The sequence below is a fragment of the Acinetobacter pragensis genome, from assembly GCF_001605895.1.
Classification (GTDB): domain Bacteria; phylum Pseudomonadota; class Gammaproteobacteria; order Pseudomonadales; family Moraxellaceae; genus Acinetobacter; species Acinetobacter pragensis.
This window is the reverse complement of the sequence record NZ_LUAW01000015.1, coordinates 57,672-114,851: the sequence shown is the minus strand read 5'-3', so window position 1 is coordinate 114,851 and position 57,180 is coordinate 57,672. Positions and strand designations below refer to the sequence as shown.

60 protein-coding genes (2 of these 60 running past the window's edge) are annotated in these 57,180 nt (G+C 43.6%); 14 read left to right on the top strand and 46 right to left on the bottom strand.

The window, feature by feature from the left end; all coding sequences use genetic code 11:
- On the top strand, positions 1-383 hold the 3' portion of the coding sequence (locus AZH43_RS06850) for a benzoate/H(+) symporter BenE family transporter (RefSeq protein WP_067668004.1). Its footprint begins 784 nt before the window's first position; the window shows 383 of its 1,167 coding nt (coding positions 785-1,167); its start codon lies off the left edge, out of view; the stop codon is at positions 381-383.
- Positions 384-446: 63 nt separating this feature from the next.
- Here AZH43_RS06850 and AZH43_RS06845 read toward each other — a convergent pair whose 3' ends face one another.
- From AZH43_RS06845 to AZH43_RS06835, 3 genes are all read right to left on the bottom strand, one after another.
- The gene (locus AZH43_RS06845; protein WP_067668001.1) at positions 447-1,007 is read right to left on the bottom strand and encodes a TetR/AcrR family transcriptional regulator; all 561 of its coding nucleotides are present in this window, start codon (positions 1,005-1,007) and stop codon (positions 447-449) included.
- Positions 1,007-1,351 (bottom strand): DMT family transporter, encoded by a 345-nt coding sequence (locus AZH43_RS06840; protein ID WP_081406786.1) that lies wholly within the window; start codon positions 1,349-1,351, stop codon positions 1,007-1,009. Before AZH43_RS06840 ends, AZH43_RS06845 begins: the two co-directional genes overlap by 1 nt.
- Before the next feature lie 94 nt (positions 1,352-1,445).
- Positions 1,446-2,441: an alpha/beta hydrolase gene (locus tag AZH43_RS06835; RefSeq protein WP_067668123.1), complete on the bottom strand. Its 996-nt coding sequence runs from the start codon at positions 2,439-2,441 to the stop codon at positions 1,446-1,448.
- 265 nt (positions 2,442-2,706) lie between these two features.
- On the opposite strand from AZH43_RS06835, the gene AZH43_RS06830 reads away from it, so the two are divergent.
- A complete protein-coding gene (locus AZH43_RS06830; protein WP_067667998.1) occupies positions 2,707-3,150 on the top strand; it encodes a universal stress protein in 444 nt (147 codons plus the stop codon).
- A gap of 107 nt (positions 3,151-3,257) precedes the next feature.
- Positions 3,258-3,704, top strand: coding sequence for a universal stress protein (locus AZH43_RS06825; protein WP_067668120.1), 447 nt, complete (start codon positions 3,258-3,260; stop codon positions 3,702-3,704).
- A 53-nt stretch (positions 3,705-3,757) separates the two neighbouring features.
- Here the strand turns inward: AZH43_RS06825 and AZH43_RS06820 are convergent, their stop codons facing one another.
- The 3 genes from AZH43_RS06820 to pepN all read right to left on the bottom strand — a co-directional run bounded on the left by AZH43_RS06820 (position 3,758) and on the right by pepN (position 7,379).
- Positions 3,758-4,207: an RDD family protein gene (locus AZH43_RS06820; protein ID WP_067667995.1), complete on the bottom strand. Its 450-nt coding sequence runs from the start codon at positions 4,205-4,207 to the stop codon at positions 3,758-3,760.
- Between the two features lie 116 nt (positions 4,208-4,323).
- The gene (locus AZH43_RS06815) at positions 4,324-4,539 is read right to left on the bottom strand and encodes a hypothetical protein (protein WP_067667993.1); all 216 of its coding nucleotides are present in this window, start codon (positions 4,537-4,539) and stop codon (positions 4,324-4,326) included.
- Between the two features lie 230 nt (positions 4,540-4,769).
- A complete protein-coding gene (pepN, locus tag AZH43_RS06810) occupies positions 4,770-7,379 on the bottom strand; it encodes an aminopeptidase N (protein ID WP_067667990.1) in 2,610 nt (869 codons plus the stop codon).
- A gap of 603 nt (positions 7,380-7,982) precedes the next feature.
- Here pepN and AZH43_RS06805 point away from each other — a divergent pair.
- From AZH43_RS06805 to thiM, 3 genes are all read left to right on the top strand, one after another.
- Entirely contained in the window at positions 7,983-8,246 is a 264-nt protein-coding gene (locus AZH43_RS06805; RefSeq protein ID WP_067667987.1) for a hypothetical protein, read from the top strand.
- 194 nt (positions 8,247-8,440) lie between these two features.
- On the top strand, positions 8,441-9,607 hold the full coding sequence (locus AZH43_RS06800; protein ID WP_067667984.1) for a hypothetical protein: 1,167 nt from the start codon (positions 8,441-8,443) through the stop codon (positions 9,605-9,607).
- 110 nt (positions 9,608-9,717) lie between these two features.
- Positions 9,718-10,587, top strand: a complete 870-nt coding sequence (gene thiM, locus AZH43_RS06795; protein WP_067667981.1) for a hydroxyethylthiazole kinase — start codon at positions 9,718-9,720, stop codon at positions 10,585-10,587.
- 25 nt (positions 10,588-10,612) lie between these two features.
- Here the strand turns inward: thiM and AZH43_RS06790 are convergent, their stop codons facing one another.
- Positions 10,613-11,344 carry a hypothetical protein gene (locus AZH43_RS06790; protein ID WP_067667978.1) on the bottom strand — a complete coding sequence of 244 codons (732 nt, stop codon included), beginning with the start codon at positions 11,342-11,344 and terminating at the stop codon, positions 10,613-10,615.
- Between the two features lie 356 nt (positions 11,345-11,700).
- Positions 11,701-13,221: a TerC family protein gene (locus AZH43_RS06780; RefSeq protein ID WP_067667972.1), complete on the bottom strand. Its 1,521-nt coding sequence runs from the start codon at positions 13,219-13,221 to the stop codon at positions 11,701-11,703.
- A 992-nt stretch (positions 13,222-14,213) separates the two neighbouring features.
- Here AZH43_RS06780 and AZH43_RS06775 point away from each other — a divergent pair.
- Complete coding sequence (locus AZH43_RS06775) at positions 14,214-14,678, top strand: MarR family winged helix-turn-helix transcriptional regulator (RefSeq protein WP_067667969.1); 465 nt, start codon at positions 14,214-14,216, stop codon at positions 14,676-14,678.
- 15 nt (positions 14,679-14,693) lie between these two features.
- Here AZH43_RS06775 and AZH43_RS06770 read toward each other — a convergent pair whose 3' ends face one another.
- From AZH43_RS06770 to AZH43_RS06745, 6 genes are all read right to left on the bottom strand, one after another.
- Positions 14,694-15,353, bottom strand: a complete 660-nt coding sequence (locus AZH43_RS06770) for an SOS response-associated peptidase (RefSeq protein WP_067667965.1) — start codon at positions 15,351-15,353, stop codon at positions 14,694-14,696.
- Between the two features lie 109 nt (positions 15,354-15,462).
- Positions 15,463-16,914 (bottom strand): aldehyde dehydrogenase family protein, encoded by a 1,452-nt coding sequence (locus AZH43_RS06765; RefSeq protein WP_067667962.1) that lies wholly within the window; start codon positions 16,912-16,914, stop codon positions 15,463-15,465.
- A gap of 113 nt (positions 16,915-17,027) precedes the next feature.
- Positions 17,028-17,504, bottom strand: coding sequence for a hypothetical protein (locus tag AZH43_RS06760; RefSeq protein ID WP_067667959.1), 477 nt, complete (start codon positions 17,502-17,504; stop codon positions 17,028-17,030).
- 93 nt (positions 17,505-17,597) lie between these two features.
- Positions 17,598-19,760 carry a malate synthase G gene (locus AZH43_RS06755; RefSeq protein ID WP_067667956.1) on the bottom strand — a complete coding sequence of 721 codons (2,163 nt, stop codon included), beginning with the start codon at positions 19,758-19,760 and terminating at the stop codon, positions 17,598-17,600.
- Between the two features lie 376 nt (positions 19,761-20,136).
- Positions 20,137-21,282, bottom strand: coding sequence for a cell division protein ZapE (gene zapE / locus AZH43_RS06750; protein WP_067667953.1), 1,146 nt, complete (start codon positions 21,280-21,282; stop codon positions 20,137-20,139).
- Between the two features lie 85 nt (positions 21,283-21,367).
- On the bottom strand, positions 21,368-22,375 hold the full coding sequence (locus AZH43_RS06745; protein ID WP_067667951.1) for a helix-turn-helix domain-containing protein: 1,008 nt from the start codon (positions 22,373-22,375) through the stop codon (positions 21,368-21,370).
- Positions 22,376-22,531: 156 nt separating this feature from the next.
- Between AZH43_RS06745 and AZH43_RS06740 the strand changes: the two genes are divergently transcribed.
- The gene (locus AZH43_RS06740) at positions 22,532-24,028 is read left to right on the top strand and encodes a flavin-containing monooxygenase (protein WP_067667948.1); all 1,497 of its coding nucleotides are present in this window, start codon (positions 22,532-22,534) and stop codon (positions 24,026-24,028) included.
- A gap of 49 nt (positions 24,029-24,077) precedes the next feature.
- Positions 24,078-24,986 carry a lysine exporter LysO family protein gene (locus AZH43_RS06735; protein ID WP_067667944.1) on the top strand — a complete coding sequence of 303 codons (909 nt, stop codon included), beginning with the start codon at positions 24,078-24,080 and terminating at the stop codon, positions 24,984-24,986.
- Between the two features lie 82 nt (positions 24,987-25,068).
- On the opposite strand, the gene pyrF is transcribed toward AZH43_RS06735, so the two are convergent.
- The 28 genes from pyrF to AZH43_RS06595 all read right to left on the bottom strand — a co-directional run bounded on the left by pyrF (position 25,069) and on the right by AZH43_RS06595 (position 47,158).
- Positions 25,069-25,749: an orotidine-5'-phosphate decarboxylase gene (gene pyrF / locus AZH43_RS06730; protein ID WP_067667942.1), complete on the bottom strand. Its 681-nt coding sequence runs from the start codon at positions 25,747-25,749 to the stop codon at positions 25,069-25,071.
- A 214-nt stretch (positions 25,750-25,963) separates the two neighbouring features.
- Positions 25,964-26,329 carry a lipopolysaccharide assembly protein LapA domain-containing protein gene (locus AZH43_RS06725; protein WP_067667939.1) on the bottom strand — a complete coding sequence of 122 codons (366 nt, stop codon included), beginning with the start codon at positions 26,327-26,329 and terminating at the stop codon, positions 25,964-25,966.
- 24 nt (positions 26,330-26,353) lie between these two features.
- Positions 26,354-26,656, bottom strand: a complete 303-nt coding sequence (locus tag AZH43_RS06720; protein WP_067667936.1) for an integration host factor subunit beta — start codon at positions 26,654-26,656, stop codon at positions 26,354-26,356.
- Between the two features lie 163 nt (positions 26,657-26,819).
- The gene (gene rpsA, locus AZH43_RS06715) at positions 26,820-28,499 is read right to left on the bottom strand and encodes a 30S ribosomal protein S1 (RefSeq protein ID WP_067667933.1); all 1,680 of its coding nucleotides are present in this window, start codon (positions 28,497-28,499) and stop codon (positions 26,820-26,822) included.
- Between the two features lie 108 nt (positions 28,500-28,607).
- Positions 28,608-29,291: a (d)CMP kinase gene (cmk, locus tag AZH43_RS06710; protein WP_067667931.1), complete on the bottom strand. Its 684-nt coding sequence runs from the start codon at positions 29,289-29,291 to the stop codon at positions 28,608-28,610.
- A gap of 17 nt (positions 29,292-29,308) precedes the next feature.
- A complete protein-coding gene (locus AZH43_RS06705; RefSeq protein ID WP_067667928.1) occupies positions 29,309-29,740 on the bottom strand; it encodes an SRPBCC family protein in 432 nt (143 codons plus the stop codon).
- Between the two features lie 55 nt (positions 29,741-29,795).
- Positions 29,796-30,320 carry a tRNA adenosine(34) deaminase TadA gene (gene tadA, locus AZH43_RS06700; RefSeq protein ID WP_067667925.1) on the bottom strand — a complete coding sequence of 175 codons (525 nt, stop codon included), beginning with the start codon at positions 30,318-30,320 and terminating at the stop codon, positions 29,796-29,798.
- Between the two features lie 17 nt (positions 30,321-30,337).
- On the bottom strand, positions 30,338-31,462 hold the full coding sequence (locus AZH43_RS06695) for an enoyl-CoA hydratase/isomerase family protein (RefSeq protein ID WP_067667922.1): 1,125 nt from the start codon (positions 31,460-31,462) through the stop codon (positions 30,338-30,340).
- Positions 31,459-32,172 carry a uracil-DNA glycosylase gene (gene ung, locus AZH43_RS06690; protein WP_067667919.1) on the bottom strand — a complete coding sequence of 238 codons (714 nt, stop codon included), beginning with the start codon at positions 32,170-32,172 and terminating at the stop codon, positions 31,459-31,461. The genes AZH43_RS06695 and ung overlap by 4 nt, the downstream gene beginning before the upstream one ends.
- Before the next feature lie 45 nt (positions 32,173-32,217).
- Entirely contained in the window at positions 32,218-32,814 is a 597-nt protein-coding gene (locus AZH43_RS06685; RefSeq protein ID WP_067667916.1) for a 6-pyruvoyl trahydropterin synthase family protein, read from the bottom strand.
- A 118-nt stretch (positions 32,815-32,932) separates the two neighbouring features.
- Positions 32,933-33,907, bottom strand: a complete 975-nt coding sequence (gene gspK, locus AZH43_RS06680; protein WP_162840078.1) for a type II secretion system minor pseudopilin GspK — start codon at positions 33,905-33,907, stop codon at positions 32,933-32,935.
- Positions 33,908-33,964: 57 nt separating this feature from the next.
- Positions 33,965-34,591, bottom strand: coding sequence for a type II secretion system minor pseudopilin GspJ (gene gspJ / locus AZH43_RS06675; RefSeq protein WP_067667910.1), 627 nt, complete (start codon positions 34,589-34,591; stop codon positions 33,965-33,967).
- The gene (gspI, locus tag AZH43_RS06670) at positions 34,588-35,013 is read right to left on the bottom strand and encodes a type II secretion system minor pseudopilin GspI (RefSeq protein WP_067668117.1); all 426 of its coding nucleotides are present in this window, start codon (positions 35,011-35,013) and stop codon (positions 34,588-34,590) included. The genes gspJ and gspI overlap by 4 nt, the downstream gene beginning before the upstream one ends.
- A gap of 14 nt (positions 35,014-35,027) precedes the next feature.
- Entirely contained in the window at positions 35,028-35,585 is a 558-nt protein-coding gene (locus tag AZH43_RS06665) for a pilus assembly FimT family protein (protein WP_067667907.1), read from the bottom strand.
- A gap of 9 nt (positions 35,586-35,594) precedes the next feature.
- A complete protein-coding gene (locus tag AZH43_RS06660) occupies positions 35,595-36,209 on the bottom strand; it encodes a TetR/AcrR family transcriptional regulator (RefSeq protein WP_067667904.1) in 615 nt (204 codons plus the stop codon).
- A gap of 65 nt (positions 36,210-36,274) precedes the next feature.
- Positions 36,275-37,048: a TatD family hydrolase gene (locus AZH43_RS06655; protein WP_067667902.1), complete on the bottom strand. Its 774-nt coding sequence runs from the start codon at positions 37,046-37,048 to the stop codon at positions 36,275-36,277.
- 31 nt (positions 37,049-37,079) lie between these two features.
- Positions 37,080-37,421, bottom strand: a complete 342-nt coding sequence (locus AZH43_RS06650; RefSeq protein ID WP_067667899.1) for a PilZ domain-containing protein — start codon at positions 37,419-37,421, stop codon at positions 37,080-37,082.
- A gap of 17 nt (positions 37,422-37,438) precedes the next feature.
- A complete protein-coding gene (locus tag AZH43_RS06645) occupies positions 37,439-38,422 on the bottom strand; it encodes a DNA polymerase III subunit delta' (protein WP_067667896.1) in 984 nt (327 codons plus the stop codon).
- 15 nt (positions 38,423-38,437) lie between these two features.
- On the bottom strand, positions 38,438-39,199 hold the full coding sequence (gene kdsB / locus AZH43_RS06640) for a 3-deoxy-manno-octulosonate cytidylyltransferase (RefSeq protein ID WP_067667893.1): 762 nt from the start codon (positions 39,197-39,199) through the stop codon (positions 38,438-38,440).
- A complete protein-coding gene (gene lpxK / locus AZH43_RS06635) occupies positions 39,199-40,215 on the bottom strand; it encodes a tetraacyldisaccharide 4'-kinase (RefSeq protein WP_067667890.1) in 1,017 nt (338 codons plus the stop codon). Before lpxK ends, kdsB begins: the two co-directional genes overlap by 1 nt.
- On the bottom strand, positions 40,216-41,943 hold the full coding sequence (msbA, locus tag AZH43_RS06630) for a lipid A export permease/ATP-binding protein MsbA (RefSeq protein ID WP_067667887.1): 1,728 nt from the start codon (positions 41,941-41,943) through the stop codon (positions 40,216-40,218). It lies immediately after the preceding gene.
- Positions 41,943-42,365, bottom strand: a complete 423-nt coding sequence (locus AZH43_RS06625; RefSeq protein WP_067667884.1) for an ExbD/TolR family protein — start codon at positions 42,363-42,365, stop codon at positions 41,943-41,945. Before AZH43_RS06625 ends, msbA begins: the two co-directional genes overlap by 1 nt.
- Positions 42,366-42,374: 9 nt before the next feature.
- Positions 42,375-43,016 (bottom strand): MotA/TolQ/ExbB proton channel family protein, encoded by a 642-nt coding sequence (locus AZH43_RS06620; protein WP_067667881.1) that lies wholly within the window; start codon positions 43,014-43,016, stop codon positions 42,375-42,377.
- A 31-nt stretch (positions 43,017-43,047) separates the two neighbouring features.
- Positions 43,048-43,935, bottom strand: a complete 888-nt coding sequence (locus AZH43_RS06615; RefSeq protein WP_067667878.1) for a ParB/RepB/Spo0J family partition protein — start codon at positions 43,933-43,935, stop codon at positions 43,048-43,050.
- Positions 43,932-44,714, bottom strand: a complete 783-nt coding sequence (locus tag AZH43_RS06610; RefSeq protein WP_067667875.1) for a ParA family protein — start codon at positions 44,712-44,714, stop codon at positions 43,932-43,934. The genes AZH43_RS06615 and AZH43_RS06610 overlap by 4 nt, the downstream gene beginning before the upstream one ends.
- Positions 44,715-44,738: 24 nt before the next feature.
- Positions 44,739-45,371 carry a 16S rRNA (guanine(527)-N(7))-methyltransferase RsmG gene (rsmG, locus tag AZH43_RS06605; protein ID WP_067667872.1) on the bottom strand — a complete coding sequence of 211 codons (633 nt, stop codon included), beginning with the start codon at positions 45,369-45,371 and terminating at the stop codon, positions 44,739-44,741.
- Positions 45,372-45,455: 84 nt separating this feature from the next.
- On the bottom strand, positions 45,456-46,145 hold the full coding sequence (gene murU, locus AZH43_RS06600; protein ID WP_067667869.1) for an N-acetylmuramate alpha-1-phosphate uridylyltransferase MurU: 690 nt from the start codon (positions 46,143-46,145) through the stop codon (positions 45,456-45,458).
- Positions 46,145-47,158 carry an aminoglycoside phosphotransferase family protein gene (locus tag AZH43_RS06595; protein WP_067667866.1) on the bottom strand — a complete coding sequence of 338 codons (1,014 nt, stop codon included), beginning with the start codon at positions 47,156-47,158 and terminating at the stop codon, positions 46,145-46,147. Before AZH43_RS06595 ends, murU begins: the two co-directional genes overlap by 1 nt.
- A gap of 120 nt (positions 47,159-47,278) precedes the next feature.
- On the opposite strand from AZH43_RS06595, the gene AZH43_RS06590 reads away from it, so the two are divergent.
- Positions 47,279-49,765: an LPS-assembly protein LptD gene (locus tag AZH43_RS06590; RefSeq protein WP_067667863.1), complete on the top strand. Its 2,487-nt coding sequence runs from the start codon at positions 47,279-47,281 to the stop codon at positions 49,763-49,765.
- The gene (locus AZH43_RS06585) at positions 49,765-51,084 is read left to right on the top strand and encodes a peptidylprolyl isomerase (RefSeq protein ID WP_067667860.1); all 1,320 of its coding nucleotides are present in this window, start codon (positions 49,765-49,767) and stop codon (positions 51,082-51,084) included. Before AZH43_RS06590 ends, AZH43_RS06585 begins: the two co-directional genes overlap by 1 nt.
- 102 nt (positions 51,085-51,186) lie before the next feature.
- On the opposite strand, the gene hfq is transcribed toward AZH43_RS06585, so the two are convergent.
- From hfq to tsaE, 4 genes are all read right to left on the bottom strand, one after another.
- Complete coding sequence (gene hfq / locus AZH43_RS06580; protein WP_067667858.1) at positions 51,187-51,714, bottom strand: RNA chaperone Hfq; 528 nt, start codon at positions 51,712-51,714, stop codon at positions 51,187-51,189.
- 91 nt (positions 51,715-51,805) lie between these two features.
- Positions 51,806-52,750: a tRNA (adenosine(37)-N6)-dimethylallyltransferase MiaA gene (gene miaA / locus AZH43_RS06575; RefSeq protein ID WP_067667855.1), complete on the bottom strand. Its 945-nt coding sequence runs from the start codon at positions 52,748-52,750 to the stop codon at positions 51,806-51,808.
- Between the two features lie 6 nt (positions 52,751-52,756).
- Complete coding sequence (gene mutL, locus AZH43_RS06570) at positions 52,757-54,736, bottom strand: DNA mismatch repair endonuclease MutL (RefSeq protein WP_067667852.1); 1,980 nt, start codon at positions 54,734-54,736, stop codon at positions 52,757-52,759.
- On the bottom strand, positions 54,733-55,203 hold the full coding sequence (gene tsaE, locus AZH43_RS06565; RefSeq protein WP_067667849.1) for a tRNA (adenosine(37)-N6)-threonylcarbamoyltransferase complex ATPase subunit type 1 TsaE: 471 nt from the start codon (positions 55,201-55,203) through the stop codon (positions 54,733-54,735). The genes mutL and tsaE overlap by 4 nt, the downstream gene beginning before the upstream one ends.
- 138 nt (positions 55,204-55,341) lie before the next feature.
- Between tsaE and AZH43_RS06560 the strand changes: the two genes are divergently transcribed.
- The 3 genes from AZH43_RS06560 to AZH43_RS06550 all read left to right on the top strand — a co-directional run.
- Positions 55,342-56,247 carry a pseudouridine synthase gene (locus AZH43_RS06560; RefSeq protein ID WP_067667846.1) on the top strand — a complete coding sequence of 302 codons (906 nt, stop codon included), beginning with the start codon at positions 55,342-55,344 and terminating at the stop codon, positions 56,245-56,247.
- 123 nt (positions 56,248-56,370) lie between these two features.
- Positions 56,371-56,709: a type II toxin-antitoxin system RelB/DinJ family antitoxin gene (locus AZH43_RS06555; RefSeq protein WP_067667843.1), complete on the top strand. Its 339-nt coding sequence runs from the start codon at positions 56,371-56,373 to the stop codon at positions 56,707-56,709.
- Between the two features lie 94 nt (positions 56,710-56,803).
- On the top strand, positions 56,804-57,180 hold the 5' portion of the coding sequence (locus AZH43_RS06550; protein ID WP_067667840.1) for a GNAT family N-acetyltransferase. Its footprint extends 67 nt past the window's final position; only the first 377 of its 444 coding nucleotides appear in the window; it begins with the start codon at positions 56,804-56,806; its stop codon lies off the right edge, out of view.

The following is a 57,180-nucleotide window of genomic DNA, read 5'->3' as shown; positions in this document are numbered from 1 at the left end:
TCGGCAGCTACAGCGTCAATATCGCCGCCATCAGCGCGGCCATCAGCTTGGATGATCAAGTGCATCCAGATCCTGCAAAGCGTTATATCGCAGGCATGAGCTGCGGTTTCTTTTATATTCTCATGGGCATCTTTGCGGCCACATTAACCAGCTTTTTAATGTCTTTTCCAGCGGTATTCATTACGGCATTGGCTGGCATTGCCCTTTTAGGCACCATCAGCCATAACATCGCTATCGCCTTTCATGAAGCATCAGAACGCGAAGCGGCACTGCTGACGTTCTTATTCAGCGCATCAGGCATTCAATTCTTCGGCATTGGCGCTGCATTCTGGGGCTTGATCTTTGGCTTTGCTGTTCACTGCATTTTAAAATTTAAGAAATAGTCGGCATTCAGCAAACAGCAATAAAAAAGCATCCCCTAAAGATGCTTTTTTATTTTGACTGCTTCATAGCTTTATATAAGTACGGCGCATTAATTCTAGCCGCATATGCAGCAGCTCATCCATGCTTTCAGAACAGGCAAATACATTCAGCCACACCCCATCCGCGGCATAACGCAATAATTGAAGCTCGATCCCCGCATCTGTTTGCTCATGACGGGCTAATCGGCCATGCAGCCACGCTATCCAAGTAGCATTAAATGCATGGTCGGTCAGCATCGTCATCGAAATAGCCGACCATAAAGTGCCAATACCTGAACGTTCGGCCTGCAAGGTAAAATAAATATACGCCCGAGTAAAGCAGCCTATCACCTCTTGGTCATACTGCATATACTCATCTATGGCATGATCAAGCCGAGCCAAAACTTCATGCACCATCGCATCCAGCAATTTTTGTTTATTGGGAAAATGATGAAAGACGCCGCCCTTGGTCACACCGGCTAAATCAGCAATGGCCTGAATAGAAACACCTGCAACGCCTCTTTCCGAAGCCAATTGAATTGCGTAATCTAAAATTTTCTGACGGATTAATTCGGGCGCTTTTTTACGCTGATGAGCATTTTCCATTAATGGCCTGCTGCATTGGAAAAAAGGTTAATGACCACAACTCCGGAAACAATCAGTGCAATGCCGATGAGCGCTGCCGGGTCTAAACTTTGACGAAACACAAAATAGCCAATTAAAGCAGTTAATACAATGCCGACTCCAGCCCAAATAGCGTATGCGATGCCTAACGGAATTACTTTAATAACCTGTGACAGTAAATAAAAAGCGATGCAAAATGTAATCACCACCACGGTTGAAGGGCCTATTTTGCTAAAGCCTTCGGACTTTACTAAAAATGTTGAGCCTGTGACTTCCGAAATAATTGCCAAAGCCAGCATGCCATAAGCCATGTACACAGAATTCATAAACATTTCACCAAAAACATACCATTCGGTAGGTATGTTATATTTTTATAAAATTAATTCAAGCCTCCATTACAGATCCGGCCAATATTTTAAATTAGGGTGTCAACTGGTTTAAAAATTCAATAGTCATCTCAAGAGTCTGCTGACTGGCTTTTTTACTCATCATAAATTGATATTCATGCACCAGCAGCTCTTTGGAGTCTGGATAAAAAGCTTCTGTAACCGGTACTTTATTGGCTTTCAGTGTTTCAGCAAAAGGCAGCGATTGCGAGGCTGTTAAAAAGTCCTTATTGCCCCCGCTGATAAATACAGGCGGATAATTCTGATTAATATGCTGACGCGGAGAAATACTGGCTAAAAATTCTGAATCATAGCTCCGCTCCCCGGTGTAGGCCTGCACCAGATTTTTAATGCCCCATTCCAGCAATCGAATTTCATCTGGCGCTGTTTCTACAAAATGATTCAAATCATAAATACCGCAATGCAAAATCAAGCCTTGCAGCTGCTTTCTCTTGATTGCTGGCTGAAAATTCTGTGATTGAGCATAGTCAGGATTCGAAACAAAAGCCGCATAATGGCTTGCCATATTGGCGCCTGCTGAATCGCCGGCCAAATACAGCTTATTGGCATCAATATGATATTGAGCCGCATTGGCTTGAAGATAAGATAAGGCCTGATTAATTTGATGCAGCTGAGCCGGATAAACCGCATCGGGCGCAAATTGATATTCAACAGCGACAACATTGTAGCCCTTCGATGCTAAAAGCTTAAAATATCCCCGAGCGTGCTCTTTTGAACCTGAAATCCAGCCGCCGCCATGAATCCATACCACGGTTGGGCGCGCGCCAATTTCTGCAATATATTCAGGCTGATATAAATCCATATGCAGATTCGGATTGGCCATATACTGAATATTGTTGTACACCAGCACATCTTGCGGAGCATGTTTATCTATAAATTTTTTCTGAATCTTGGTCGATGCATTAAAAACACCAGCAATCACTTTGACACTGCTTTGGGTGCTTTGACAGGCTGTCAGATTCAGCATGACACTGCTGCACAGCAGCATCATTACAATTTTTAAATACATCTGCTCATCCTCAAAAATACGGCTATTTTCAATATGCAATTAGCCTGAATCGGTAAATAATTACAAGTCTTTGTTTTCGCGGACAACTTCATAAAACTGACGAATATACTCAGTTTTATTTGACAACCCCTTGGCATTTTAATCACTAAATTATTTCTAATTTTATGAATTTACAATCTTTTTTTCCAATATTAAATTGAACCCAGCCACACAATATGCTATCAATTAAGCATAGGGTCATAACAATATCTTTGGAGTTTCTCCCATGTCATATAATCAAATTTTAGTGCCGGTTGACGGTTCACAAATTTCTTTCTCAGCCGTTAAAAAAGCAGCCCAAATTGCCAAAGCATTTAACAGCAAACTGACTTTAATCAGCCTCGTGGCAGAAGACCCATTCACAGATGCTGATTTCTATTATTCATCTGCAATTATGAAAGAATATTTTGTTCAAGCGCATGAAAATGCAACTAAATCTCTTGCAGATGCTCTAGAAATAGCAAAAGCGGAAGGTGTAGATGCTGAAACTCAAGTCGTTAAAGGCCAAGTGTCTGCTGAAGGCATCGCGGAAACTGCAACTGAACTGAAAGCAGACCTGATTGTGATGGGTTCACATGGCCGCAAAGGCTTCCAAAAAATGCTGCTGGGCAGTTTTGCTCAAGATGTATTGCGCAATACTGAATTGCCTGTACTTATTGTTAAATCTTAATATCTCAGCCCGCCTCACTGGCGGGCTTTTGCTATATAGAAAATAATTACTGCAGAACATTTAAAATTATATTGAAAATTTTACAACCTGATTATGAGGAGCAGCGCATGACAACATATCAGCACATTCTTGTCCCTGTAGACGAATCTCCAATTTCCTACGCTGCTGTAGAACAAGCTTTAGCATTAGCGAAGTCATTAAACAGCCATGTCACCATTATGAGTGTCATTGCGGTCGACCCTTTTGTCGGTGTTGATTTCTATAAAGTCGCTCCCGCAATTACCGACTATTTCATGCAGGCCGAAAAAAATGCCAAAGAACGCTTGGAAGAAATCAAGCAGTCTTTTATCCGTGACGGTATTGAAGTCGATGTAAAGCTCAGTCACGGCGTTTCACCTTCTGACGGCATTATTCAAATTGCAGATGAAGTCAGTGCAGACCTGATCATTATGGGTTCACACGGCCGTACCGGCATCCAAAAAATGATGCTGGGAAGCGTTGCGCAAAATGTGCTGACTCAATCTCCTATTCCTGTATTAATTGTCAAAATTTAAATACAGCGCTGACTAAAAACCCCTCATTTGAGGGTTTTTTAGTTTTAAACAGATTAGTCACTATTGCGGATGACAACAGTATTGGCCATTTTGTCATGCCAGCCCTGCTTGCGCTTATCAAAAGCCACCCAAAAAATGCCAATCATAAACACCATCATGGCTGGGAAATATCCAATATAGCGGATAATTGATTGTTTAAGATCGATATTCTGCCCCGTCTCAGCATCAACAATTTTCATACCCAGCAAAATTTTCCCCGGGGATGCCGACCACAGCAGCCAAACAATGACGGTATATGCAAAAGGTAAAATATAATTCGCCAAAATATCAAACCAAAAAACTTGCGGCTGTTCAGATAGCCCTGTTGCAAAAATCCGCTCCCAATCCCCACGGTAAAAAAGCCACAGAATAGGATAAGTTGCAGTGAGCAAGATAATCATATCAATCAGTGATGCGCCAACCCTTTCCCAAAAGCCTGCATATTCAAACTCTGAACTCTGCATTTTATTGATCCAGTTTTAATTATTTTTATAATCTACCCGAAATACGTCAATTACTCGAGTTTTGGCAATGATCTCAACAAAAAAACCCTCAATTGAGGGATTTGATGGAATCTAAATCAGGTCTTGCTGATGCTTTGATGCAGACTCTGCAAATACACCTCAGCCTCTATGCCATTATTGAAATGCTTTTCAAACAGGCCTGTATGCTGCACACTGTTTGGCGTATATTCTACCGCAACAACAAATAATCCATCTTGTGCATTTTTAGAAATACGCACCGCAATAATATGTTGAGAGTTTAAATAAAAACCATCTTCAACTTTAACTAACATGACTGCCTCAGCTTAATAACAGCGCATGCCGGCACCTTCAATGCGCCAAGCAATATGTCTATTAATAATCCAAATAATAAAAAACCTAATTCATATTTTACGCTTTATTTGTGAAATTAATAACACTTTTCACATATTTTTTATGTGTTTCATTCGCTAAAGCAATAACTTGATTGCATAAAAAAACCCTTCACCAAGATACTTAGCAAAGGGCTTTTTTAATAGAAAAGTTAAACGTTCAGCATGCTGTTTAGCGTTTCAGCAACATTCTTAGATTTAACTTGCGGCTTAAATGCTTCAAGCTCTGCTTTTACCGCTGAGCGCTGCGGCTCGGCTAAGGTATACCAGCGTGACAATGCTTGCAGCAAGCGAGAACCGACAATTGGATTCTTCTCATCTAAATACTTCGCTAAACCAATGAAATGCTTCACGCCAAAGCCCCATGTATTCACCGGATTGGCATTTAAACCGCCGCTGACTGAACGGATGCGGTTCGGCACGCCTAAGTCATAGTCTGCATGTGCAGTGAGATAAGCCAAAGTTTCAGCTGTCGCTTTTGGATGCGCAGCCTGCACCATGAACCATTGATCCAAAGACAGCGCTTCGTCTTTAAAGCGGTCATAAAAATCTGCTAGGGCATCTTTTGCTTGAGGCGCATCATTCCATACCAATACGCGCAATGCGCCTAAACGCTCTGACATATTGCCTGTAGATTGATACTGCTGATGCGCCAGATCAAATGCCTCTGTATCGCCTTGACGCGCCATCATGCTCAGCATGATATTTTTCAGCGCGCGCACGCCCATCGCCTGAGAAAATTCTTTTTGGCTGTCCGGGTCTAGTTCTAAATAAGTTTCCTTGCAGAAGGAACCAAATTCACGCGCTAATGTATCCAGCAAAGCATTGCGCTTCTCTTGAATAGCAGCAGGACGATAGCCGTCATCAATACGGCTGCCTAAATAGCCTTCTGACGGCACATCAAAGATGCGCGATGCCAATAAGGGATCTTTTTGAATTAATTCAGGCACGGTATTATTGATGGCCTGAATATAAATTTCAGCGGCATGGTCATTCAGCAGAATACGATCCAGCAATGTCTGCGCGGCCTGCCATTGGTTAAAGCCATTGGTTTCATACTGCATGAGGAACGCAAGTTCATCATCCGAATAGTTGAAATCAAGATTCACTGGCGCAGAAAAGTTGCGCAATAATGAAACAACAGGTTTTACCGTAATGCCCGTAAATTCGATGATTGCTTGATCTTGATCAAATAAATACACACCGTCTTTAACGCCATTTTCAAACAGCGCTTCGGAATGCAGCGTCAGCTGTTCACCAGATGCAGCGTCAAACAGCGCCAAAGCCACAGGAATTGGCACAGCTTTCAAATTTGGATACTTCGGATGCGCTTTCAGGCTTTGCTTAAAGCTCAAACGATAGGTCTGCGCAGAGGCGTCATATTCCCCTTTGGCTTCTAATTTTGGTGTGCCCGGCTGGTTGTACCATGTTAAGAAACTTGAAAGGTCAACCCCAGAACCTGCAGTTAAAGCCGCAATCCAATCTTCTACGGTCACAGCTTGGCCGTCATGACGGCGGAAATATTCATCTGTGCCTTGGCGGAATTTTTCCTTGCCCAGCAAAGTCGACATCATGCGGTTGATTTCCGCACCTTTTTCATAGACTGTTGCGGTATAGAAATTATTGATTTCTACAAAGTGGTCAGGGCGCGGCGGATGAGAAAGCGGGCCTGAATCTTCAGGAAATTGGTGCGCTTTAAGCACAGCGACATCATCAATGCGCTGTACAGCAGCGGACTGCAAGTCTTCCGAGAAGGACTGGTCACGGAATACCGTTAAGCCCTCTTTTAAGCACAGCTGGAACCAGTCGCGGCACGTAATGCGGTTGCCTGTCCAATTATGGAAATATTCATGCGCAATGACGGACTGTACACGCATAATTGCGGCGTCCGTGGTGTACTCTTCATCAGCCAATACACATGAGGTATTGAAGATATTCAAGCCTTTGTTTTCCATTGCGCCCATATTGAATGCGCTGGTGGCCACAATCATATAATTATCTAAATCATAAGCGCGGCCATAGTGCTCTTCATCCCATTGCATAGAATGCTTTAACGCTTCCATGGCGATGCGGCATTTCGGAATATCTTTTTCTTCGGCATAAATTTCTAAGGCAACATTGCGGCCTTCAGAAGTCACATAATGATCCTTCATCACCGCCAAATCGCCGATCACGCACGCAAAAAGATAGCTCGGCTTTTTAGTCGGATCTTGCCAAACCGTATAGTGGCGGCCTGCGCCCGCTTCACCGGCTTCCATCAAGTTGCCGTTTGCCAGCAGCACAGGAAATTTTTTATCAGCTTCTACACGGGTGGTAAATACAGACAGCACATCCGGGCGGTCCGGATAGAATGTAATTTTACGGAAACCTTCCGGTTCATTTTGAGTAACAAATAAATCACCGCTGGCTTGGTATAGGCCTTCCAGCTGAGTATTCGATTCAGGATGGATCACCACCTGTGTCTCAATCACAGCTTGGTCTGGCGCATTGGCAATCACCAGCTGTTCAGCATCTAATTGGTATTCTTCGCGGGTGAGCGCTTTGCCATTCACTGCAATGAATTTTAATTCCAAATCACGGCCCAGCAGTACCAAATCACCTGCAGTCTGACGCTGCATGACTAATTTTGCATTCACATACGTTTTATCATCAAAGACTTGAATATCTAAATCAATAGAATCCACCAAAAAAGACGGTTTTTGATAATCTTTTAAATAAACAGTTTGGTCTGCTTCAACCACGGGGTTTGCGGCAATATTCATATAATGTCCTGATCCTTTGCTCAAGCCGAGACAGCTTTTTCTTATCAAACGTTGTGAATGATTCGATCATACGTCAAGTTATGCAAGCTGTCTGTGCATTTACTCTGTTTTTATATATGGGACTATCCGCAGTGATTTTCAATTCATCATCTGCGTTAATTGCTTAATCTGGCTTATTATTTATACAAAATTGCCGTATTCATATCCGGCGGCTTCAAACCATGCCAATCTGCCTGCACATGAACCCGCAATTACTGCCCTATTTTTACGCACTATCTCTTTTTTTCATCAGCAAATGCCGCTTTAACGGTCAATTTCACACTTTTGCGTCTAAATTATCGGGTAAGAATGGCCGGATCAACTTCGTTAAAACCAAATCAGAACGGTGCAGATATTTTCCCAAGATTGCAAAACACATATTTAAAGTACATAAACCCAAATACCAATGATGCAAAGCATTCATTCCGCTTAGAGGTACATACGCCTGCTTTTAAAAAATCCTACATTATTTTCCGAACCTGTACATTTTGTGCACGATTATTGCTTGTATATAAATGCACGAAGTTCACTATAAAATTAATCAGCAATAAGAAGAGGTGCAAAATGTATTTAAAAGACCATATCGTCCGCATAGAAAACGTCAAGACTCTGCAAGCGCTTGATGCGGCAAATATCGATCATAAAGTCATTGCAATGTTTATGACCTGTGAAGGCATCCCGCTGCAAACTTATGAAGTCAGTTCAATTATCAACACCTATGATGCATTAGGTGTCAAAAAAGTGCCTTCAAAAAAGGCGCAGGCTTTAATTGACGCCAAGCAAATTGGAGAGGAGGACGAATCTTTGCCGTGCCCAGCGGCATATTAAGTATTTCATTAATTTTAATTCATCCGCTTTACAGAAGTTGCCCTTATCGCAAAAGCCCCAGAGCTGATTGATTCAGCTCTTTTTTATTGCACAATCTGCCTATTCAGCTGCGCTGGATTTAGGCTGCGAATCAGCCCGCGTCATTGCATTTGCTGTGTATAATAAGCGCATCAGTTTATAAAGATGCAATGCATATGCTTCAAATTATCCAGCGGAATTTAGATGAAAGTACAAAATGCCCTTTGTGCCGCGCATCTATGTATTGGGTAGAAGCAGAGCAGTTTGAACAAGAACTGAACTATCACGAATGCAGCTATTGCGAACATAAGATCTATCTGGACAAAACTCAAAACTGCCATTGCACAGCCTGCCAAGCCAGCCGGAAAAAATTAATCAAAGAAGCGCTGCATCAGGAAAATCATAAACAGAAACTTAAGGGCAAAGATAAAGACTTTATCGAATTTGAACTGAGCCAGCTCAGTTTCATGCAAAAACTTTTTCTGCTGTCGATATTGGATGATCAGGTTTTTGAAAACTCTCAGCATGATGAGTTCATCGACTGGGAAAAAATAAAATACGCCCCGATTTCTCCCAACTATCTGTTCCAGAAAAGTTTGATGAAACGCATGATTGATCAGCATGTGCTGACTTTAAAAGATTATGCCGCTGAATCGGGCCAATACTACATCAATGTGCGTTTAGACGGCTATTCAGAGCCCAGCTTATTCAGCATTACCCATCGTCTGCGTTTATGGTTCTATGAAAACCTATCTCAGGGCATTCCATTCAAGAATTCGGATGAAGTTAAAGACGCCATCTATGAACTGCTGTATGAAAAAATTGTGCAGTTTATTCAGTTTTACTGCAGGCTTTGGCAAATACAGATCTCGGGAAATAACAGCTTAAGAGCCTTATGCTACCGCTTGCTCGACAGTTTAGCCGTTGGACAAGTATTTTATTTAATGCAGACTGCGCTGGATTATCTGCATCAGAAGAAATTGCTGCAGCCGCGAAACGAAAAATTCATTAATACCAATTTATTGAGAAAGACCGTAGAACAATACCGGGAACGCGGCTTAGAAGAAAAATGGGTCACGTCAACACTGCCCCACCCGCAGCAGCTGCACATTTCAAAAATGATTGAAATTTTGTTTTTCCGCTTTTTGAACTGCGATGAATCTGTATTTGTGCAGCCCATTTGGAAAATTTGGGAAAAAGTAGAACCGCGCTTAAAATTCTATGCTTTAAAGCGCTGCATGCACTGCGGATCAAATGAGCTGGACGTCGATTATGATGCAGATAATTATGTTTCGCTGTTTTGCCGCAGCTGCAAGCAGCAAGACCATTATTTTACCCGCTAAATACTGATCATACAGAACGCGCATCTGATGCGCGCTCTAGCTGTCAACGCAGCAACACATTATTATTCATTAAACAGCCAACCGCTTCACCCGTTTAGGGAGAACCCGAAATGAATCAATCCGAACAGCTCAGCAATACTGCGAATGATCAGCTGCACGACTTAACATCACCCTTGCTGCAGCAAGTCATTGATGCGTGGATCGAACTGAAAACGCAGCAGCCGCTGGTGCATATTATGACCAACACGGTTGCCAGCAACTATGTGGCCAATATTCTTTTAGCCGCTGGCGCATCTCCGGCAATGATTGACAATCCATTTGAAGCGGAGAGTTTCGCCAGCATTGCGAGCGCAATTAACCTGAATCTGGGCACACCGACATCAGAACAGATGCAGGCGATGCAGATTGCGGCTCAAACCGCACAGAACCTTGGAAAAATATGGGTGCTGGACCCTGTGGGCTATGGCGCTGTATTAAAATGGCGCTCTGACATGGCAGATCTTTTGCTGCAGTATCAGCCGACCGTCATTCGCGGCAATGCGTCTGAAATCAGTGCACTGGCTGGTAACCAAATTCAAGCCAAAGGCGTCGACAGCACCGTCAGCAGTGAATCCATTTATCTGCAGGCGCAGCCATTGTTTGAACATACGGAATGCATTGCTATCTCTGGCGAATCAGACTTTATTCTGTCCAAAGAGCTGAATGCTGTAATTCAAATTAATGGCGGATCATATCTGCAGCCTAAAATTACCGCCTCCGGCTGCGCTTTAGGCGCCTTAACGGCGGCCTATTGTTCTGTCAGCAGCACCATCACAGCAGGTACAATGGCCGCACACATCCATTTTGCCATAGCCGGAAAAAAAGCATATGCACGCGCCAATACTGCTGGCAGCTTTAATGTGGCATTTTTAGATGAAATTTATTCCCTTAATGAAGAGGATTTTCGGCAATACAGTGATTTCTGCATTTTGCCTTTATAAAGACCAGCCTGCTTCTGCAGTCATTTTATTTAACGGTACGGCCCATTGCCAAATTAAAAATAGTTTCAAAGATGGTGCTGAAATCCAAGCAGCAAATACACATGAGGCCCATCCCATCAAAATAATCCGGCACATGCTGTAAAAAGTACTGATTATGCGAATCTGACCTGTTGCGCAGCCGAACCAGCTGTTCAGCTGTCACTTTAGGAATATTGCAGCGATGCACAAAAATATTTTCGCCGCGCACCTGCACGTCAGTACAATAACTTTGCATTATTTGAAGCACTTCAGCATGCGCCTTTGGCATTGCTCTGCCAGCGCGCGGAAAGAAATTCGCAGAGCGTGAAGCGAACAGCCGATAAATTTTAGGCTGCATCAAAGTGGTGACAAACCATAGCGGTGTCGCCGGATAACGGATTCGATGATTCAATGCGACGCGTATGGCGGAATTTAGACTGCGGTTTCGGCCCCGGTATTCCGTCAAAAAACCGGCTCTGGAGGTAATGATAAAAATATCTCTCTTCGCCGCTTTCAGCTTTAAAATAGGAATGATGTTTTGTCCAACCAGTTTCCCCCGATGAAAATACTGCACAATCGGGATAGATACCGCAGCCAAATCATATAAGTAATCGTAAAGCTGCTCAATTGTACCGCTAGGAAAAATCCGCTGATCGAACTCCCAAATTTTCTGAAATTGCTGGTGCTTTTCCTCTTGTGACAGCTTGGCAAAATCAATCACAGTTTCTTTGATTTTCATTTTAGGGACATTCCAGATTATTATTTTTTCGGTATTTGTATTTATTCGCCAGATTCATTTTAATTCATATGCTGGCTTTCCAGTCATTTTGTTAACAGCCGTAATAAAACAGCCTTCGGTATAAAGCAGAAGCCTGTAAAAACGACTGTATTTTGAATTAAATTGATATTAATTCGAATGTTATACCTGTCTTTATACTGAAAAGCAAACAGCGGTTTTTCATTGTTTTTACTTTGCAATCGACCCAATTCATACAAAAATACCAGCCCATTCATCAATAGGCTGGTATTTATAAAACGATGCAAACGAAGATGTTCTAGATCTGCATCAAATTAAACAGAGTGAGCTGTATAGATCTAAGCTTGGATATGCACTGTTTTAATCCTATTGCCATCCATTTCAGTCACTATGAATTGAATGCCTTGATAATTCAGTTCAGAGCCAACTTCAACATTGCCCTGCATTTTATCCAAAATCAGTCCAGATACACTGATATAGCCGGCATCATCTTCGACCAAATCCAGCATGCCCAGCTCCAATTCAAGCTGATAGATATCTAGCATGCCGGAAGCCTTCCATTCTTTCTCACCGATTTTCACTAAATCCAGCTGTTCATCCGCATCAGGGAATTCACCAGCAATCGCTTCAAAAACATCCAAGGGTGAAATCAGGCCCTGAACATTGCCGAACTCATCAGATACCATGACCAATGAACCTTTAGAAGTCCGCAAAGTATTGATTGCGTCAATCACTTTCATCTTCTCAAAGATATAAATTGGCCGATGTTTCTTAATCAGATTTTTCAGCTCAGCTTCATCATCCAACACATCTAAAAGTTCCTTAGCGCGGACAATACTGATGACTTTGTCCATACTGCCGCGGCAAACCGGAAATAAGCTGTGCGGTACTGACAGCACCTGTTCACGGATTTTTTCTGGAGAATCATTTAAATCGACCCAAGAAATTTGACTTCTCGGCGTCATAATGGTCGCTACAGAACGCTCCGCCAAAGTCAGCACACCGCCGATCATATAGCGCTCTTCGTCGGCAAAAGCCTCTTGAGCCTGCTGTAAATTCGGGCCGTCTGATGATTCAACTTTTCCGCCCATCAGTTTTAAAATACTGTCTGCAGTCCGGTGGCGAAGCGGAATTTTAGATTGATGCTTGACTGCATTACGCTGTGTAAACTGATTGAATGCTTCAATCACAATGGCAACACCAATACCGGAATAGATATATCCCTTCGGAATATGGAAGCCAAAGCCTTCAGCAATTAAACTGATACCAATTAAAAGCAGGAAGCTTAAACACAAAATGACGACAGTCGGGTGACGGTTGACAAAGTTTGTCAAAGGTTTAGAAGCCAGAAGCATCACCGCCATAGCGACGACCATCGCAGCCATCATCACATAAATATTATCCACCATACCAATGGCGGTAATTACAGAATCCAGGGAAAATACGGCATCCAGCACGACAATTTGCGCAACAACCGCTGTAAAGCCGGCATATACAACTTTTGTCGTGACTTTTAGCTCAGGCTTACCTTCCATTTTTTCATGCAGTTCAGTCACGGCTTTATACACTAAGAATAAGCCGCCGAATAGAAGAATGAGGTCTCGGCCTGAGAATGTCCAATCAAAGAGCGTGACGAGCGGTTTCGTCAATGTGACTAACCAAGAAATGGCAAACAATAAGCCCAAACGCATAAAGAGTGCGAGAGAAAGACCAACAACACGCGCCTTATCACGCTGTTCTGGCGGGAGTTTTTCAGCCAAAATGGCAATGAATACCAGGTTATCAATACCCAGTACAATTTCTAAGATAATTAGAGTAATTAAACCGACCCATAAACCCGGGTCCATTAAAAATTCCATTAGTTTGCATCTCCAAAACAGTGTACAGAACATTGAATTTGAAGAACATCAGATAGGCCTACGCACGGCGAGGGATCCATAAAAAAGAACCTTTTCAGCTAAAGTTAATTTATTATGCATAAACTGAGAACTTTGTAATAACTTTTTTGTGTTTTTTTAATTAATAAAGATAACATTTTAAGATGCTTGGCCAGTTCATTTTTATTTCGCCTTAAAGTAGTGCAGAACTGAGTACAGAACAAAAATTCTTACAAATAAAGATTCAGCAGTCATCACCGATTTTTAAAACAAAGCAGACTAAACAAAATAAATAAGCGCTTGTTTTATCATTATTATTAATTTTAACAACCTATTTAAGACATCCTTTCACGTGGCTATAGCCTAATTTCCTGAAATTTTTTGTAATAATATCAAGTGCTCTCATTTCAAATTTTCATTAAAATGCACATTAAGCCAAAAAAATATGTTTTCATCTAAAAAACATGAAAAACCATAATTTTTCAGCTAGAACTTGAATGCTTTTTTTTGATCTTAATCATATAATGCATGAATCGATCAAAAACAAATGAACAGGGAATAACGTTTAAATAATTCTTATTACCGCAGGTTTTAAAGATGGCTTTTAAATTGCTTATTTTCATTTGTGCAGCATCGGGTTAATTAAAGCCGTGGTCATGCACCATAATCAAAAGTTAGAAATGCATCCCCTGTCATTTTACAAAATGGCCCGCCCACAGCACCAATAGCTTCAAAAGTTAATAGCCGATTGAAGCACTGCTTTATACATAAAGCACGAGAACAGCTCTCTAGAAGTAAGGCAATTCCACCATGCCATTTCTTTGCTGTTAAAATTAATTGGAAAAATCATGCAAGCCTATCTGAAAATATATCGGCTTTCTTGATTATATTTAAAAAACCTATTGAAAATACACTATTATTTTTCATAAAATGCTGAATCGTTAAAATAAAATTACAAAAATTGGGGACTATTAATGACGAAAAAATATTCAAAATTCTTGCCATGCGGCGATGATTTCAGCCTTGAAAACTTTCCCTATTATTGGGTCACTCAAGTCCATGCTCAGTATGTTCTGAATGTCGACCATGCATTAAAAAAGTATGGTGTAGATAATTCACGCCGCCGTATTTTGCTTGCCTTGAAATCTAAACCGAATGCAAGCGTTTCAGACCTGTCTGAAATGGTGGTTTCTAAAATGTCGACCACAACCAAAATTGTTTACCGGCTCAAAGATGAAGGTTTCGTCAACACCTATTCTTGCGAAGATGATGCACGCATCACCCGAGTCATACTGACTGAAAAAGGCAATCAAATGACGCAAAAAATCAATGATTTGACCAATGTTGTTCTGGAGCAGTCATTTGAAGGGCTGACACCGCTTCAAATTGAAAAAATGATGGAAAGTTTAAAACATATTTTTAAAAACCTTTCACGTTAATATACAGTCGATATATCAATCGAAAAAATTCAGTTGGGGGCTGTTTTTTTCGATTTTTATTTTAGGCACATGCGAACATTCAAATTCTTCAACAGGAAAGCCGTGTACAAAACTTAAGATATTCGGTGATTTCCAGCTTAACCACTCTTCCAGCCTTTCTTGCGGAATAACAATAACTGAGCGCTTTACACTGCCCGGCTCATGAAAGTCTTTCATCATAGGATGGTCTATTGCGTCCATTGTAATCATCGTCGCTGAACGGATCACCTGCCCGCCTTTTTGGCAAATATCATACAGCGCTGCAATATAAAATGCCTTGCCGTCTTTACGCCGCACGCCCCAGCGCTGCGCTTTATTTTCAATGTATTTAGATTCATAGAACTCTGAAACAGGAACAACGCCAAACTTGCATTTACTGACAGCATTAAAAAAACTTGGTTTCTGCAACAGGGTTTCGTTGCGCGCATTATAAGTTTTTAACGCAATTGACGTATCATCCGACCATTTCGGAATCATGCCAAAATGGACATTGCGCCATTCCAGCCCTTGCGCAGATTGAAACAGCAAAGGCATTTCATAATTCGGATAGACTTCATCCGGATATTCAAATGAAATGTCCGGCAAACTCAGCTGATGCAGCTGCTGTAAGGTCAGCGGCCTAAAATTAGCGCACATATTTTAAAATCTTTCAGGCTTTTCATGCTGCCCATCCTCATAAGTATGTATTTTCTGCTGAGCAAGCAGAACGTGATATCCAATTCTGCTTGCTGATGGCCTATTGTACTTATTCAGGCATAACGGGCATAGTCATCCAATGCGTGCGAGTAAACTCTTCATATATCCAGCGACCGTTAAAACGGCCTAGACCTGAATTCCGTTCACCGCCAAAAGGCGCATTGGCATGATCTGCCACACTGATGCCATTGATATGCGTCATGCCAATATCCAGCTGCACTGCAAACTCACTGCCGCGCGCAAGATTTGACGTACACACTGCACTGGACAGGCCAAAGAGTGTTGAATTTGCCAGAGTCAAAGCATGCGCTTCATTTTCTGCCTGCAGGATCGGCAGAATGGGGCCAAAGCTTTCTTGCTGCGCCAAATCTGAATCAGGATCGACTTGAATAAAAATATGCGGTGCAACTAAATTCCCCTGAATTCCTCCCTCATAAATTAAAACAGCACCCTGCTCCTGCGCTTTCTGAATAATCTGCTGATGTTTTTGGACTTGACCTGCATTGATAATTGGACCAATTAAAGTCTCCGGCAAATTTGGATCACCCACAGATATTTGCTTTACGCGCTCAAGCAGTTTTTGCACATAAGCATCATGCAATGCGGCATCAACAATTACCCGGTTCGTACTCATACAGATTTGCCCTTGGTGCAGAAACCGTCCAGTCACGGTCAGCTCAACGGCCAAATCCACATCGGCATCATCCAAGACAACTAACGGCGCATTGCCGCCCAATTCTAACGCAACACGTTTTAAATATTCACCGCCCACCGCTTTTGCGCCGACCCGTTGCCCCACTTCGGTTGAACCCGTAAATGAAATCATTTTAGGTACAGGGTGATCTACAAAATAATCCCCAATTTCACTGCCTGAACCTGCAACAACATTCAGCAAGCCCGAAGCCAAACCCGCCTCTTCAAAAAGTTTTGCCAGCAAAGTTCCGCCTGTCACTGGTGTATCACTTGCTGGTTTAAGCACCACACTATTTCCGCATGCAATGGCAGTGACCACTGACCGCATAGACAAATGAAACGGAAAATTCCACGGGCTAATCACGGCAATCACACCCAGCGGCTTACGCAGTATCCAGCTTTTACGCGCAGGATCTTTACTGTCTAGCGCTGTGACGCCTGTTTTTTCTGTGAAACTCAGTGACTCCTGAATAATGCCCAATGCCGCATCCACTTCAATATTAGCCTTTAACCTTGTACTGCCCGATTCTTGAATCAGCCAATCAATAATTTCTTCACGGCGCGTCTGAACAATCTGGAGCAGGTTTTGAATGACCGATTTACGAATAGCAGCGGATTGCGCAGCGCCATCTTTAAATGCGTGTTCTGCAGCGCTATAAGCACTGTCAACATCGACACTGCTGGCGGCCTGCATTTCAAAGATCAGCGCCTGATTAAATGGGTTAATATTTTTTAAATACTTTGTTGATGTCCCTGAACGCCACTGCCCGCCAATATATTGCAAATCGAGCGCTGTATAAGCTGCCATAGATCCCATCCTATTTTTTGTCATTTCTACCAATGTAATTGCTTCATGATCTAAATGCTATGGGAAAAACCAGAATGAAACCTTATGCAATAAATAGCGAACAGTTCCCTGCTTCATTTTGGATGATTAATTTGCTTCACTGCTTTATAGATGCGCCAATAAATATATGTACTGAGAATAACTTCAAAAATAAGATCTTTAATAATGTTGAATTGCTTAAACGCAGCTTCATCTAAATTTGAAGAAAAGAAAGGCAATATCACATTTAAAACAACACCAATAACAATAAACAGTGCAAATGATTGAAGTGTAATAGGTAAATACAGGGCAATAATGCGCTTTAAAAAATCACGGCCTTTTTCACCGCCATTCACTTTAAAAATTGCATTCATCCAGCTCATCAGCAAACCAACTTGAAGAATAAAAGATGCCCAAGCTTCGGAAGCTGAAGATTCTGGGGTGAGTGTAAGCGCTAAATAACTAAAAAATATAATAATGGTGCTGGCGATATAATAATTTTTAAAATCCACTTCTGAGACTTTATTCAACCTTAAATCTTCTACCAATTTATTGACATTCCAGAAGTACATTGTTGTTCCTTATTATGGTGCTGCAGAGCTTGTTACTGTTTTAATTGATCCATAAAAAAAAGCCTCCGAAGAGGCTTTTTTTAGTTTACAGCATTAGTCACCTATATAACCTTTTAATTTCAAGCGGTAAGCATGCAGCAATGGCTCGGTGTAGCCTGATGGCTGTTCAGCGCCTTTAAATACAAGGTCATAAGCAGCTTTATAAGCATAGCCATCAAAACCAGGCGCCATTGGCGTGTACGCAGCATCACTCGCGTTTTGCTCATCCACGATTTTCGCCATGCGCTGCATCACTTCTTCTACTTGCTCAGCAGTCACAATACCGTGACGCAGCCAGTTTGCAACGTGCTGTGAAGAAATACGCAGTGTCGCGCGGTCTTCCATTAAACCAACATTGTTAATGTCTGGCACTTTTGAACAGCCCACACCTAGGTCAACCCAGCGAACCACGTAGCCCAAAATACCTTGCAGGTTATTTTCAAGCTCTTTGGTTTTTTCTTCAGCAGTCCAGTTTGTATCTGTCGCTAAAGGCGGTGTTAATAGGTCATCTAGAGACAAAGCTTCAGTCTTCAGAAGCTCTTGCTGACGAGCCGATACATTGCACTGATGGTAGTGAATCGCGTGAATGACCGCACCAGATGGAGATGGAACCCATGCACAGCTTGCGCCAGCTTCCGGATGCTCAATCTTGGTTTTATACATGTCAGCAAGCATATCCGGTTTAGGCCACATGCCTTTACCGATTTGCGCTTTACCGCGCAGACCCGCTTGCAAGCCAATCATCACATTGCGGTTTTCATACGCCGGGAACCAGATTTGAGACTTCACTTCGCCTTTGCGAACGAATGGGCCTGCTTCCATGAAGGTATGAATTTCATCACCTGTACGGTCCATGAAACCGGTGTTAATGAAGATCGTACGGTCTTTCGCTTGAGCAATACAATTCTTCAAGTTTACAGATGTACGGCGCTCTTCATCCATGATACCGATTTTCAAAGTTTTCGCAGGTAAGCCAAGCGCTTGTTCTGAACGTTCAAACAATTCAACTGCAAATGCAACTTCTTCTGGGCCATGCATTTTTGGTTTTACGATGTACATAGAACCTTTACGAGAGTTCTTGTTTTCGTTTTCGCCTTTGATGTCAGCAAATGTCAGCAATGGAGTTACCAATGCATCCATAATGCCTTCGTAAATCTCTTGACCATCCACAAGAATTGCAGGGTTAGTCATCAAATGACCCACGTTGCGAAGAAGCATCAATGAACGGCCATGAAGCTTGGTTTCACCGCCAATCAAGTTTTTGTGCGTACGGTCTTTATTCAAGGTACGAGTAACAGTTTTACCGTTTTTCTCGATAGACTCTGAAAGCGTACCTTTCATTAAACCTAACCAGTTGCGGTAGCCTTCAACTTTCTCTTCTGCATCAACAGCAGCAATCGAATCTTCCAAATCTTGAATGGTTGTTACAGCCGCTTCAAGCACAAGGTCTTTTACGCCAGCCACATCAGTTTTACCAATTGGACTGTTCGCGTCGACTTCAATCACAACGTGCAAGCCGTTGTTCAGCAGTACGATTTCTGTCGGCGCAGCTTCATCACCATTGAAACCGACAAATTGCGCTTCTTTAGCCAAAGTCGATGTTGAGCCGTCTTTTAGGGTGACTGCTAACTTTTTACCATCTACCGCGTACTTCACAGCATCAGCATGAGAACCATTGGCCAATGGGAAAGTTTCGTTTAAGAAATTTTTAGCAAATGCAATTACTTTGTCGCCGCGGACAGGGTTATAGCCCTTGCCTTTTTCTGCGCCGCCTTCTTCTGAGATCACGTCAAAGCCGTAAAGCGCATCATATAAAGAACCCCAGCGGGCATTCGCTGCGTTCAGGCAGTAACGTGCATTACGCACTGGCACTACCAATTGCGAACCAGCCAATAATGCGATTTCTTCGTCTACATTTTCTGTGCTGATTTGGAAATCTTCTACTTCTGGTAATAAGTAGCCAATCTCTGTTAGGAAAGCTTTGTAAGCTTCGAGTTCAAATTTGTTGTTGCGGTGCCATTCATCAATTTTAGCTTGAATGTCGTCACGCTTAGCCAATAGTGCTTTGTTCTTTGGGCTAAGATCGACAACGACTTGTTCAAAGTTTTTCCAGTAAGTTTCACTGTCCAAACCTGAACCTGGAAGTGCTTCATTTTCGATGAAATCGTAAAGTTCTTTAGCAATCGCTAACTTGCCTTTTTGAATACGTGCAGTCATTGTCTTTCCTGATATTGCTACTTTTTATAACAAGAGATTCCAGTATACCTATTTATACTTAGCTGAATAGCACTATCACATTACTAAATAACGATCATTTTTTATAAAATAAATACCCTCATTACTTCATAAAATTCAGATCAGAAATGCAATATCATCATCAGCTTGAATACTCTTTTACAGTGTATAAAGTTTTTGAAATGCCGAAATTAGACTTAAGTGCAGATTTTTGTTTTAAAACTGAACAAATTGTCTTTTTTTCAGTCACACGAAGACTTGATTAAGCCATGAAAAATACGAAATGTCGATAAAACACTCAGTCATATTTGCATAAAAAAAGCGCCATTTTATGGCGCCTCATATCATCTCAAGAGGTTTACTCCGCACCGGCGGGCGCATTGATTTGACGATGCGCGGCATTCAAATAGTCATCAGACTGCATTTCCAATAAACGTGAACGTGTGCGTTCAATCTCAAAGGCTAATTTTTCACCTTGGTAAATATCAATAATTGAGTCTTCAGACGTTAAAAGCAGCTTTACGCCGCGGTCATAAAATTCATCCACTAAATAAATAAAGCGGCGTGTGCCCTCTGACAGATAATCCGTCATATGCGGCACATTGCTGACCAATACTGTATTATAAACATTCGCGATTTCAATAAAGTCCGCAGGGCTGCGCGGTTTCAGGCACAATTCAGAATATTCGCACCATAGGACATCTTCGGTGTGGCCAATCGTTTCCACTATTCGGTTATTAATGATGATCGGTTCTTGAGATATTGTTTGTGTCTGAGTCAAAGCGGTAAAACGCTGCGCCATCCAAAGTTTGTGTTCATGCGTCAAAGGCGATTTAAACAGCTGTGCCTGCTTTAAAACCCGCAAACGATAATCCACTCCGGCATCAACGTTCAGCACCGTACAGTGTTTTTTCACCATTTCAATGGTGGGAATAAAGCGGTCACGGTGAATGCCATTTTTGTATAAACCATCTGGCGCAATATTAGATGTCGCCACCAAAGTCACACCGCGGGCAAATAGTTTTTGGAACAGGTCACTCAGAATCATTGCATCTGTAACATTAGAAACAAAGAATTCGTCAAAGCAAATAACCACAGCTTCTTTATAAATTTGATCTGCAACCAGCTCCAATGGATTACGCTGACCCGAAAGCTTATTCAGCTCGCGGTGCACATGCTGCATAAAATGGTGAAAATGCATCCGAGTTTTACGGCGGAACGGCACAGATTCATAGAACTGATCCATCAGCCAAGTTTTGCCGCGGCCCACACCGCCCCACATATACACACCGCGCGGCGAAGTTTGACGGCGGAAACGGCGAAATGCTTTCTTTGATGCTTTGAAACGCTGAATCAGCTCTTGCCACACCCGATCCAGCTCATGTACGGCCTCAGCCTGGGCTTCATCTGGTAAAAACTGCCCAGATGCCAGCGCTTGCGCATAGCGCTCTGCAGGAGAAATTGGAGTAAAGGCTGTACTGTGGTGAGTTTGAAATTCAGACATATCATTTAATACTATTTGGGGCTATCGAAAATTATAGCGAAGATTGAACCGTAATATATAACACTTTGGCATTATTAAGCTTAGGCTATTTTGTATATTGACGCGGACTTTGACCAAACCAGCGCTTGAACGCATGGTTGAATGCCGCAGGCTCTGAATAGCCTAAAAGTTCTGCAATCATTTCAATTGAATACTCCTTGTACTCCATAAGCCGCAACGCTTTGTCTTTAATAATATCTTCTCGGATTTGCTTATAGCTGGTATCAAGCTGCTGAAGCTGATGGCGCAATGTCCGCTCCGGCACATTCAGCGCCTGCGCTGTCTCTGCCATGCTTGGCATGGCTCCTGTTTGCAGTTCCAAATAATCCTGCACCCGCTGAATCAATGACGGTGCATCTTCATCCGCCTTCAAGCGTTCCAGTTCAGATACGCACTTAGACTCATACAGCCTAAATGTTATAGGGTCGGCAGAAGGAATTTTGACATCCAGCACGCCTTCATCAAACCAAAAACACGCATATGGGGCATCAAACTTAACTTGCGCCCCATAATAATCATGATAGACCGCCAGCTGTTCCTGATCTTGCGGCTGCTTAAACGGCAAATCAATCCGCACCTGCGGAGACGCCAATCCCATCATTTTGTATAAATCTCGAATAAACTTATACGTGCCTGATATTTCGGACTGTGCCAGCAGCAGGCCCAATTCAGTATGAATATCTTGCGGCTGATAGCATAAAGCTATCTTATGGTCTGCAATTTCCAAACCCAAACGGCCAGTCAGATGCGTCAGATGCTGAAAGCGGATGCCTTGATCCAGCACCTTGCGTATAGTGGGACAAGTGACCAAAAGCATCAGCAATGGCCCGTAACCGGCCAGCGCATAATGCTGTCCAATGAACAGGCCTTTTTCAGATGGAACATCTTGCCCAATAACCTTCAGTACATCCCACTCCAAACTGGGGTGAATCACTGAAGTCGCATCCAGCGCATCAACACGCAATCCGATGCTTTCCAGTTTTGAATCGACATCTATCCCAGCTTTGCGCATACCCTGCACCAAATACATTAAGCTGAGAATAGATCGTTTCATTACAGTATAAATCCATAAAAGTTCTTTCTTTTGTACTATAAATATTCAGCTTTGAAAATTGCCGTTTTGATCAATTTAACTGTCAGCCCAATCATAGTGTCAGCCTGTATGTTTCATTTATGCTGTGCATCATAAGGAATAAAAAGAGCTTATCAAATGCAGAATTCGCAGCAACAAAACATCCAGATCGCCATTATTGGCGGCGGCTTTGGCGGCATTGCAATGGCCATACGCCTGCTGCAGAACAATATTCAAGATTTCGTGATTTTAGAAAAAGCCGATGATTTTGGCGGCACATGGCGTGAAAACCAATATCCCGGTGCAGCTTGCGATGTGCAGTCCCACATGTATTCCCTCTCCTTTGCCCCTAAAACCGACTGGTCTAAGCGCTATGCTGAAGCGCCAGAAATTTTCAGCTACATTCAAGGGCTGATTGAAGGCTTCGAACTGAAGCCCTATGCGCGCTTGAAATGCGAGGTGCATTCGGCAGAATATTCAGAACAGGATTGCCAATGGCGGCTGATCCTCAATAACGGCGAGGTTCTAATCGCGCAATATGTTATTTTTGCCTCGGGGCCGCTGCACGTTCCGCAAATTCCGCATATTCAAGGAATTGAAAACTTCAAAGGCAAAGTATTCCATTCATCGCAATGGGATCATCAATACGATCTGCAGGGCAAAAATGTTGCATCTATCGGCACTGGCGGCAGCGCCATTCAATATATTCCTGAAATTGCGCCTGAGGCTCAGCAGCTTTATGTCTTTCAGCGCACTGCGGCTTGGGTGATTCCACGGGATGAACGGCTATATAAAGGGCTGGAAAAAAAGCTCTTTGCCAAATTTGATTGGTTCAGAAAATTGCACCGCGCCCGGCTCTATTGGTCAAATGAATCCCGCGTTGTGCCGATTGTGAAACCTTTCACTATGAAATATGCACAAAAACTGGCTGAAGCATTCATCCGATATCAAGTAAAAGACAAAACAACTGCAAAAAAATTAACCCCTAATTACATCATGGGCTGCAAGCGGATCTTAGTTTCTAATAAATATTTCCCATCCTTTAACCGTAAAAACGTAGAATTAGTCACTGACAATATTCAAGAACTGACTGCTGACAGCATCATTACCAAAGACGGCCGTATCCGTAAAATTGATTGCCTAATCTATGGCACAGGTTTTATTACCGATCCGAGGATCTATTTAAAATCCTTCAACTGTACTGGGCTTAATGGCCTAGAGCTTAAAGATGCATGGAAAGACGGTGCAGAAAGCTACTATGGTGTCACCACAAAAGGCTTTCCGAATTTATTCCAGCTTTTAGGCCCCAATACAGTACTTGCCCATAACTCTGTGGTCTTTATGATTGAATCGCAAGTTGAATATATTCTGCAAATGATGCAGCTGGTAGGAAAAACGCACAGCAACGCCATTGTGGTCAAAGATCAGGTTCAAGATCAATTCAATCAGCATGTACAAAACATGCTGAATGGCACGGTATGGCAATCCGGCTGTGTCAGCTGGTATCAGCAGGATGGCGGTAAAAATTTCGCGCTGTGGCCCACTTACACTTGGAAATATTGGCTGAACACCAAAAAACTTAATCCCGCTGATTATCTTCTGCTCACAAAATCTAAGGGAACACGTGCAGCTTAAATATTAAATAGTCATAATAAGCAGGTGTCCCTCACCTGCTTGATTTTTTATGCAATCCCTTTGGTTGATTTTTCAGCTGTTATTTTGCCTATTTTTAGGCTTTGTTCTCGCCCGCCGCTTACCTGCTAAATTAGAACAATTAGGTTTTAAAATACTGCCCTATTTTACCTATATCCTGCTTATTGCCATTGCCATTGAATTTTCACAAACACTGCACAGCATCAGCAGCCCTGCTCAAATTTTAACAACGGCAGTCAGTATTGCGCTCGCCACATCATTAGGCGCTTTTATCTGCTGCTATGCGCTTTTTAAAGCCATAGGCTATCAGCCCATGCAAGGTAAAGTCTCCACAGACTTATTGCTCAGCTCCTTGCTTAACATCAGCTATGCTTTTTTTGCGCTTGCTTTCGGCTATGGAACAGCAGAACTTTTCAGCTATCTGGATATCAATGTACATGTCAGCACCTGGAATTTGCTGTTAGCTTTTATGTTTTTAATTGGGCTGGATCTAGCTTATTCACCTTTAGACCGCTCTTGGCTGAATTGGAAAATTTTATTGGTTCCGCTCGCCTGCATTGTGGGTTCAATTCTAGGCGCCCTTGCCGTTTCACTGACCATTAGCGATATCATGCTAAAAGATTTGCTGATGCTGTCTCAAGGCTATGGTTTTTATTCAATGACCGGCATTGTTGTGACAGAATTAAAAAATGCGCATTTAGGCAGCATTGCGTTGATTAACGATTTATTCAGAGAAATTTTTTCAATTCTATTCATGTATTTGATTGGCTGGCGCTATCCGCGCTCTGCTATTTCAGCAGCCGGCGCAACTGCGATGGATGTAACCTTGCCTATGGTTAAGCAGTCTTGCGGCAATGACTTTATTCCGCATGCCATGGTCAGCGGTTTTGTCTTGTCCATACTGGCGCCAATTGCTGTCAGTGTACTGGCCGCGCTTTAATTTCTATTTATTAGCCCCAAGTTCCTCTTTCACAAAGAGGAACTTTCACCTCCCTTTACAAAGAGAGGTCGGGGAAGAATTCTTACAGTGTTGCTAAAATATCTTTTAAAGTCAGGCAAGGATTTTCAGATTTGGTAATTGGGCGGCCAATAACCAAATGCGTTGAGCCATCCAGCATGGCCTGTCTAGGCGTAACAACACGCTTTTGATCATCTGCGGCAGAACCGGCTGGGCGAATTCCAGGCGTTACCAAGGAAAAATCCTGCCCTAAAGTTTCACGCAGCATCTTCGCTTCCTGCGCAGAGCAGACTACGCCATCCAAACCGCTTTCTTTGGTTAAATTTGCGAGACGCTTCACTTGCTCAAAAGGCTCAATGTCTAAGCCAATATCGCGCAAATCTTCACGGCCCATTGAAGTCAGTACTGTGACTGCAATGAGTTGCGTACTGTAATTTCCAGCCTTTAAACGTTCAACACAGGTTTCCATCATTTTACGGCCGCCGGATGCATGAACGTTGACCATCCACACCCCCATATCAGCCGCTGCGCACACAGCCTGTGCAGTCGTATTTGGAATATCATGAAATTTTAAATCTAAAAAGACTTCAAAACCTTCACCATGTAAAGCTTTAACAATAGATGAGCCTTCATGGGTAAATAATTCTTTCCCAACTTTCACGCGGCACAATTGAGGGTCTAATTGCTCAGCAATCGTCATTGCGTCATAATGACTTTTTGCATCTAAAGCAACAATAATACTCATGAGGAGACCCTTCAAACTGACAAAAAAGAAAACGCATTATAGAGCCTAACTTTACAGTCTTAAAGGCTTAATGAGCAAGAACCCCTAAATGGATTTTCAGCTGGCATAAAAAAACACTCTAAATAACCATTCAGAGTGTTTATAAAGATTCAATTGATATTTAAATGCTGACCGTATAATTAAGCCAATCACTTATTTATGATTTCAACCAAACTTATAAAGGATTCGATTTCTGTTCATCAGGATGAACATCTAACACCGTTTTTTCATGTCTTGTATGCGCAGCAGCTTCGGCAGCCGCCAATTGCGCCGCTTGAATCTGTTCTTTACGCAGGCGTTCAATATCTTTACGCAAGCGTTTAATTTCCCAATTGTTTTGGAATACTCGAAAGACCTGCACGCCAATCAGCAATCCCAGCACAACACCTAAAGCCAATGTCAGCAAAAGCAACAGGCCTAAACGCATTGCTGGCACTTGAGTGAACAGCAAATCTACGGATAATTCAGTTCCGTTTTGGAGCACTAAAAACAGCGAATACCCAAAAAGAACAATCAGTAAAACGACTAAAACGTAACGCATAAACACCCCTGACTGAATCTAAAATTATGCTGCAGATTCGTTTACTGCATCACGCAAGGCTTTCCCTGGCTTGAAATGCGGTACCGCTTTCGCAGCAACTTCTACAGATCTGCCTGTTTTGGGATTACGGCCTACACGCGGCTCACGGTGATGCAAAGCAAAACTGCCAAATCCGCGAATTTCGATACGATTATCTGTTGATAATGCTTCTATCATTTGATCAATCATAATCTTAACAGCTTCTTCAACCAGCGGTTCAGCTAAATGCGGGTTTTTAAGAGAAATACGCTCTATTAAGTCTGACTTATTAAGTGCTTCAGTAGTCATCTGCGACCTCTTTAATTATCAAGCTACTTGGAATCGATTTCCCGATAATAACCTGTTTAAATACAAAACGGTAGCGCAATAATGACTTACTGCGCTACCGTTTACAGTAATTGTGTAAAAAGTATTAGTTAGCTTACGCTAACAATACAATTCAAACACTTACTTAGTGGTTCATTTGAGCTTTGATCAAATCACCAATAGTCTTAGGACCATTGTCTGAAGTCGCTGTAGCTGTCTTATTCAGGTTAGCTACTGCTTCTTTCTCTTCAGCTTCGTCTTTCGCTTTGATAGACAAGTTGATAGAACGTGATTTGCGATCTACGTTGATGATTTTCGCTTCAACTTCTTGACCAACTTCTAAGAATTTAGTTGCATCTTCAACGCGGTCGCGGTTGATTTCAGATGCTTTCAAAGAAGCTTCAACTTCGTCAGCTAACTTAACAGTAGCGCCTTTAGCGTCAACTGCAGTTACAGTACCTTTAACAAGCGCACCGCGTTCGTTAGCAGCTAGGAAGTCATTGAACGGATCGCTGTTCATTTGCTTGATGCCAAGGCTGATACGGTTGCCTTCAGCGTCAACAGACAGGATAACCGCTTCAACAGTGTCACCTTTCTTGTAACGACGGATAGCTTCTTCGCCTTGTTCGTTCCAAGAAATATCAGACAAGTGAACTAGACCGTCAATACCGCCCGGTAAGCCGATGAAGATACCAAAGTCAGTGATAGATTTGATCGTACCAGAAACTTTTTCGCCTTTATCGTGGTCTTTAGCAAACTCTTCCCATGGGTTAGCACGAGTTTGTTTGATACCTAAAGAAATACGACGGCGTTCTTCGTCAACTTCAAGAACCATAACATCAACTTCATCACCAATCTGAACTACTTTAGACGGGTGGATGTTTTTGTTAGTGTGATCCATCTCAGAAACGTGCACTAAACCTTCAACGCCTTCAGCGATTTCTGCGAAACAGCCGTAGTCAGTTAAGTTAGTTACGCGCGCTTTAACGATTGAACCTTTAGGGTAACGGTTCATGATCGCTAACCATGGATCTTCGCCTAATTGCTTAAGGCCTAAAGATACGCGGTTACGCTCTTTGTCAAATTTAAGTACTTTAACAGTAACTTCTTGACCCACTTCAACAACTTCTGAAGGGTGCTTGATGCGTTTCCAAGCCATATCAGTGATGTGAAGAAGACCGTCAATACCGCCAAGGTCAACGAATGCGCCGTAGTCAGTAAGGTTTTTAATTGTACCAGTAACTGTTTGGCCTTCTTCAAGCTGAGCAAGAAGAGCTTCACGGTCAGCAGAAGATTCAGCTTCCATAACTGCGCGGCGAGAAACAACAACGTTGTTACGTTTAGCGTCAAGTTTGATAACTTTAAATTCTAACTCTTTGCCTTCTAAGTGAGTAGTATCACGAATAGGACGAGTATCAACTAAAGAACCTGGAAGGAACGCACGAACTGGACCGATGTCAACAGTGAAACCGCCTTTAACCTTACCAGAGATAACACCAGTAACGATTTCGCCGTCTTCAAAGATTTTTTCAAGTTTAGTCCAAGTTTCAGCGCGTTTAGCTTTTTCGCGAGAAAGAACAGTTTGACCCATACCGTTGTCAAGAGCTTCAACAACAACGTCTACAGTGTCGCCAACTTGAACTTCAAGTTCACGTTGTTCATTTAAGAATTCAGCGCGGTCAACAATACCTTCTGATTTAAGGCCAGTGTCAACTGTTACCCAGTCTGAATCGATGTTAACTACAACGCCTTGGATGACAGCACCCTTTTCAACGTTAAAGTTTAATTCGCTTTCTTCAAAGAGGGCTGCAAAAGATTCGGTCATGATATACCTGATAAAGTCAGCGGTCTTGGATCAGACAAGGCCGGTTTAATTAAGCATCCACATAGTCCGTATAAGACTGATCAAGCTATGCTTCTGCTGATAAATTCTTTAGTTTGCTAATTGCTGGTCGATATAAGCAGTCATCAGATTAAATACTTCATCAATGCCCAAAGTTGAGCTGTCAATGATATATGCATCTTCTGCCGGCTTGAGCGGAGCAACAGTGCGCTCCATATCTCGCTTATCCCGAGCTTCAATATTAGCTAAAATGTCGTTTATTTTAACATCTAGCCCCATACCCTGCAACTGCTTTACACGGCGCTCGGCTCTCGACTGCGCAGAAGCGGTCAGATAAATTTTGGCTTGGGCACCCGGAAATATTGAAGTCGCCATGTCACGTCCATCCGCAACCAGCCCCGGAGCCTGTGCAAAAGCATGCTGACGTTCCAGCAGAGCCGCTCTAAGTGCAGGAATTGCAGCGACTTTTGATGCAAAATCACCCACACGTTCTGTACGGATTGTTTGCGTAACATCTTCACCATCCAGCAGGATTTGAGTGCCGGATGCAGATGTAACAAATTTTATGTCTAATTTTGTTGCAATTTCGGCGCATTTAGTCAATTCAGTGTCGAGCTTTTCCAGCAAGTTTTGCTTATGCAATGACAGACCCAGCAAACGGTACAATGCGCCCGAATCTAAAAGATTATATTGATAATGCGCCGCCAGCTTGGCTGCCAAAGTACCCTTACCAGAACCGCTTGGCCCATCAATTGTAATAATATTTACTGTCATTGCCTTTCCGCCATTACCTATACAGTTTTTGCGAGTTTCGAAAAGCCCAGTTTAATCGCAGATTTCAGCTGTGCAAGAATTAATTTGCTGACAAAGGGCGCGCGCGCCTGCAATTCAATCGTATAAGTAACTAAAGTTTTATTTTCATCTACAGATTCAAATTCAATAACCCCCAAATGGTGTTTCACCAAAGGGTTTTTGATAATTTTATATTCAATGCGCTGATTGGGAATCAGCAAAGTGATTTCTTCCTGCAAAGGCTTGATTGGCCCCAAGCCTAAACGGCGCACCGAACCGATGCCATCCGGGCGTTCTGGATCTGCAGAATCTTTAACCCGCACCACCTGAATAGGGGCAAAAGCAACATTATATGTGGCATGTTTTGAAAGCAGTTCGAAAACCTGCTCTACCGGTGCATTGAATTTTTTTTTGACTTGCATCGCATTCATAAGTTTTGTCCTAAATTATTTGACAATTTGCATTGTCATTAAATATTACCTTATTTTAATTTGGCTTTGCTGTACTTATTGTTTTTTCCAGTAATTTCAGCTTTTTTTTCTGTTCGCGGCGCATTTTAAAAAAAGCGCTGAGCTGAGCTGAACATTGTTGCTGCAAGCAGCCTTGCTCAAACTCGAACACGTGATTGTAGTAACCGCTTTGCAGCAACTGACGCACACTGACCAATGAACCCGCTTTCGGCTCAATGGCGCCAAAGACTACACGTTTGATCCGCGCATGTATCAGAGCCCCAACACACATCGTGCAAGGCTCCAGCGTGACAAATAAGGTGGCATCATCCGGCAGGCGGTAGTTTTGCAGGGATTCGCAAGCCTGACGGATAGCTTGAATTTCAGCATGCGCTGTGGGGTCATTCAGACTGATTGGCGCATTAAAACCTGCACCAATTATTTGATTATTGCTGACAATAATAGCCCCCACAGGTATTTCACCTATTGAAGCAGCAGATGCAGCCTGCTCATAAGCCTTCTGCATCCAATATTCATCGCTGAATTTTACGTCTTCACTCATGTATATGATCAGTTATATCAGTCAATAATACCGTATTGTTTCAGCAGTGCATTCCAGCTTTCAATTTTGGTCACGGGCGGATTGGCCGCTAAAATTCCTTTTAGAGACAAGTCTGCACCTGTTTTCCATTCAGGAGACAGGTCTTTATCCACTAAGCGCGCACGCACCCCTTCTACAAAATCAGGATGGCGGATTTTCCAATCAGAGATTTGAACTTCAAGTTCAAAAACCTCATTCCAAGAATGAACTTTTTTCCCCCATTGCCATAACAGCCAAGTTAATGCTGCTGTTGCAGGCGAACCTTTTTGCAGATTTTCACTGGCTTGACGCAGCCAGTCACTGCGCGCATCGCTCAGACCAATAATCGATTCATAATCATGTTCAAAATGAACACCGCGGCAAACGCTTTGAATCACATCCAAAGAATTTTGCAGCGGGCCAGGACCTACTGGACGGTGCAGGCTGTTCAGCGTGTCATCAATGGCACGGAAATCGCCTGCAGGGTAATGCTCCCAATCAATACTGATAACTTTCTCTAAAACGCTGTCACGCTGCGCATCACAAATATGCGTTGCCCAGCCAATGCCGTACGCGCCCGCAGCCGTCATGATTGAGCCCGTTAAGCCAGTAAACAGGCCAATTGCCCCGCGGTCCGCTAAAAAGCGTGTTGCGCCGACATCAGGGTATAAACCGATATTGATTTCCGGCATTGCAAGACGCGAATACGGCGTCACTAAACGGAATGGCGCCGCCATGAATAAGCCTAAACCGCCGCCCATTACATAGCCTTCACCCCAGACTAAAACCGGTTTTGCATAATTGTGCAGAAGCAAGTCTAGCGCATATTCCTGTTCAAAGAATTTATTCGCTGCTTCCACTTCATCATTAATGACCAGCTGGCGCAATTTTCGAACATCGCCGCCGGCGCAAAATGCTTTAGGTGTAGTTGAATCCAGCCAGATGGCTTTAACACTTTTATCTGCATGGAAGTCTTGAAACACTTCCAAAAGTGCGGAGACAATAGATTCATCCAAAGCATGTAAAGATTTAGGACGGTTCAGGCGAACAATGCGCCAGCCGTTCTGTGCTTCTTCTACAATCAAATCCGGATGATAGTGTTTAGAAATGGGAGAATATGTCATGCGTCCAGCTGCCAATCGATAGGCTCAATGCCATGTTGTTTAAGATAATTATTGGATTTTGAAAATACCTTGCAGCCAAAAAAACCGCCACGGTTTGCTGCCAATGGTGATGGATGAGCCGCTTTCAGCACCAAATGCTTATTCGGGTCAATCCGCTGTCCTTTACGCTGTGCATATGCGCCCCAAAGAATGAAGACAATATGCTCACGCTGCTCGTTCAATACATCAATTACATAATCCGTAAAATCTTCCCAGCCGCGTTTTTGATGAGATGTCGGCTGGCCTGCTTCTACAGTTAACACACTGTTCAAAAGCAGTACGCCCTGCTCCGCCCAGCGGGATAAATCTCCATGCTTGGAAATATCAATGCCCAGATCATTATGCAATTCATGAAAGATATTACGTAAAGATGGAGGTAAAGCAACCCCCTTTTGAACCGAAAAGCTTAAACCATGCGCTTGATTCGGCCCGTGATAAGGGTCTTGTCCTAAAATCACCACCTTCACATGTGGCATAGGAGTGGTATTCAAGGCATTGAAAATTAATGCGCTAGGCGGATAAATCACTTTATTCGCATGTTTTTCCTGAACAAGAAAGTCTTTTAATTCATCCATTTTCGGGCTAAGCAAAAACTCGCTCAGGCCGTATTTCCAACTCGCATCAAGCTGCACTTTTTCCAATTGGGCTTGCTGCTGTTCAGATAAAGACATACTTGCTTCCTAATTCCTTTTTTAGATTAACCATGCAATGCTGCATTAAAGTTTAACTTGCAAATCCACGCTTGGATTTTGAAATTTAATCCCGCGGATTAATTTATCAAACATTTCAGGATCAGCCCATTCCTCTTTAACCTGTTCTGAAAATTCAATCTGCTCTAAATTCAATAGACCCATTTGCGCATTTTCAATATCTTCTGCAAAGCTTTGAGCATAGCCAGTATCCGTTTCATGCACGATCACTGAATACACCTCGACATCTCCCTCGCCATTTTGCGTTTCGGTCGATGCCAGCACTTGCTGCGCCAAGTAGAAGAAAATTCTTGAGAACTGCTCTGCAGAAGGAGATACAGGCAAGGATACCCACCGCGCACTGAAATTTTTGCACGCGTGAATATAGTCTGCATTGTCTTGCTGCCAAAAACAGATTGCATGATCAAAACTGTCATAAAGGTCTTTAATAACACCTTTCAGCAGTCCAAAGTCATAAACCATTTGACCATGATCTAATTTCGAAGCTTTAAGCAATAGCTCAACTTTATAGCTGTGCCCATGTATTGAACGCTTACAGCGGTCTGATGTGCAATTACGCACAATATGAGCATTTTCAAACTTAAATAACTTACGAATTAACATATGCCGTAATTCAATTAAAACCTGTGAATTTATCGGGATTATAAAGCAAAACTAAAACCTTGAGCATTAATTTTACAGTTCAATGCAATTGATAATTTATATGGCGCTCATGCCCTGCTTAATTAAAAGGCGCCATGCTCCGATACGCCACATAAACCTCTTTGTCCTTTCGCACCAGCTCTGATGTAAATTGGCGCTTTCTGCCGCTTAATTCAATTTCTATTTTGGCTTTAAAATAATTGGACTTCACACCCAGCAAGTCACCGACAATCGCCTTATTTTCTGCCGATACAGATGTAAAAGGCTCTGCCTCCCATAATTCGGCAGCATTATTGAATTTTTCCAAGGCTGCATTTTTCTTATCCAAAAGCTGCTGAACAGCATGCGCATCCAGCTTTTCATCTATGCTGGCCAATATAAACGCAGGGGCAGTATTGATGTTGACCGTCGTTTCATTGCTGGGTAACGCACTGACATACGGCGCAATCAGCTTATACTTCCCATCTTCAAAACCACGGAGCTGCTTCAGCTCTTCGACATCATGAAACCTTGCATTCGGCGGCATAGATGCATTTTGCAGACCGCGGTAATAGCCGGACTCAGCGCCCATTGACCCAGTCTGCTCGTCATCTACATCCTGCCAATCAATCGCCGCTTCGCTCAGCTGTGCAGGCAGCCCCGCCTTAACCAATATTTTTTCAAACCATTTTTTTGAATTTTCATTGACCGTGCCATCGGCTTTGAGCAGACTGTTTAAATTAAATTTACCGGATTGATCTTCCAACACCCCCGAAACGTAGCCGTCATCTACTGGAAAAGCAGGCATCGGCTTAGCCCAATTTTCCTGTAAAAAATCGACATCACCTGCATTTTCCGCATCATCCTTCAGCAGTTCAGCAAAAAAAACTTCAGCGCTTTTTGCATACAGCAGCGACTGATTTTGACGCATTAAGTACGCTGTTCCCTCAGCCGTATTGCTTTGGCGTTTCGCAATACTGGCCGCCAATATTGTGGCCAAGGCAACCATCACCAGTATGGTCAATAAAGCGATGCCTTCTTGCTTAGCTGCGCCCATACGGCGGCGATGACTCATACTCATTGCACTGAAACCTCTCGAATGCTATCAACCTTAGTTTCTTGCACCCTGCTGCTACGAAACACTGTTTAGCTTTAAATGGTCTGTATTGAGCAAACTGCACAGCCACTCATACTCAACACCATTGACCTGTAGCTTAATTTTCAGGCCGCGCGGCAACCGCTGCACATCACTTTCCTGCGCCAAGTCCGGTGTTGGGTCAGGCCAGGCATTCAGCTCATTTGGGTTCATCACCAGAATCTCAAAATGCTCTACATCTGACAGCAGCACACTGGAATCCGGCTGATCCTGACCTGTCTGATTTAAATTTCTGTATTTAAGGCGGTAGAGTTTTTTCTCATTGGCATCATATTTATATTCAACCCGCTCATCCGGAGCAATGCCCTGATTCAAAGGATCTGTTACGCCTGTTTTACTGAAGTTAAAACGCCCATTTTGCAGCACCATTGCAGGCTGTATTTTATTATTGATATTTGCAGTTAACGGCACAGCCTGTACTGTATCGCGCAATATCTGCTGATATGCCCCCTGCAGCTCCGACAGGCGCGCCTCATGCTGCGTATTGCGCTCTTTGACCTTAGAAATATAATCAAATACTTTCCAGCCCAATGCAGACAATACAGCAAAAATCGCAATCGCCACCAGCAGCTCAACCAATGTAAAGCCTTGACGCCTACTCATGACTGTTTCACTTTAGGATTGAAAAAAATAAGGCTGGTGATGCCTGATTCAACTTTATCCGTTTCAGCATTCATTAAACTGACCTGAACTTCTATGCGCTGCACATTAGGGCTGATCGTTGCCTGCGCAGATTTATCAATCTGCCACTTTTCACCCTGCTGCGTAATTTGCTTTGATGCAGTGCCCGTCATCCATTCCCGATTCATTTCCATCAAAGCAATTTCATTCAATGCAACAAACTGCGCTTTGGTTCGTAAAATGGCATTTGAAGTGGCTTGCGTGTATTGCATTGCGACATTCGTAAGCGCAATAGCGGCTGTTGCAAAAATTGCCAGCGCCACCATCACCTCCAACAAGGTGAACCCGGAACAGCAATGAGCATGCCGCTGAACTGCAGCAGCACAAGGCAAGCCGCCATGCATTGGAGATTTTGCTTTCATTCAGTAATTTTACCTAAATAATCAATCTCGATTTCATTTCCGACAGGGCGGTTTTCAAAATAGAACTGCACACGCACGGGCTTGATCTCTCCATTGCCTAGCCAAATCAGCTTAGGTGAATTTTGATTGAGCAGCTCACTGCTGTTGGCATTTTCATAACGGCGCTCTAAAGGCAAAATGCTGAATGTGACATTTTCCGGCAAGACCCGAATCGGAAAATCCTGATAATTTTGCCAATGATTGTTCTGATTACCGAGCAGATTGAAATTATTTTCATTGTTTTTCTGGGACAAATATTCCATCACCCCATACTGAAAGCCATCGGCATCCGATGCCGGCTGAGAATTAAGCGCCAAAATTCTGGATTGATCATTTGATTCGCGCAAAATGCGCTGCACATCCATAATAAAGACTTCACGGGCCTGCATCGCTTTACGCTGATCAGTACCGCTCATATTCATCATCACCAGAGAGGCCATAATGCCCATAATGACAATAACCACCATCAATTCCACTAAAGTAAAGCCTTGAATTAATGATGGCGGGTTCTTCATAATCAGCCTTTAAGCAAATTGAGCTGCAGCGCTGATCTGCTTGGGCAATGCCAGCGCCTGATCAATATATGCGACTCTTAAGGTATCGCGTGAGCCTAAATAGCGCTGATAAAAGCTGGAGTTCAAAATTGCAGCGGCGCCGTGCGTCAGCGACCAAATGGACGCCAAATAATCACGTACCGACATGGCGCTGCCAATAGACGCTAAATAGTTTTCTGTCATGCGGATAATCAGGCGCAAACGCTGTTTGCGCACTTGATACAGTTCACTGAACAACAGCTGAATGCCCACGCCTGTCGTAGCAAGACGCTCTTCAATTTGATGAAACAGCACAGTACGCTCAGGATGGTGCAAATGATGCAGCATGAAAAAAGCCAAGTGTTCAGGAAACTGCTTGTCGGTATCTTTAATCATTTCCAGCAGCATGCGTTCATTTCTGATGATGAGCAATATATACAGCTCATCTTTACTCTGAAAATGCTTATAAAGAGTACCCTTTGCCAGATCCAGTTCTGCTGCCAGCGCATCCAGCGTCATGCCGGATTCACCATTTTCTAAAAGAAGCTGCTCTGCAACTTGAAAAATCAACGCTTCTCGTGCTCGAAACTGAGCCTGACGATCCATCTTCACCCTATACTCTCTTCTGCTCTTATATCAATTCAAACGATATACTTTTAAATTCAAGTTATTTACTTTAAATTGAGAAGGTTTTCAAAGTTTTGCTTTGTTATTAAAGCCATCTCTTCAAGTGACTTATCATATACATCACTTAAGGCTTTGGCTACATAGGGAACATATTTTGGTTCATTAGATTTTCCTCTATATGGCATAGGCGCCAAATAAGGGCTGTCTGTCTCGATGAGCACCCGGTCCAGAGGCACCTGTTTCGCCACATCACGCAAATCTTGCGCATTTTTAAAAGATACAATGCCTGAAAAAGAAATGTAATAACCGCAATCCAGCACCGCTTTTGCTGTTTCCCAATCTTCTGTAAAACAATGCAGAATGCCGTGTGTCGACTGTTCAGCGCGGATAATATCGACTGTATCGTGTTTGGCCGAGCGGGTATGCACCACGACCGGCTTTTTCACAATTTTCGACGCCTGAATATGGCGGGCAAAACATTCTTTCTGTTCTTGAATATAATCGGTGCTGTGAAAATAATCTAAACCCGTTTCACCCAAAGCCCAGACTTTTTCAGGCTGTGCAAGCTCTACCAAATAATCGGTTGTTGCCCGCGCCATGGTGGCTGGATCTTCGCAGGGATGCACCCCGACTGAATATCCTACATCCGCATGGCGGGCGGCAATTTCAGCCAAAGCGATATGATCGTCCAAATCAACCGAGATACTCATAAAGCGGGAAACACCTGCTTCGCGAGCCTGCGCCAGTGCCTGATCCAAATCTCCGCCATATGGAGCAAGATCAAGCAGAGTTAAATGACAATGAGTATCTGTAAACACGATAAGTACCTATGTTGAGTAAGGTGAAACTCTACATAGTGTAACTTCTGCGGCCTTCACTTTTAAGCCCTGTAAGCATGCGTTCTGCTTCTGATTTGAAATAAATACCTTTTTCACCGGCAAGCTGAATGCCAAAACCTTGAGGTTTAATGCCATTTTGCTTTTGAGAAATCCAAATCACCTTACCAGTCAAAGGAATTTTTTGAGACTGTTCAGGCAAAGTGGTCAGCACAAAGACTTCCTCACCCATTTTCACCGGCTGTTTAGAAGGAACAAAAAGACCACCTCCAACCACATAAGGCATATAGCTTGCGAATAGTGTATCCACATCTGGAATATTGGCTTGAATGATTCCGCCCATACGTGGCTGCATTGTCGTTCCCCTTATTATTAAATATTCATCAGTTTAATGCACAGCTGGTCCAGCACTAAGTTGGTTTGTACGTTTTGTTCGATAAACTTTTTGGATTGCTGCAGCTCTGCATAAATGCCAAATAATGATTCTAAATCATACTGATCCGGCAGATCATTAAAATTTAAATCAATATTTTTTATGGCCTGATTCAGCTTGACACAAATTAAATCAGACAACAAGTATTCAAACATCTGACTGAATTCACTAAAATTCAGCGCTTTATTCCACTTGGTCGCGATTGCTATCGGCATATTTTTCTGCATGACCAGCTTCTGCCAGTCATTGACAAAATCCTGCCGTAAATTCAGCCATTCACTTTGTGCCAATTCAACCGCCTGCAGCGGCATTTGATTGGATAGATTCATCAGCAGCTGATGGCGCTGCGAATTACTGTCTGGCAATTTTTCATGCAAATAATCCGCTGCCTGTTCAGGACTGATACGGTCTAAGGCAAAATGCTGCAAACGGCTGCGGATGGTTGCCGGAAGCTTGAGATAATGATCTGCAAGAAGAATAAGTACAATACGGTCACCCGGTTCTTCCAGTGTTTTCAGCAGCGCATTGGCCGAAGCCGTATTCAGCGCTTCCGCCGGCTCAATAACAACAACTCGCCAGCCGTCAACCGTTTGCTGAACAAAGGGCTGCAAATCACGGATTTTCTCAATTTTGATTTTGGCATTTTGCTTTTTATTGTCTTCATCTGTACTGATGTGCACATAATTCGGATGCGTATCGGATTTCAGCCATTGGCAGCTGCCGCAAACACCGCACGGCTGGTTGCCCGCATGCCGGTTCTGACACAGCACCCATGCCAAAAAGTTTTGCGCAAAAGCATGCTTGCCGCAGCCTTTCTTGCCGTAAAACAGCAAGCCATGGCCTAATTTAGGAAAACGGCCGGTTAATGCATCCCAAACAGTCTGCTGCCAAGGATAGACTTGCGCTTTAATTTCAATTGACATGCGGAATGGCGCCCTTTATTCGAAACAAGATACATCCATTTGATTCAGCCGGTCTAAATCGGCTTGGGTATCCACACCGGGCGGTAAATTCGCTTCAGCAACAGCAATCGCAATACGATGGCCATTTTCCAGCACACGCAGCTGCTCCAAGCTTTCCAGCTTTTCCAGCACGCCCATATCCCAAGTCACATATTCCTGCAGCAGCTTCACACGGTAAGCATATAATCCCAAATGACGGTAAGCCTGGTCATGCAGCTTCTGTTCTGCCAATTTTGCGCCATCACGGTCGTAAGGAATTGCTGAACGGCTAAAATACAAAGCCTGATTGTGCTTAGACATGACCACTTTGACGATGCTGTCACGCTGAAACTCTTCTAAGCCATGAATAGGCTCACACAAAGTCGACATCGATGAAGCAGGCTGATCTTCAAGCAGCTGCGCCACTTGTTTCACCAGCTGAGCCGGCAAAAGCGGCTCATCCCCTTGCACATTGACAATAATATCGCCTGCATCCCACCCCTTAACACGGGCAACTTCACTTAGGCGGTCTGTGCCAGACGGATGATCTGCCAAGGTTAACACCACATCAACCCCTTCTGCACGGCAAACTGCGGCAATGCGCTCATCATCCGTGGCAACGCATAAATCATCAAAGCCTTCAACTTTCTGCGCTTGGTCAACCACACGCAGAATCATTGGGCGGCCGTGAATTTCCAGCAATGGCTTGCCCGGAAGACGCGAACTGGAAAAACGGGCTGGAATAACAATATGTTTCATCAATGAGAGCCTTCATCTAGTTGGATACCCAGCTGTTTCAGCTGCTGATGCAATGTTTCATAGCACGCAGGAGACAGAATGGCATCGACAGGCACCACCCAAATCTCACGCTGAAAATCTGGATTTTTCCTGAGCAGCGGTAAAATTTTTACCGCATCTTTTTCTGTGGTAATAATAGGATTGCTGTCTTCAAACTGCAAATCATCAATTTCGTATTCATGGTGATCAGCAAATTCATGGCACTGGAAATGCTGAACGCCCATTGCTTCCAATGTACGGTAAAAGCGCTGCGGAAAACCTATGCCTGCAACCGCGTAAAAATCCGCATTGGGTTCAAACGGCTTAACCATGCCGTCATTAAGCAAATACGGTTTTGACTCCGCCAAATGCATATTTAAAGGCATTTTCGGATAAGACGAATGCTCAATTACTGTGCCGTATTTCAAGCGCGATTTAGGTTCACGCAAATAGCCTTCAGGCAATACTTTCTCATTGCCGAGGCCTCTATTATTATCCAGCACAATCCATTCAATCTGACGTTCCAGCGCCCAATGCTGCAGACCGTCATCACAAATAATTAAATCAAGCGCATGCTGAGACAACAGCAGCTCGATGCTTTTCTGACGGTTCGGCCCTACGGCCATCGGTACACCCGTAGACTGCACAATCAGCACAGGCTCATCACCGGCGGTTTCCGCATCTGTAGCTATGCCGACCTCAGCAGGAAACGGCCCCTTGCCGCCATACCCTCGGCTAATCACAGCAACGCGAACGTTCCTGCTTTGCAAATATTTAACCAAGTGAATCAGCAAAGGTGTTTTACCGCTGCCGCCTACTGTTATGTTACCAATCACCATCACAGGCACGGGCGCTTTATAGCTTTGCTTTAGCCCTGCCTGATATAGACTTTTATTCAGCAAAAAACCGCCACGGTACAGCCAAGACAGCGGACGCAGCACAATCAGCCACTTCGCTTGCTTATTCCAAGCATCCTGAATTAACTGCGCCGCTGACATTTACTGTTCCTCAAAATTGCGCTGGTGCAATTGATAATACGCCCCGCGCTTTTCAATCAGCTCTGCATGCGAGCCTTGCTCAACAATTCTGCCCTTGTCCATAACCACAATGCGGTCAGCATTTTCAATGGTCGATAAACGGTGAGCAATCACCACTGTTGTGCGGTTACGCATGGCCGCATCAAAGGCCTGCTGAATGAAATATTCAGATTCATTGTCCAGCGCACTGGTCGCTTCATCTAAAATCAGAATTGGGGCATCTTTTAAAATGGCCCGAGCAATAGCAATCCGCTGGCGCTGCCCGCCGGATAAATTCAAGCCCTGCGCGCCTAAAGGCGTATCATACCCTTGCGGCAAGTTCATAATAAAATCATGTGCATAAGCAGCTTTTGCGGCAGCAACCACCTGCTCTTCTGTAGCGCTTTCCAGCTGGCCATAAGCAATATTTTCACGAACTGTACGGTTAAACAGCACCACTTGCTGATTGACCATCGATATTTGACGGCGCAGGCTATCTATCTCAATATCATGAATATCTATATTGTCCAGCAGCAGCTGTCCAGAACTGGTTTCCTGATAGCGGAGCAGCAGGTTCACCAAGGAAGTTTTACCGGCCCCTGAGCGCCCGACTAGTGCAACGGTTTCACCCTCATTCACTTTCAGATTAAAATCATGCAATGCATGAAAGCCGTCTGAATACACCAAATTTACATCTTTAAATTCAATATTGCCTTTAAGAGCTGGTGTGAGCGTACCTGTATTCGCCTCTTCCGGCATATCCAGCAGCTCAAAAACTGAATGCGCAGCCGCCATGCCGCGCTGAATCTTTTCATTCACATCCGTCAAGGCTTTAATTGGCTTGCTCAGCATGCCTGCCGCCGTAATATAGGCGACAAACTGCCCCGCAGAAGTATCCTGCATAATCTCTGGACGCAATGCGATATACATAACAATGGCCAAGGAAATGGACATGATCAGCTGCACAATCGGACTGTTCAACTGCTGCACCACCACCATCTTCATGCCGCGGCGCAAGTTTTCCATTGAACTGTCATAAAAGCGCTTCTGCTCATATTCCTGACCTGAAAAACCTTTCACCACAACATTGCCATTGACGGTTTCCTGCACCACATGATTCACATCCCCCATCGTGTTTTGTACTTGAGTTGACAGCTTGCGCATGCGTTTAGACGCTTTGCGGATCAGCAGCCCAATTAAAGGAGAAAAGATGAGAATCACCAGCGTTAAGCGCCAATTGCTGTAGATCAGATAACCGATTAGTGCCAACGTAATTAAACCTTGCTGCACGATGGTTCTCAAGGACTCCGTCGATGCCGCGGTCAGCTGCTCTACGTTATACATAATTTTGGCAGTAATATGACCGCTGGAATTATCTAAATAGTATTGCGAAGGCAAACGCATCAGCTTTGCAAAAACTTCCTGACGGATATTGAAAATTAAATTCCGCGAAATCACAGCCGTAAAATAACCGCCCATGAATGTTCCCAAGCCGCGGAAAAACATCAGCAGCACGACTAAAAATGGAAATAACGATGTAAAGGCCTGATCGCGGTGCTGAATCGCATTAATAATCTTTTCAAGCAATTTAGCGACAGATACCTCCGTTGCCGCATTGATGGCGAAACCAATCACGACAAATATCGCCAAGCCCCAAAAAGATTTTAAATAACTTAACAGGCGCAGATAAACTTTTACATCGTGCTTCACTAATAACCTCGAGTCGGTACTTTCGTACTGATATTTACATTCACAAAGCCCAGCTGGCCTGCGACATCCATTACACGAATCACATCCTGATGAGCAGCTTTTGCATCAGCAGCAATAATAAACATTAAATCACGGCGATCATTTGAAATCTGTTTAATTGCCGTATTTAAATCTGAAGCCTCTTTGCTCGACAAAGATTGGCCATTTACAGAATAATGCCCTGAGGCGTCCACAACAACCTCAATCTTCTGATCGAACTGTTTCGGCGGTACACCTTGTGCATCCGGCAGTGTCAGGTTCATGCGGCTCATTTGATTAAAAGTCGTCGATAAAAGCAAAAACACCAAGATAAACAATAAGCAGTCAATCATTGGCGTTAAGTTAATATGAATATCTTCAACTTGCCTGCGCTTAAATTTCATTTGACTGCCTCAGCTTGCTTTTTGCAAATCTTGTGATTCTTTATCAGTCTTGTTTTGATAAAAAAGCGAGGCATGAAACAGTGTTGCCTGCTGTTCCAATTCAGCAATATATTCCTGCACCAAACGCTGAAAATAACGGTGGGCAAACAATGCAGGAATGGCAATAAACATACCGGCCGCAGTAGTAATCAAGGCCTTGGAAATACCCGGCATCATCAGCACAGGATCACTGTTTGTACCGACATCAATCATTAAGAATGATTCAATAATGCCCAGTACAGTGCCCAGCAAACCCAGCAGCGGCGCAACCGCGCTCAGAGTTCCCAAGAAGTTGATATTTTTTTCTAAGTAGCTAATCTCTTGCGAGGCGGCAACTTCCATTTGCGCACGCGCATATTGTTCACTGTGTTCCTTACTGGCGTAACCTGCCGTAAAAACCCGGCCCAGTGTACTGCGTTGCAAACTTTGGTCCTGCTTCATCTGCTGCACGGCCTGAGCGGCTGTCTGATTTTGATTCATCAGCAAAGCTGCCGGCAGCACCTGTGATTTTTTCAATCGAATAAAGCGCTCAATTGAAATAGCAATGGTAAAGATTGAACACAGTACCAGCGGCAGCATGAGCCATCCGCCGGCTTTGACTAATTCCCACATTTGATTTTCCCCAATAAATCGAATTCTAAAATTAATCAGCTAAGCAAATATTTAAAATACCATCCAGTTCTTCTAAAGAATGATAATTAATCACCAGCTTGCCTTTGCCTTGCTTGTTATGATCTATTTTTACATCTGCACCAAAACGGTCAGACAGGCGCTGTGACAATTGCTGAATATCTGCAGATGCCGCTTGTTTTTCTTTAGTTTGCTTTGGCGCATTCAAATCACGCACCAGCTGCTCTGTTTGACGTACAGACAAACTTTTTTCTATGACATGCTCAGCCACTTTTAGCTGATCTTTCGCTTTGAGCGTCAAAATTGCGCGCGCGTGCCCCATATCCAGCATGCTCTGCTGCATGAAATCTTTCACTGGTTCTGCCAATGTCAGCAAACGCAATAAGTTGCTGATCGTGGTGCGCGCCTTGCCGACTGTGTCTGCAATTTCTTGATGGCTTAGGCCGAATTCCTCATGAAAGCGCTGCAGCGCCATCGCTTGATCAATTGGATTCAAATCTTGACGCTGAATATTCTCGATCAGTGCTAAAGCAATGGCTACCTGATCACTCAAGTCGCGGACAATAGCTGGAACTTCCGTCAAGCCCGCCAACTGCGCAGCGCGCCAGCGGCGCTCACCTGCAATAATTTCATAGGGATGCTTTTCGTCATCAATTGGACGGATGACAATCGGCTGCATAACGCCATGCTTTTCAATCGATGCCGCCAATTCCTGCAAATCCTGCTCATGAATAAAACGGCGCGGCTGATATTCCCCGCGCTGCAATAAATGAACATCAATCTGTTTCAGCTGACCATGATCCAAAGCTTGAGCTTCCAACTGCAGTTTTTCTTTTTGGATTGATCCAAGTAAGGCATCCAAACCACGGCCTTTAGCTAATCCGCGTTTTTTTATGGTCATGCTTTACTTCCTTTTTTCACTTTGTTTTTCTTTAACATTTCAGCTGCCAGATTTAAATATGCAACTGCGCCTTTTGAACTTTTTTCAAAATAAATGACCGGCAAGCCATGCGCAGGCGCTTCCGCTAAACGCACATTGCGCGGAATAACAGTGTCATACAGCTTTTTGCCAAAGTATTGTTCCAGCTCTGCAGAAACATCCCGCGTTAAGGCATTGCGCGCATCAAACATAGTCCGCAATACGCCAATAATCTGCAGATCAGGGTTTAATGCTTGCTGGATGCGGTCAATTGTCTGCGTTAAATCTGCCAAACCTTCTAACGCGTAATATTCACACTGCATTGGAATTAAAACACTGTCCACAGCCGCCAAAGCATTGACTGTAATCAAGCTTAAGCTTGGCGCACAGTCCACAATAATGTAGTCAAACTTATCGTCAATCTGCTGCAGCGCTTCACGCAAAATAAACTCGCGCCCTTCCTGTTCAGCAATCGCCAGCTCAACGCCTGCCAGATCCCGATTGGCGCCTAAGACTTTATAGCCGACTTCTGCACGCGTAATCGCTGTTTCTATCGGCATCTCGCCCAGCAGCACATCTGTAACCGAGTACAGCAAATCATTTTTTTGAATGCCTGAACCCATGGTTGCATTGCCTTGTGAATCCATATCCACAAGCAACACGCGCTTTTTCAAAACAGCCAATGACGCCGCCAAATTAACTGCGGTTGTAGTTTTACCGACACCACCTTTCTGGTTCGCAATCGCAATAATTTGTGCCATGGTAACCCCAATCCTTAGAAATAATTAAATACGTTTCAGCAAAAGCAAATGGCGCTGTTCATCAAGCCGCGGAACATTCAGCTCAATGACCTGACAGTGAAACTCATTTTTGAAAGCTTCAATCTCTTCACTGGGAATCAGGCCTTTCATGGACGCAATAATGCTTTGCTCATGCATAAAGGGAACAGATGCACTAATAAAGTCTGTTAATGATGCAAAAGCTCGGCTGGTAATCACATCGAATTTGCCTAGTTCCGCAATACTCTCTTCATTTTCTACGCGCGTTTGCACGGCAATAACATTTTTTAATTTTAAGTCAGCAATAAACTGCTTCAGAAATCGAATTTTTTTACCGTTTGAATCCAGCAATACACATTGGCGTTCAGGCTGGCATAGCGCAACGATCATACCCGGCATGCCGCCGCCTGTCCCAATATCTAAAAGGCGGCCTGGCGGCAAATCTTTTAAAATACTCAAACTGTCTAAAAGATGCTTCACCAGCATTTCTTTAGGATCACGGATAGCTGTCAAATTATAAGCTTTGTTCCACAGCACAAGCGCATCTTGATACTTCAACAAAAGATTCAGTGCTTCTTCACTCAAATCTAAGCCAAGCTTCTGGCTACCTTGCTTTAAGTCTTGAAAAAAAGGATGCATAAAGAAGACATCTCAATAAAATTAAACTGAAGTATACCGATTTCTAAGCCGTGGAACACTACTTAGCGCTTAGCGAATATGCACTTAAGCGTACATCCCTTCGCGAATCTGGAGATCCAGCGCACTTAATCGCTCCGGAGTGCCAACATCCACCCAAGCGGCCTGCATTTTTTCTGCTGAAACTTTCCCTTGCTCCATTGCATTTTTCAGCAAAGGCGCCAAAGGCCGCTTTCCTGCTTCCAACCCATCAAACATTTTCGGATGAATAACCGCAACACCGCTATAAGTTAAAGGCTCACCTGCATGCTCTTGATCAAAAGTATACGCGCGGCCTGCTGACAGGGTGAAATCGCCTTTTTGATGCTGTGGCGGGTTAGCAACAAAAACCAAATGCGCCAAATCCTCTCTAAGCTGGACATTCAGCAGCGAAGCAAAATCAAAAGTTGTCCAGACATCACCATTCACCAGAATAAATGGTTCCGTTCCCAGCAAAGGCAATGCATTAATGATGCCGCCTGCGGTCTCTAAACCTTCAGCCTCACGTGTCCAGCGGATATTCACGCCATATTGCGAGCCATCTCCCAGCGCGTCAATCAGCACATCCGCCAGCCATGCAGAGTTGATGATGATTTCAGTCACGCCAATTTCTTTCAGTTTTTCAATATGCCAAACAATTAATGGCTTACCGCCCACTTCCAGCAAAGGTTTCGGCTTATACAATGTCAGCGGCCGCATTCGATTTCCCAAACCCGCCGCCAAAATCATCGCTTTCATTATGCAACCACCTCGTAAATACCGTATTTAGCTTCAAATTTCGGCATTACTTTATCGCGAATAAATTGCATAAACGGTTGTAATTCTGCATACGGTTTGCTTTCTTCCAGCAAATACCACATCACGCGCGGCAGATCTTTTAAATAGCCGGACTTGCCGTCACGCTCAAACAATCGTACAAAAATGCCTAAAATTTTAATGTGGCGCTGAATCGCCATAAAATCTGCATCTTTTTTAAACTGTTCAAAATCACGGCCTTCTTTTGCAGATGCTGGCAGTAAATCATAGAAAGCCTTGAACCAGCTGTAGACACGCTCAGGACTCCACTGCACATAAGCATCACGGGTAATTGAAATCAAATCATAAGTATCTGCGCCAATCACAGCATCCTGAAAATCAATCACACCCTGCTCTTGCTCATCCGCCAGCACCATTAAATTGCGGCTATGAAAATCACGGTGCACAATAACTTGTGGCTGCGCCAAAGCAGCATTGACCAAAATCGCAAAACTGCGCTTAATTAATGCACTTTCATCCGCCGTCGGCAGAATTTGCAATGACGGCAGCATCCAGTCAGTCAGCAGCGCCATTTCAGACATCAGCTTTTCGTATGAATATTCAGGAAAGTGGCTCACGCCATCAATAGACTGCAAATGAATCAATTGCGCAAAGCTTTGCGCATAATAGCTGTCTACTGTTTCATTATTTAACAGTGCAGAGAGCAAAACATCGCCAAAATCTTCCAGTAAAAGAAAGCCTTGTTCCAAGTCTTTAGCCACAATATGCGGCACGCGCACGCCATGGGCATCAAAAAATTCATCAATCGTCACAAAAGGCACACAATCTTCTTTTTCTGGAGGTGCATCCATGAGCATAAATGTTTTATTATTCAATTTGATTCGTGCGTAACGACGGAAGCTTGCATCGCCTGCTAAAAAATGAGTTTCAAATTGATCTGAACCAAGTACAGATGTGATCCATGATTGGATTGATTGTTCACGTGGTGTATTCATTTGCAATAAATTCTAATACAGGCTGAGTTTTTAAAGTGCTAAGTGTAGCTACTTATCAACTTTTTCTCTATGATGCGACAATAATTAATTGCGATAAAGCACTCTTGGTTAATGAGACAAATGAAGCATCAGTTTAAATTTAATCCTTTAGCGACTGCGATCTTAACTCTTCTTTGCGGCAGCTCAGTATCAAGCTTTGCGGCATCGCCTGCTTCTGCCGAAAATGACGCAGAACAATTAAAACAAACGATTTCTGAAGCTTACCCCGGCCAAAGTTTCTTTGAACAATACTATGTCGACAAGTCAGCGCCAGAAGCGCAGCAGCGCCAAGGACTTCAATTAAGTTCCGCATACTGCCAAGGCGCATGGGTCACCCCAATTTCCCCAGATGTAAAGCCAGTTCCAGCAGATCAGGCGACATCAACAGTGACTGCCGATTACGGTCACTTTGACCCGAATGGCGACTCTATTCTTGAAGGCAATGTCGTCATTGACCAAGAAGGCCGCCAAATCCGTGCAGATCAGATTAAAATCGATAAAACCCAAACTTATGCCAACGCATCAGGCCATGTGCAAATGGCGCAGGCTGGGCTGCTTTCAGAAAGTGACTCGATTAATTACAACTTAAAAACCCAGCAGGGTGATTTAAGCAACAGCCTGTATATCTCTGAGCAAAGCCATGCGCACGGCAGCGCTGAAAAAATTTCACGCACATCAGAACAAACTGTCGAACTGGAAAATGCCACTTACAGTACCTGCCCGCCCGGTGAAACACCGACGTGGAAAATTCAAGCCAACAAAATTAAGCTGAATCAGGAAACTGGACGCGGTGAAACCACAGGAACAAAGCTTTACGTCAAAAATGTTCCAGTGATGGCGGTTCCTTATTTTAACTTTCCAATTGATGACCGCCGCACCACAGGTATCCTGACGCCAAGTTTCGGCTTTACCAATGACGGCGGTGTCGAGCTTGGAGTGCCGGTTTACCTGAATCTTGCGCCAAACTACGATGCAACGATTACACCGCGCTTTATCAGCGACCGCGGTCCGATGCTGGAAGGCGAATTCCGCTTCCTGACTGAAAATTACGGTGCCGGCATGATCTGGGGCGGCTACTTAGCTTCCGACAAAAGCTATGACGATAAAGACCGTAAGGATTTGCATGTTTTGCATAAATGGGACCTGAATGAGCAGTTCAGTACCAATTTAGATTTCAACTATGCATCAGACAAAGACTACTTTACCGATTTAAACAATAATCCAAATTCTAAAACGGATTTGAACCTGCGCCGCGCATGGGAACTGAATTATAAAAACGGCATTCCTGGCCTAAAAGCGCAATTGAAAGTAGAAGACTTTCAAACATTGGATAAAACGGTTAAAGATGAAGACCGCCCATATGCCCGCTTACCGCAATTCTTGCTGAATTATAAGCATGGCAGCCCAATCGGCTTTCAATACGAATTCAATAACGATACTGCCTACTTCAAAAAAGACATCAGCGATTATAACGATTACGCAGGCAATCAAAACCGCAGCTTCGAACCAAGCGGCACACGTATTTATAATGACTTCAGTGTACGTTACAACTACATGACGCCATGGTCATTTGTGATTCCTGAAGTTTCGGTACGAAATGTCAACACCTTCTTTGATAAAGACACTGTTCAATATTATCAAAACAATGGCGCAACAGATTCAGCATCAACATCATCAAGTGAAACCAAATCGATTACCGTTCCACAGTTTACTTTGGATACTGGCTTAATTTTTGAAAAGCAAGGCAAATACCTGCAAACCCTGACGCCGCGTGCATTTTATGCCTATGCGCCCTACCGCAATCAGGACAGCCATCCAAACTTTGACTCTACAACCGCATCCATCAGCTATGATCAGCTGTTCAGTCCGAACCGCTTTTATGGCCATGACCGCCTAGAAGACAACAACTTCGCTTCTTTGGGCTTAAGCTACAGCTTATTTGATGAAATTGGCTTAGAACGCCTGAAAGCCAGTGTCGGTCAAAGCTATTATTTTGAAGACCGCCGCGTAACTTTAAATAATACCGCAGATGAGATTGACCATGAACGCCATACAGGCCCTGTCATCAGTTTGTCCAGCCAGCTGTCTGAACGCTTCAGAGTCAGTGCGAATGGCGCATGGATGTCCAATGGCGACAATGCGCAGCGTGATGTACAAATGTACTACACCGGCGATCAAGGCAATTTATACAATTTAGGCTATTTTAACCGCCGCTACTTGCCGAACCGTCAAGACAGCTATGATCAGGTCGTTGCCTCTTTCATTCAGCCGGTACACAACAACTGGCGTTTAGTGGGCCATGCTCAATACGACATTGACAACAGTGTCGCGCGCGAATACCTGCTGGGTGTCAACTATGAGTCATGCTGCTGGGGTTTATCCGTGTACGGCCGCTCTTATTACAATGATTTAGACAACGTCAATGATGACAGTGTTAAACCTAAGCGCGCCATCATGGCGGAATTCACCTTTAAAGGCTTAGGCGGCTTCAATAATAAACTTTCATCTTTATTGGAAACCCGTGTTTTAGGCTTTAATAATATTAATCAAAATTGGACAGAACGTTAATGAAGACATTACAGTTAAAACGCGTTTTTAAAGCGACAGCACTTGCTATTTGCCTTTCTGCATCATTGCCAACCTTTGCTGCTCAACCTAAAGATGAAGTTGTTGCTGTTGTGGACAATAGCGTAATTCTGCGCAGTGATTTAGAACAAAGCATTGCAGAAGTAAAACATCAGCTGGAAGCGCAAAAGAAAACCGTACCGCCTGAACAGTATTTGCAGCAGCAGGCATTAGAACTGCTGATTACCCGTCAAGCTCAGCTGGAGCAGGTCAAGCGCTACAACATTAAGCCAGATGAAAAAAGCTTGAATGAAGCCGTGCTTAAAGTTGCAAAAGATTCAGGTTCACCAAGCCTTGAAGCGTTTCAGCAAAAACTGGATAAAATCGCACCGAATACCTATTCTTCATTACGCGGCCGCATTGCGGAAGATTTAGCGATTAACCGCCTGCGCCAGCAAATTGTGACATCCCGCATTCAAATCAGCGACTCAGATGTCAAAAACTTCTTAAACTCACCGCAAGGCCAAGCGGCTATGGGCAATCAGGCACATGTACTGCATGTCCGCATTTCAGGTGACGGCAATGATGCTGCGGTGCAAAAAATCGCCAAAGAAGTCAAGACTGAACTCACCAACAGCAATGACGTCGCAGCCATCGGTAAAAAATTCTCGAACAGCGCCGTTAAAGTCGAAGGCGCTGATATGGGCTTCCGCAGCCTGTCTGATATCCCTGCTGAATTGGCAGCGCGCGTCAGCCCATTACAGCCTGGCCAAACAACTGAACTGATCCCTGTCCGAGACGGCATTCATGTACTGAAATTGGTTGAACGCAAAAGCGGTGAACAAAAAGCCATTGTCCCGCAATATCAAACGCGCCATATCTTAATTCAGCCTTCTGAAGTAGTCAGCCCTGAAAATGCTAAGCAGATAATCGACAGCTTGTACAGCCGCCTGCAAAAAGGTGAAGACTTTACTGTATTGGCAGCCACTTATTCAAACGATCCAGGATCTGCGCGAGATGGCGGCAGCTTAGGCTGGGTTACGCCTGGCACAATGGTTCCAGAGTTTGATGAGAAAATGAAAAATACAGCGAAAGGCCAAATCAGCGAGCCATTTCAATCACAGTTCGGCTGGCATATCCTTCAAGTAACCGACACCCGCCAGCAAGACATGACTCGAGAATATCAAGAGCGCATGGCGAGACAGCTGCTGGGAGAACGTCAGTTTGATGCTGAACTGGACAGCTGGCTGCGTGAAATCCGCAACAATGCATTCGTTGATATCAAAGATCCAAGCCTCGACCGTAAAAAGAACAAGTCTTAAAACTTGTTTCAATAAAAAAACCAGCTCTAACGCTGGTTTTTTTCAAGCAATTTAAACGTATAAAAAAAGCCTCTTTTAAAAGAGGCTTTTTTTAATTCTTAATTAACGATTGTTTTCGTCATCTTGAGAATCTTCAAATTTAGTTTCACCTTCGAAACCAGCGCCTTGACCGCCGAAGCCGCCGCCTTGACCGCCAAAGCCGCCTTGACCGCCGAAGCCGCCTTGACCGCCGAAGCCAGCGCCTTGACCGCCGAAGCCGCCTTGACCGCCGAAGCCAGCGCCTTGACCGCCGAAGCCGCCTTGACCGCCGAAGCCGCCTTGACCGCCGAAGCCGCCTTGACCTTGAGCGCCGCCGAAGCCGCCTTGACCTTGAGCGCCGCCGAAGCCGCCTGCACCTTGTGCACCAGCAGGCGCGCCAGCAGGACGTGGGTTACGTGCTGGAACAACTGTAGAAATCGCGTGTTTATAAACCATTTGGCTTACTGTGTTTTTCAGTAAAACTACATATTGATCAAAAGATTCAATATGACCTTGCAATTTAATACCATTAACAAGGAAAATAGAAACTGGAATGCGTTCTTTACGGAGAGAATTTAAGAACGGATCTTGTAAAGTTTGACCTTTAGACATGTTATAACTCCAAAAAAATTAAAAATCAGCGCAAAAACTACCTTTATTTTTCAATTAAAAATTATAAAAAAGGCAGTAGCTAAATTTTGCTTTATCCGTGCCAGTTTCGCAAGTCTTCTTGAGCCTGCTCGAGAGTAAAATATGTAGTAAATTTATGCTTTTCTTGCAAAGATCTCAACCATGTATATTGACGTTTAGCAAGTTGTCGTGTTGCAAAGAGCGCCCTATCCTCCATTTCAGCACGCTTTTTGTCACTTTGGTCACTATTTTTAAGAAATTCGAGCGCTTGTCGGTAACCAACTGAACGCATTGAAGGAAGATTTGCATCTAAATCGTATTTTTTCATTAAGCCTTTCACTTCATTTAAAAATCCGATACGCCACATGATTTCTAATCTTTTTTCTATGCGCTTGTGCAATTCGAATCGATCAGGCATTAATGCATAATTATAGAAATTGTATTTATATGGTAAATTTTTAGGCTGTTCTGCCTGTAATTTCGTTATTGGCTCACCCGTGAGCTTAAACACTTCCAATGCACGGATAATCCGCTGTTTATCACTTACATTAAACTTCTGTCCAGCCAATGGGTCTGCCTGACAAAGTTCAGCGAATACCGCCTCCCATCCCTCATGCGCAGCCTTGGCCTCAATCTCAGCGCGTACAGCATAATCAGCGCTGGGCAAATTGGACGACAAGCCTTCCAGCAATGCTTTGAAATACAGCATCGTACCGCCGACCAAGATGGGAGTTTTACCTCGCGCATGCATGTCTTCAATCAGAATACTGGCGTCATCAACAAATTGAGCCGCCGAATAAACTTCTAATGGGCTGATTATATCGATCAGATGATGCGGATAGCGCGCCTGCTCTTCTTTTGTAGGCTTAGCCGTACCTATGTCCATGTCTTTAAAAACCAGCGCAGAATCGACGGAAATCAGCTCGAAATCGCCTTGCTCGTAAAGTTGACATGCCAAAGCGGTTTTTCCGCTTGCGGTGGGCCCCATTAAATTGATGACCGGCAGTTGATTTGACATGTAACGCTACTCTCCCCGAGCAAATAGTTTATCTAGCTGAGCCAATGGAAACGCGCGCCATGTTGGGCGTCCATGATTGCACTGGCTGGCAAATTCGGTTTGCTCCATCTGACGAAGCAAGGCATTCATTTCTGATAGGCTTAGAAGGCGGTGCGCGCGCACTGCTCCATGACAGGCCATACCGGCTAAAATCTGATCCCGTTTTTGCAGCAGGCCCTGTGCCTGATCGTTCGGATCTAAATCATTCAGCAGCTCTGGAATCAGCGCATCAAAGTCAGCCTTATGCAATATTGCCGGCACACCGCGAACAATGACCTGTTCGTCACCATACTGATCGATTTCCAGACCTAAACGCTCCAGCTGCTCTTTCAAATCATCAATGCGTGCGGCCTGCATCCGGCTGATCGGTACAATTTTAGGGATCAGCAATTGCTGTGAAGTCCAAAATTCCGGCTTATCCCACGCAGCCTTCATTTGCTGCAAGACAATCCGTTCATGCGCTGCATGCATATCCACAATAATCAAGCCTTCAGTATTCTGCGCCAAAATATAAATACCATGCAGCTGCGCAATAGCAATTCCTAAAGGATGCTCATCGACCTTGGCAGTAATATGATTTTGCAGTGAATCCGCAGTTTCAGACGGCATATCGCGCAGCGGCGCCAGATAGCTTTGCAGCGCATTATTCAGCTTTTGAGAACCCGCGTACTGTGATGAATAGCCCGACACATATCCTGCCGCTGAATTGGATGATGGCTGCGCATAAGAGACAGCTTGCGGCTGCACAGTATTAAAATCGCTCAAACCATCTGCAGCAGCTGTGTTTTGGCCGGCTTCCGGCATATTTTCAACAGACTTGTGAAGCTGAAATTGCTCCTGATAGCGCGGCTGCGGCTGAACAGTGTCCTGTTCAGCGATTTGCTCATTCTGCTTCATTGCCGATGACAGTTCCGCCGAAGCTGTCTGAAATTGAGATAAAGTCGCCTTGGCATAATGACGGACAAATTCATGCACTTCGCGCTGATTCAGAAACCGGATTTCATGTTTTGTCGGATGCACATTGACATCAATATTTTCAGGATCCACTTCTAAAAACAGCAAATAGCCGGCATGCTGATGCCCATGCAAAATACCGTCATAAGCCATACGCAACGCATGGGAAATGGTTTTATCTTTGACAATTCGCCCATTGACATAGACATACTGCAAATCTGCCTGCGCCCGCGCATCTGAGGGATGCCCCAGCCAGCCGCTTAAACGCATGTTCACGCTATCAGCATCGATCCAATAAGCATTTGCTGTAAATTGCCGGCCCAGCAGCTGCTGCACCCGTTGAAAACGCAGCTCTCCGCTGTCTGCAACCGGCAGATTCAGCTTGATGCTGCTGTTATGTTCTAAAACAAAACGGATATCAAAATGCGTAAGCGCCAAACGGCGGACAATTTCTTCAATATGTCCAAACTCAGTACCCGGTTTTTTTAAAAACTTACGCCGCGCGGGCACATTGAAAAATAAATCCTGTACACGGATTTGCGTGCCTTTAGCTGCGGCAACGGCTTGTATTTCCTGATGGTCAAAAGCTGTACCATTCACTTCAACCTGATAGCCGATACCGTCTTCATCTTGACTGCTGATTAGGCTTAAGCGGGACACGGCCGCAATGGATGCCAACGCTTCTCCGCGGAATCCTAAGCTGACGATAGCCTGTAAATCTTCTGCTGTCTGAATTTTACTGGTGGCATGGCGCATGACCGCCAGCGGCAGATCTTCGGCATGAATGCCACGGCCGTTATCAATAATTTCTATCAGCGTGCTGCCGCCTTGCTCAACACGAATGATGAGTTCAGTTGCGCCTGCATCAATTGCATTTTCCAGCAGTTCCTTAACCACGGAAGCAGGGCGCTCAATGACCTCACCGGCGGCTATTTGGTTCGCTAAAGCAGGATCAAGTGTGCGGATACGACGCATGCTGACATCATTCATCATAAAAAACGTTTCTCTAAAGCCTGCTGCAAAGCATCTGAATGCGAACTTAATTCGGCCATGCGGACAAGGTTATCTTCTGATTTTTCAATATTGATAATTAAATCTGCTTCTGGAATTTCTTCACCGCCTTTCGATGGCCATTCGAATAAAAAAAGCGCATCCGGTGTTTCCAAATAATCACGAATACCCATTAATTCCAACTCATAAGGATCATTAAGGCGGTAGAGATCGAAATGGAAAATATCTTTGCCGTGAATATTATAAGGCTCAACCAAAGTGTAGGTTGGACTTTTGACTGCACCCTGATGCCCCATCGCCTGCAGCCAGTAGCGGGTTAAGGTGGTTTTGCCTGCGCCTAAGTCGCCAATCAAATAAATCACACCTGCAGTAAAATGCTTTGACAAAACTTCAGCTAAGTTTTGTGTATCTTCTTCATTATTTAAAGCCAGATTAAATGAATGCTGCATACTGCTCACGACATGTACTTAAAGAGCAAATATGATAGCATCGCACAGCTTGAAAAGCCTATTGCTCAAAACCGGATTGTATATTTTTTATGATTCGGCTGTTTCAATCCATCTGTTGAAAGTGTTCTATTACCCAGCATGAATCCTGCCGAATTTATCCCGCCCATGATGCATGGTGTCAGCGCCAGTAAAGTTTTCTTAAAACCTTCGCCAGCATCCATCCAAACAGTATTTGACTACTTGTGCGCGCAATTTGGGCATATCGATCAATCTGAATGGCGGCAGCGGTTTCAGGATGGATTAATTTATGATGCATTCGGACAAAAACTGAATGTAAACAGTGCATTTCACGCCAATAGCCATGTTTTTTATTACCGGTTTCTGCCGCATGAAATCCATGTGCCTTTTGAACATACAATCCTGTTTGAAAATACTGATTTAATGGTCATTGATAAGCCGCATTTTCTGACCATGAGCCCGACTGGGCAGTATGTGCAGGAAACGCTTTTGGTGCGTTTAAAAAATCAAACCGGCATTGAGCAGCTCACGCCCATTCACCGATTAGACCGCGAAACAGCCGGTATTGTGCTGTTTTCCAAACGCCCGGAAACACGCGGCGCATATCAGCAAATGTTTGCAGAACGGAAAGTTCAGAAAACCTATCACGCTATTGCGCCCTATGCTTTGGACATGCAATTTCCGCAAACGGTTTGTTTAAACATGGACAAAGGCGAGCCGTTTTATACCATGAAAGTTTATGATGGCCAGCCAAACAGCGAAACAGAAATTCATGTGCTGGAACATGATGCGCAATGGGCAAAATATCTATTAAAACCGCATACAGGCAAACAGCATCAGCTTAGAGTTCATCTTGCTCATTTAGGGCTGCCGATCAAGAATGATCCGTTGTATCCAAATGTTGCGCATAAGGCAGACCATGACTTTACAGCGCCGCTGCAATTGCTGGCAAAGCACATTGAATTTAAAGATCCAGTAACCTTGCAGCCCATGCAATTCAGCTCGGTGCAGGAACTTAAGTTCTAACATACACTGTAATAGCTTTGTCATTACAAAATATTCGGTTTTTCTGCGTTTAACTATTGAAATCCGTTGGTTTTTGTTTAGAATAAATGCGAAAAGTTAAGTAAATTAAAGCTTTCTAAAATTATGAGAAAAACTGAAGTTTATCAAATCCGTCTGGATTCCCAAGAGAAAAAGCAAGCCTTTGCTGTATTTAAGCAATTAGGAATTACGCCTGCTCAAGCGGTTCGGCTTTTTTTCAAGCAAGTTGTACTGACAAAGTCCATCCCCTTCTCTATTGAAAATCAAAGCATCAATTTAGAACAGCTGATCCGCCTGCGCAAGCTCAAGCAGCAGGATGTTAAATTGGAACAGCCAGAGCTTATCGGTGCAGATACCTCGGAAAGCGATTTACTGCTAGACGATGAACATATGGATTTATTTGAAGAGCTGAATGCTATTTTGGGTGAAAGTGACAAAAGTTAACACTGTTGCATTTTCAAACAATTTATAAATCATCCGCTTTTGAATTTTCGCTATGCTTCATGTAAAGACATTATAAAAATGCATGGAGTCAATAATGATAGTAAGACGAGCGGCAGAACAAGACTTAACGCAGCTGGCTGTACTTTTTGATGAATACCGTCAATTTTATGGCGCATCTTCCAATCTGGACTTATCCTATCAATTTTTAAAACAGCGTTTCGACAATCAGCAAAGTGTGTTTTTCATTCATATTAAAGATGATGTATTTACAGGTTTTGTATTGCTGTATTTAGGTTTTTCTTCCGTTGCCTGCTCAACCTTTTATATTTTAGATGATGTCTATGTAACTCCAGTCTACCGCCGTCAAGGTTCAGCAAAGCAGCTCATTGACACAGCAATTTTATTTGCCCGCCATGAAAATGCCTTGCGTATCACATTAGAAACACAGAAAAATAATTACCAATCTCATCA

Coding starts and splice junctions, on each gene's coding strand:
- AZH43_RS06845 (WP_067668001.1), bottom strand. CDS start 1,007: ATGGAAAATGCTCATCAGCGTAAAAAAGCGCCCGAATTAATCCGTCAG.
- AZH43_RS06840 (WP_081406786.1), bottom strand. CDS start 1,351: ATGAATTCTGTGTACATGGCTTATGGCATGCTGGCTTTGGCAATTATT.
- AZH43_RS06835 (WP_067668123.1), bottom strand. CDS start 2,441: ATGTATTTAAAAATTGTAATGATGCTGCTGTGCAGCAGTGTCATGCTG.
- AZH43_RS06830 (WP_067667998.1), top strand. CDS start 2,707: ATGTCATATAATCAAATTTTAGTGCCGGTTGACGGTTCACAAATTTCT.
- AZH43_RS06825 (WP_067668120.1), top strand. CDS start 3,258: ATGACAACATATCAGCACATTCTTGTCCCTGTAGACGAATCTCCAATT.
- AZH43_RS06820 (WP_067667995.1), bottom strand. CDS start 4,207: ATGCAGAGTTCAGAGTTTGAATATGCAGGCTTTTGGGAAAGGGTTGGC.
- AZH43_RS06815 (WP_067667993.1), bottom strand. CDS start 4,539: ATGTTAGTTAAAGTTGAAGATGGTTTTTATTTAAACTCTCAACATATT.
- pepN (WP_067667990.1), bottom strand. CDS start 7,379: ATGAATATTGCCGCAAACCCCGTGGTTGAAGCAGACCAAACTGTTTAT.
- AZH43_RS06805 (WP_067667987.1), top strand. CDS start 7,983: ATGTATTTAAAAGACCATATCGTCCGCATAGAAAACGTCAAGACTCTG.
- AZH43_RS06800 (WP_067667984.1), top strand. CDS start 8,441: ATGCTTCAAATTATCCAGCGGAATTTAGATGAAAGTACAAAATGCCCT.
- thiM (WP_067667981.1), top strand. CDS start 9,718: ATGAATCAATCCGAACAGCTCAGCAATACTGCGAATGATCAGCTGCAC.
- AZH43_RS06790 (WP_067667978.1), bottom strand. CDS start 11,344: ATGAAAATCAAAGAAACTGTGATTGATTTTGCCAAGCTGTCACAAGAG.
- AZH43_RS06780 (WP_067667972.1), bottom strand. CDS start 13,221: ATGGAATTTTTAATGGACCCGGGTTTATGGGTCGGTTTAATTACTCTA.
- AZH43_RS06775 (WP_067667969.1), top strand. CDS start 14,214: ATGACGAAAAAATATTCAAAATTCTTGCCATGCGGCGATGATTTCAGC.
- AZH43_RS06770 (WP_067667965.1), bottom strand. CDS start 15,353: ATGTGCGCTAATTTTAGGCCGCTGACCTTACAGCAGCTGCATCAGCTG.
- AZH43_RS06765 (WP_067667962.1), bottom strand. CDS start 16,914: ATGGCAGCTTATACAGCGCTCGATTTGCAATATATTGGCGGGCAGTGG.
- AZH43_RS06760 (WP_067667959.1), bottom strand. CDS start 17,504: ATGTACTTCTGGAATGTCAATAAATTGGTAGAAGATTTAAGGTTGAAT.
- AZH43_RS06755 (WP_067667956.1), bottom strand. CDS start 19,760: ATGACTGCACGTATTCAAAAAGGCAAGTTAGCGATTGCTAAAGAACTT.
- zapE (WP_067667953.1), bottom strand. CDS start 21,282: ATGTCTGAATTTCAAACTCACCACAGTACAGCCTTTACTCCAATTTCT.
- AZH43_RS06745 (WP_067667951.1), bottom strand. CDS start 22,375: ATGAAACGATCTATTCTCAGCTTAATGTATTTGGTGCAGGGTATGCGC.
- AZH43_RS06740 (WP_067667948.1), top strand. CDS start 22,532: ATGCAGAATTCGCAGCAACAAAACATCCAGATCGCCATTATTGGCGGC.
- AZH43_RS06735 (WP_067667944.1), top strand. CDS start 24,078: ATGCAATCCCTTTGGTTGATTTTTCAGCTGTTATTTTGCCTATTTTTA.
- pyrF (WP_067667942.1), bottom strand. CDS start 25,749: ATGAGTATTATTGTTGCTTTAGATGCAAAAAGTCATTATGACGCAATG.
- AZH43_RS06725 (WP_067667939.1), bottom strand. CDS start 26,329: ATGCGTTACGTTTTAGTCGTTTTACTGATTGTTCTTTTTGGGTATTCG.
- AZH43_RS06720 (WP_067667936.1), bottom strand. CDS start 26,656: ATGACTACTGAAGCACTTAATAAGTCAGACTTAATAGAGCGTATTTCT.
- rpsA (WP_067667933.1), bottom strand. CDS start 28,499: ATGACCGAATCTTTTGCAGCCCTCTTTGAAGAAAGCGAATTAAACTTT.
- cmk (WP_067667931.1), bottom strand. CDS start 29,291: ATGACAGTAAATATTATTACAATTGATGGGCCAAGCGGTTCTGGTAAG.
- AZH43_RS06705 (WP_067667928.1), bottom strand. CDS start 29,740: ATGAATGCGATGCAAGTCAAAAAAAAATTCAATGCACCGGTAGAGCAG.
- tadA (WP_067667925.1), bottom strand. CDS start 30,320: ATGAGTGAAGACGTAAAATTCAGCGATGAATATTGGATGCAGAAGGCT.
- AZH43_RS06695 (WP_067667922.1), bottom strand. CDS start 31,462: ATGACATATTCTCCCATTTCTAAACACTATCATCCGGATTTGATTGTA.
- ung (WP_067667919.1), bottom strand. CDS start 32,172: ATGTCTTTATCTGAACAGCAGCAAGCCCAATTGGAAAAAGTGCAGCTT.
- AZH43_RS06685 (WP_067667916.1), bottom strand. CDS start 32,814: ATGTTAATTCGTAAGTTATTTAAGTTTGAAAATGCTCATATTGTGCGT.
- gspK (WP_162840078.1), bottom strand. CDS start 33,907: ATGAGTCATCGCCGCCGTATGGGCGCAGCTAAGCAAGAAGGCATCGCT.
- gspJ (WP_067667910.1), bottom strand. CDS start 34,591: ATGAGTAGGCGTCAAGGCTTTACATTGGTTGAGCTGCTGGTGGCGATT.
- gspI (WP_067668117.1), bottom strand. CDS start 35,013: ATGCATGGCGGCTTGCCTTGTGCTGCTGCAGTTCAGCGGCATGCTCAT.
- AZH43_RS06665 (WP_067667907.1), bottom strand. CDS start 35,585: ATGAAGAACCCGCCATCATTAATTCAAGGCTTTACTTTAGTGGAATTG.
- AZH43_RS06660 (WP_067667904.1), bottom strand. CDS start 36,209: ATGGATCGTCAGGCTCAGTTTCGAGCACGAGAAGCGTTGATTTTTCAA.
- AZH43_RS06650 (WP_067667899.1), bottom strand. CDS start 37,421: ATGCAGCCACGTATGGGCGGAATCATTCAAGCCAATATTCCAGATGTG.
- AZH43_RS06645 (WP_067667896.1), bottom strand. CDS start 38,422: ATGTCAATTGAAATTAAAGCGCAAGTCTATCCTTGGCAGCAGACTGTT.
- kdsB (WP_067667893.1), bottom strand. CDS start 39,199: ATGAAACATATTGTTATTCCAGCCCGTTTTTCCAGTTCGCGTCTTCCG.
- lpxK (WP_067667890.1), bottom strand. CDS start 40,215: ATGTCAGCGGCGCAGTTAATTCAGGATGCTTGGAATAAGCAAGCGAAG.
- AZH43_RS06625 (WP_067667884.1), bottom strand. CDS start 42,365: ATGAAATTTAAGCGCAGGCAAGTTGAAGATATTCATATTAACTTAACG.
- AZH43_RS06620 (WP_067667881.1), bottom strand. CDS start 43,016: ATGTGGGAATTAGTCAAAGCCGGCGGATGGCTCATGCTGCCGCTGGTA.
- AZH43_RS06615 (WP_067667878.1), bottom strand. CDS start 43,935: ATGACCATAAAAAAACGCGGATTAGCTAAAGGCCGTGGTTTGGATGCC.
- AZH43_RS06610 (WP_067667875.1), bottom strand. CDS start 44,714: ATGGCACAAATTATTGCGATTGCGAACCAGAAAGGTGGTGTCGGTAAA.
- rsmG (WP_067667872.1), bottom strand. CDS start 45,371: ATGCATCCTTTTTTTCAAGACTTAAAGCAAGGTAGCCAGAAGCTTGGC.
- murU (WP_067667869.1), bottom strand. CDS start 46,145: ATGAAAGCGATGATTTTGGCGGCGGGTTTGGGAAATCGAATGCGGCCG.
- AZH43_RS06595 (WP_067667866.1), bottom strand. CDS start 47,158: ATGAATACACCACGTGAACAATCAATCCAATCATGGATCACATCTGTA.
- AZH43_RS06590 (WP_067667863.1), top strand. CDS start 47,279: ATGAAGCATCAGTTTAAATTTAATCCTTTAGCGACTGCGATCTTAACT.
- AZH43_RS06585 (WP_067667860.1), top strand. CDS start 49,765: ATGAAGACATTACAGTTAAAACGCGTTTTTAAAGCGACAGCACTTGCT.
- hfq (WP_067667858.1), bottom strand. CDS start 51,714: ATGTCTAAAGGTCAAACTTTACAAGATCCGTTCTTAAATTCTCTCCGT.
- miaA (WP_067667855.1), bottom strand. CDS start 52,750: ATGTCAAATCAACTGCCGGTCATCAATTTAATGGGGCCCACCGCAAGC.
- mutL (WP_067667852.1), bottom strand. CDS start 54,736: ATGATGAATGATGTCAGCATGCGTCGTATCCGCACACTTGATCCTGCT.
- tsaE (WP_067667849.1), bottom strand. CDS start 55,203: ATGCAGCATTCATTTAATCTGGCTTTAAATAATGAAGAAGATACACAA.
- AZH43_RS06560 (WP_067667846.1), top strand. CDS start 55,342: ATGAATCCTGCCGAATTTATCCCGCCCATGATGCATGGTGTCAGCGCC.
- AZH43_RS06555 (WP_067667843.1), top strand. CDS start 56,371: ATGAGAAAAACTGAAGTTTATCAAATCCGTCTGGATTCCCAAGAGAAA.